The sequence below is a fragment of the Actinoplanes sp. NPDC048988 genome (assembly GCF_043197815.1).
In the GTDB taxonomy this organism is placed as follows: Bacteria; Actinomycetota; Actinomycetes; order Mycobacteriales; family Micromonosporaceae; genus Actinoplanes.
The window spans coordinates 713,751-767,376 of sequence record NZ_JBICTW010000002.1 but is presented as its reverse complement, the minus strand read 5'-3'; the positions used below and the strand labels follow the sequence as shown (position 1 = coordinate 767,376).

The following is a 53,626-nucleotide window of genomic DNA, read 5'->3' as shown; positions in this document are numbered from 1 at the left end:
GGGTGGTGGCCTCTGGACCGAGGTGGACGTCTCCTGGGTCCCGGCGCTGCACCTCGACTTCCACCTCGGCGTGGACGGCGTCTCCTACCCGCTCGTCGCGTTGACCGGCCTGTTGACGGTGCTCTGCACGGCGTACCTCCAAAAAAGCTCCGGTCGTGCCCTGACCGCCCTGCTGTTGGTCCTCGAAGCCGGCATAGCCGGCACCTTCCTGGCTTTCGACCTCATCCTGTTCTTCCTGTTCTTCGAGGTCGTGCTGCTTCCCATGTACGCCGTGATCGCCGGCTGGGGTGGCGAGGACCGGCGCCGGGCGGCCCGCAAGTTCGTGCTCTACACCCTGTTCGGCTCGGTGTTCCTGCTGCTCGGCGTCGTCACCGTCGCGGTATCCGCCGGCAGCGCCGACCTGGCCGAGCTGGCCGGCGGGGCCGGACTCGACCGCACCACCCAGTACGCGGTCTTCACCCTGCTCGCCATCGCCTTCGCGGTGAAGGCCCCGCTCTGGCCGCTGCACACGTGGCTGCCCGACGCGCACACCCAGGCCCCCACCGTCGGTTCGGTGATCCTGGCCGGCGTGCTGCTCAAGATGGGCACCTACGGCCTCATCCGGGTCGGCGTCGGCGTGGCCCCGCTCGGCGCCGAGAAGGCCGCGCCCGTGCTGGGCGTCCTGGCCGTGGCGGCGATCCTGGCCGGCTCCCTGATCTGCCTGCGCCAGACCGAACTGAAGCGGCTGATCGCCTACTCCAGCGTCGGGCACATGGGCTTCGTGCTGCTCGGCATCGCCACCCTGAGCGAGACCGGCCTCCAGGCGGCGCTGCTCGGCAACGTCGCCCACGGGCTCATCACCGGTCTCCTGTTCTTCCTGGCCGGAGCGATCAAGGACCGGGCCCACACCGGTGAGCTGTCCCAGCTCGGCGGTCTGCGCGAGACGGCGCCCCGGCTGGCCGGCCTGCTCGGCTTCGCCGCCATCGCCTCCCTCGGCCTGCCCGGCCTGGCCGGTTTCTGGGGCGAGGCCTTCGCCGTGGTGGCCGCGGTCCAGCGCGGCGGCGGCCTGTGGACGACCCTGGCCGTGCTCGCGGCGATCGGCGGCGCGCTGACCGCCGCGTACTTCCTGCGCCTTCTCCGCCGGGTGACCCACGGCCCCGCCTTCGAACCGGGCTCCCTCATGCCGGCCGTCACCGGCCGCGAATGGCTGGCCTGGTCGCCGCTGGCCGTGCTGACCCTGGTCGTGGGGCTCGCGCCGGCCCTGGTGCTGATCGCGACGAGCGCACCCATGCGAGCCCTGACGGAGGCCCTGCCATGACGGCGCAGACTGTCGATCACGTCTCGCTGCTGCCGCTCTACGCCGCGGCGGGCACCGCTGTCCTCGTACTCCTGGCCGACCTGCTCTTCTCCTCCCGGCCCGCGATCTTCACCGCGCTGGCGGCCGGCGGCGTCGCCACCGCGGTCAGCGCGATCGTCGTCGGCGGCTCCCGGGCCGGCACCTTCTGCGCGGGAACCTCCTGCTCCTGGGTGCCGAGCCCACTGGCCATGGTGGCCGCCGTCGTCTTCGCCGGCCTGACCGTCGGCGTACTCGGGCTGTCCGTACCGTCCCTGAGGATCGGCACGGCCCCGGCGGGGGAGTACTGCTTCCTGCTCGCCTGCTCGATGACCGGCGGCGTGGTGGTCGGCTACGCCGGTGACCTCATCACCCTGATCGTCGGCGTGGAGACGCTGACCCTGCCGCTCTACCTGCTCGTCGGCCTGCGCCGCTTCGCGCCCGGTGAAAAGATCAGCACGGCCTCGGCCTCCGCCTCGGTCACGTTCTTCCTGATCAGCGTCGTGTCGACGGCGATCGCGCTGCTCGGCGCGGCCCTGAACTACGCGGCCACCGGCGCCCTGCACCTCGACCGCCTCATCGACGGAACCGGCCCGTTCGCACCGGTGGCCGACGCCGGGGTGGCGCTGCTGGTGATCGGTCTGGCCTTCAAGGTGGCGGCGGTGCCGCTGCACGCGTGGGCCCCGGCCACCTACGAGGGCGCGCCCCTGCCGGTCGCGACCTACCTGTCGACGGCCTCGAAGCTGGGCGGTGTGCTGGCTCTGGCCGCGATCGTGTCCCGGGTCGACGCGACCGCGCTGACCGGCGTCCTGGCCGTCCTGACGATGACTGTGGGTAACCTGGTCGCGCTCCGGCAGAGCCGGATGGTGCGCCTGCTGGCGTGGTCGTCGATCGCCCAGGCCGGCTACATCCTGGCCGCGCTGGCGCTGGGCGAGGCCGGGGTGGCGGCCGCGGCGGCGTACTCCGTCTTCTTCGTGGTGCTGGAGCTGATCGCCTTCGGCGCGGTGGTGGCCCTGCGGGCGCCGGGCGCGGACGGCGGGTCGCTGACGGCCTATCGAGGGGCGGGAAGGCGCTCACCGTGGCTGGGGGCGGCGCTGGTGCTGGCCTTCGCGGGCCTGGCCGGGCTGCCGCCGGGTCTGGCCGGCCTGTTCGCCAAGGTCACGGTGGTGGACGCCCTGATCGACAACGGGCACGGGTGGCTGGCCGGGGTGGTGGCGCTGAACGCGGTGATCGGTTTGGCGTATTACGTACGGGTGTCGGCGCTGCTCTACACAAAAGCCGAGGCGCCGGGCATCTCGGTCGCCGACCCGGCCCTGCTGGAGGCGGCCACGCACCCGCGCCGGCCGGTGTCCCGATCCGTCGGCTTCGTCCTGGCGGCGGCCTCGCTGGTGGCGGTGGGCCTCGGCTTCGCCCCACAGCTGCTCTTCGACGCCCTGACCTAGGGTTCCTCAGCGAACTCACAGTCCGTGACGGATGAATTCCCCGGCGGGCGATGTTCCATGGAATGCGGACCTCACCCGGTCCGCATGCCGAAGGAGTTTCTGTTGTCCAGCCATCACAACGGCCTCAAGACGGCCGCTCTGCTGGGTCTGCTCACCGCCCTCATCCTGGGCGCGGGCTACTGGCTCGGCGGCAGCGGCGGCCTGGTGTTCGCGGTGGTCATCTCGCTGGCCCTGAACGCCGGATCATATTTCTTCTCCGACAAGCTGGCCCTGCGGGCGATGCGCGCGCAGCCGGTCACCGAGGCCGAGTTCCCGGCCCTCCACCAGATCGTCCGTGAGCTGGCCACCGCCGCCGGCCAGCCGATGCCGCGGCTCTACGTCTCGCCGACGATGCAGCCCAACGCGTTCGCGACCGGCCGCAACCCGCGGCACGCCGCGGTCGCGGTGACCACCGGCATCACCCAGTTGCTCGACCGGCGTGAGCTGCGGGCCGTCATCGGCCACGAGCTTTCCCACGTCTACAACCGGGACATCCTGATCTCGAGCGTGGCCGCCGCGCTGGCCGGCATCGTCACGAGCTTCGCGCAGCTGGCGATCTTCCTGCCGCTGGGCGGTTCGGACGACGACGACGGCCCCAACCCGGCCGCGCTGCTGGCGATGCTGATCCTCGGCCCGCTGGCCGCGACGATCATCCAGCTCGCCATCAGCCGCAACCGCGAATACCAGGCGGATGCCGACGGCGCCGCGCTGACCGGCGACCCGCTGGCTCTGGCCAGTGCTCTCGAGAAGATTCAGTACGGGGCTCAGCGCCTGCCCCTGCCGGCCGACAACCGCCTCACCAGCGCCGCGCACCTGATGATCGCCAACCCGCTCAAGGGCGGCGGCATCGGGTCGCTGTTCTCCACCCACCCGCCCATGGAGCAGCGCGTCGCCCGCCTGCGCCAGCAGGCCGGTGCCATCCAGTACCGCTGACCCGTTCCCGCCGAGGGGCCGTCCGCGCGAGCGGGCGGCCCCTCGCTGTGTTTCCCAACACCGGCGCCAGGATTTCGGATGTGTTGCCGCCGCACCCGGCGTTAGGGTCGGGGACCGTATCGGTCGTTACATACCTGAGGGAGCGAAGAAGTGACCGCGTTGCGTCAGTACCTGGGCGTTTGGCACCTGCCGGGCGGACGGGTCCTGCTCAGCGTGGGGATCCTTGCCCGGCTAGGCATCGGCATGACCCCGCTGGCTCTGCTGCTTCTCGTCCAGCAGGAGACCGGCCGCTACGCCGCGGCGGGTCTGGCCGGCGGTGTGTACGCCCTGGCCGGCGCCGCCGTGAGCCCGATCGCCGGCCGTCTCGCCGACCGCATCGGCCCGTCCCCGATCCTCTTCGCCACCGCGATCCTGCATCCCCTGGCGCTCGTGGCCCTGGTCCTCACCAGCCGCTCCGGCGAGTCCGCCCTGCCGTGGATCTTCGTGGCCTCGGCGGTGGCCGGTGCCACGTACCCGCCGCTGACCGCCGCCATCCGCCGGGCCTGGACCGACATGACCGAGATCGGCGGCGGCAACCACCACCTGCGCGGCGCCGCCATGGCAGCCGAGACGTCCCTGTTCGAGCTGGTCTTCGTCCTCGGCCCGATGCTCGTGGCCGCCCTGATCGTCCTCACCAGCAACCCGGCCACGGCCCTGCTGGGCGCCGCCGGCGCCACGCTGCTCGGCACGCTGTGGATCGCCCGCCTGCCCGTCATGCGCCGCTGGCACCGCCACGAGGCGCTCGACGCCGCCCGCGGCCTGGGCCCGCTCAAGGTCTCAGGCTTCCCGGCTCTGCTGCTGTGCGTGGTGGCCCTCGGAATAGCCTTCGGCGCGGCCGGCGTCATCGTCCCCGCCTACGCCACCCACCACGGCGGCGGCGACGGCCTGGGCGGCGTGCTGCTCGGCATCTGGGGCGTGGGCAGCGCCATCGGCGGCATCTGGTTCGGCACCCGCCGCCCCGCCATGCCCCTGCCCCGCCAGTTCGCCTGGCTGCTGGCCAGCGTCTCCCTGAGCTTCCTGATCCTGGCCTTCATGCCCAGCCCCCTCTGGCTCGGCGCGGCCCTGGTCCTGGGCGGCGCCACGATCGCACCCGCCCTGACCGTCGAGAGCAACCTGGTGGGCCGCCTGGCCCCGCCGTCGATGCTGAACGAGGCCTACACCTGGATCGTCACCGTCTCGGTGACGGGCAGCGCCGCCGGCGGAGCCGTGGCCGGCGCCATCGTCGACCGCCCCGGCGGCCTCCCGTGGGCTTTCGTCTTCGCCTCAGTGGCCCTGCTGATCGCCGCCCTGGTCGCCGCCGTCCCGCACGGCTCCATCGCCCAGGCCGACCGCCGAGCCACCGACCGCCAACGCCAGGCCCTGGCCACCGAGCCGGTCTGACCGCTACAGACGCTCCGCCCCGAGATCAGGGCCCGGATCGACCAGCCGCTCACCGAGCCGGTCTGAGCCCGGCGAGCGGCGCTCAGTAGCCGGGCTCGCCGCCCGCGGCGATTCTTGCCGCCGCCTCGGCCGGGGTGTCGCCGTAACCGGGCCGGGCCACGGCGACGGTCTGGAAGAAGTAGCCCTCCTCCTCGCCGGGATCGTCGTCCGCGACGAAGGGGCGCCAGAACGCCAGATACAGGTCCTTCGCCGCGTAGCCGGAGCCCGACTCGAACTCCTCGAGTGCGGCATGTCGCCGGATGCGTGCGACGACCTCCTTGGCCGGGAGCCCGAAGACGTCGACATCCCGGAAGCGCACGACGTCGTCCGGGACGGAGGGGCGCCAGACCTCGATCGCGTTGACCCGGTGCAGTGTCGGGCCGGCCGCCCCGAAACCCACATCGAACCGAAGTCCGCTCGGCCGGTCCCGGTTCAGGGTGTCCACTGTCGACGTTGCCTCTTCGGCGGTCATGCCGAGGCGCAGCGGCCCTACGCCACGCGGTGGATCCAGCTCGAAGTCCATCCGGTGATCATTCAGTGCGACCCCGCCCGGGGGATCTAGGGGTGGCACGAATCGGTGAGATGCCGGCCACGTTGATCCTCTTAGGATTTCGGCATCGCGGTGAACGAAACCGCTCAATCGAAATCAACCACGGGGGTTGTTGTCATGTTCTTGTTCAACCGTAAGGCGCTGTCCGCCATCGGAATCGCCGCCGCCGCTGTCGGTGCGAGCGCCCTGTTCGTCTCTCCGGCGCAGGCCGCCTCGGGGGCCGGCGCGGCCCGGGTCGACGGCAGTGTTGTTCGGTTCACCGCCGGTCTCGGCCAGGCCAACTCTCTGGTCCTCACCATCTCCGGCCGCACCGTCACGCTCGACGACCGGGTCGCCGTCAAGGCCGGGAAGGGCTGCCAGGCCGTCAAGGGCGACGCCACCAAGGTCCGCTGCACGACTCCCCGGCCGGCGAGTCAGATCCGGGTTCTGCTCGAGGACAAGAACGACAAGGTCCAGAACAAGACGTCCGTACGCATGTACGCCGACGGCAGCTCGGGCCAGGACATCCTGTGGGGCGGCAGTGGCGCGGACACCCTGATCGGCGGCACCGACAACGACACGCTGTCCGGTGGCGGTGGCAACGATCACCTCACCGACGCGTACGGCAGCAACTGGCTCTCCGGCGGCGCCGGCGGCGACACCGTCGTGGGCGGTTACGGCACCGACAAGATCCTGGGCGGGGCCGGTGACGACTTCCTGTACGGCCTGGCCGGCAACGACACCATCTACGGCGACGCCGGCAACGACACCATCATGGGCAACCTGGGCCACGACGTCGCCTACGGCGGCGCCGGCAACGACCAGCTCCACGGCTTCGAGGGCGACGACCGCCTCTACGGCGGCGCCGGCAAGGACCTGATTCACGGCGACGAGGGCAACGACAAGCTGTACGGCGAGAGCGGCAACGACTTCCTCAGTGGCGACCAGGGCAACGACGTCGTCGTCGGCGGCACCGGCACCGACCGGCTCTTCGGTGGCCCGGGTCGCAACACGATCAGCCAGTGACCCATTGACCCGACCATACCCCCAGGGGGTATGGTCGGGTCATGTCTACGGCATCGAAGGAACTGACCCGGTCCGCGATCTCGGCGACCCTGCACTGCCTCACCGGCTGTGCCATCGGAGAAATCCTGGGCATGGTGATCGGAACGGCGCTGGGCTGGGGAACCGGGCCGACCATCGCGCTCTCCGTGGTGCTGGCCTTCCTCTTCGGCTACACGCTGGCCATCCGGCCGGTGCTGGCCGCGGGCGTCGGGTTCCAGCGGGCGCTCGGCGTCGCTCTGGCCGCCGACACCGTCTCCATCGCGGTGATGGAGTTGGTCGACAACGCCGCGCTACTCGTCATCCCGGGTGCGATGGAGGCCGGCCTCGGCGACCCGCTCTTCTGGGGGAGCCTGATCGTGGCGCTCGCCATCGCCTTCGTGGTCACCGTGCCGGTCAACCGGTGGATGATCTCGCGGGGCAAGGGGCACGCGGTCGCGCACCACTACCACCATCACCACTGAACCGGGCGGACCAGCGTCAGCGACTGGTAGCGGACGCCCACCGCGTACACATGGAAATCAAGAATCTCGAAGTGGCGGGCCGCGAGCGACAGCATCTGCTCGTCGGTGCGAAACGCGAAAAAGCGGGGCGGGGTGTGATGGTCCTCGGCCATCACACCCTCTTCGTGCTTCCCGCCGAAGACACCCAGGTGGAACAGCCCTCCGGGGCGCAGCACCGAGCAGATCGACGCCAGCGCCTCGTCCATGGCGTCCGTCGGGACGTGCAGCAGCGTGTTCATCGACCAGACGGCGTCGAACGACTCGGCCGGAAAGCCCAGGTCAAGGACGTCTCTCGGGTACGCCCGTACGCCCTTGGCCGCGGTCCTCTCCACCATCGACGGCGACATGTCGACAGCCGTCACGTCCAGGCCCTCGGACTGGAACCAGGCGCTGTCCTGACCTGTGCCCGAACCCACCTCGAGCAGTGACGACGCCCGCGCGGCGCGGAGCCGGGACAGGAACGCCGAGCGTTCGGACAGCTTCCACGGCTCCTTGGCGAACGTGTCGCGGTCGGCGGCGGCGTCCGGCCCGTACGCCGCGCGGTTGCGGGCCGCTATGTCGCTGTATCTCATCGTGGTGTTCCTCCGTTAGCCTGACCCGGTCGGCGGGGGTGCGTATAAGGAGTGTCCGATGACGAAAGAGGTTCGGACCGACATCGAGACGATGCGTGCCGCCGACGCCGACCGTCACAAGGTCGCCGAACAGCTCAAGGCCGCCCTCGACGAGGGCCGCCTCAGTCTCGACGAGTATGACGACCGCGTGCGTTCGGCGTACGGCTCGAAGACGTACCAGGAACTGCTTCTTCTCCTCACCGACCTGCCACGCCCCGGCCTCAGCGCGACCGAGGTCCGCGCCCGGCGCGACGCCGAGCAGCGCCGCGAGGCGCGCCGGCTGCCGACCGCGATGATGGTGCTCTGGACCATCTGGGCCGCCCTGGCCACCGTCAACCTGGTGGTCTTCGGCCTGGTCGCCGCCACTGTGGACGGCGACGTCTACCCGTGGCCGGTCTGGCTGCTGGCCCCGGGCGCCGCCCTCGCCGCGGTGACGGTCGGCGTCCAGGCCATCCGCCACCAGCAGCGGCGCGGCTAGCGCCCAGTGGGGAACAGTGCCTCGTCCAGGACCGGGGTGAGCGCCCGCGAGTAGGGCAGCGACATGTGGTTGTCGTCCTTGTAGACCAGTGTGTTGCCGACCACGATCGGGCACTTCCGGTCGGCGCAGAACCACGGCGTCGGGTTGATCACCCGGATGCCGTTCTTCGCGGCCTGCTCGGCGACCATCGCGCGCCGTCGCGGCTCGGCGATGGCCCGTACCGCCGAGCGGTCGCACTTGAAGATCTGGCGCGGGTTCGTCGCCGCGCACTCCGGCGCCACGTCCGCCGGGTACGGGGTGTCCTGCAGCAGCACCTTGGTGACGCCGGCGAGCCGGGCCCACGTCTTCTGCCAGCCGCTCACCCAGGCCGGGTCGTCCTGGCGGCCGGTACGTTCGATGATCCGGCCGTGCGCGTCGTAGATGCCGCCGTTGTCCAGGTCGTTGGAGGCCATGACGACCAGGTCGGGCTGGTCGGCGGCGACGCGGTCGAGGATCTGGTCGCGCCAGGCGACGCATTCGGTGTACGGCTTGTCGAGCACCGTGTTGAAGTTGAGCACCGACGGCAGCTGACAGGCCGCCTTGGTCAGCGCGATCAGCTTCCAGCCGTGCCCGCGGGCGACACCCTCCACCGCCGGGAACCACTGTGCCGCGTGCGAGTCACCGATCAGGTACATCGTCCGGGCGCCGTTCGGATCGCCGTAGACGCAGGCCCTGTCCTGTTCGCTTTCGCCGTAGCCGAGGTGGCAGCGGTCCCCGTAGGGGCGGGGGTTGAGGTCCCGCGCCTCGGTCAGTTTCGGCGTCAGGTTGTCCGGTAGGCGCGAGGCGCGGATGGAGCCGCTGATCAGCTGGGCGAGCCGGGCTTGCGGGTCGGCCGCCCGGGCCAGCTCGGCCGCGGTGTCGACTGTGGCCGCCCCGGTCGGGACGGGCGGTGTGAACTGCCCGGCGATCAGCGTCAGGGCGGCCACCCCGGCCGAGAGGATCAGGCCGAGGGCCAGGCCGCGGCGGGCCCGCGAGCGCAGCGCCGGGCGCGTCCGGACCGGGTTTTCGATCAGGTGGTACGTGATGAAGGCGAGCCCGAGCGCACCGGCCGCGACCACGAGGTTCGACGTGACGCCGGCGTCGCGCATGAAGGCCAGCGGCCAGATCATCAGGACCGGCCAGTGCCAGAGATACCACCCGTAGGACAGCTTGCCGATGAACCGGAACGGCGCCGTGCCGATGACCCGGCCCGCGCCCCATCTCCCGGCCGAGGTGCCGCCGGCGATCACGGCGGCCGTGCCCAGCACCGGGAGCAGCGCGGCCGAGCCCGGGAAGGGTGTCGACTCGTCGTAGGTCACGGCCGCCGCGACCACGGCCGCGAGGCCGCCCCAGGTCAACACCGCCGCCGGCGCTTCGGGGGTACGGCCCAGACGCCCGGCCGCCAGCGCGACCAGCGCCCCTGCGCCGAGTTCCCAGGCCCGGGTGTGCGAACCGAAGTAGGCCCAGGGCGCCGCGCCGGCCGTCTGCTGCACGCTGACGATCAGCGAGACCACGACCAGGGCGCTCAGCGCGATCGCGGCCCGGCGGTTCCCGCGCGCGCCGGCACCGACGGCGAGCAGCAGCAGCGGCCAGACCAGGTAGAACTGCTCCTCGACGGCGAGCGACCACAGGTGCTGCAACGGCGAGGGGGCGGCCGTCGCGTTGAGGTAGTCGGTCCCCTCGTACGCCAGACGCCAGTTGATGCCGTAGAAGGTGCTGAACAGGCCGTCCATCGTGATCGACGTGAACCGGGTCGCCGGCACGAAGAGCCAGGCGGCCACGATGGTCGCGACCACGACGACCGTCGAGACCGGCAGCAGGCGGACGGCCCGGCGCGCGTAGAAGCCCGGCAGTGAGATCTTTCCGGTCCTGTTCAGCTCCTTGAGCAGCAGCGTGGTGATCAGGAAGCCGGAGATGACGAAGAAGACGTCCACGCCGACGTACCCGCCGGCGAATGTGCTGAGACCCGCGTGGCTCAGCACGACCAGTGTCACGGCGATGGCCCGGAGACCCTCGATGTCCGGCCGGAAGCCGATGTGGCCCCCCTCGGCCCGGCGGGCGGGCGGAGTGGCCGGGGCTTCCCGGACTTCGATGGTGGAGGACACCATGAGTTGCTGCTCCAGTCGCTGGTCGGCGATCAAGTTGGGTTGGGAGCTGAGCCGGAGGACACCGATGACCTGGTCACAGGTCGACCCGGCGACCGGCGCGGTAGGGTCGGATCGTGACCACCGCGGACCGTGTCCCACTTTCCGTCCTCGACCTGGCCACTGTGCGTGAGGGGCATTCCAGTGCGGATGCCCTGCGTGGCACGGTCGAGATCGCGCAGACCGCCGACCAGTTGGGCTACGCCCGTTTCTGGGTCGCGGAGCACCACAACATGCCGGCCGTCGCGTCCACCTCACCGCCGGTGCTGATCGGTGCGGTGGCCGCACAAACCACAACGATTCGCGTCGGATCGGGTGGCGTGATGCTGCCCAACCACATGCCGTTCGTGGTCGCCGAGCAGTTCGCCATCCTCGAGGCGCTCTTCCCCGGCCGGGTCGATCTCGGCATCGGCCGCGCCCCCGGCACCGACCAGGCCACCGCGGCCGCGCTGCGCGGCGTCTCGCCGTACCTGACCGTCGAGCAGTTCCCCGACCACCTGCAGACGGTCCTGTCGCTGCTCGGCGACGACCGCATCGAGCCGTCATCCTTGCGGGCGACGCCGGTCGCCGAGAGTTACCCGGAAGTGTGGATGCTGGGCTCCTCCACCTACGGCGCTCAGGTCGCGGCTGCCCTCGGCCTGCCGTTCTGCTACGCGTACCACTTCGCGATGAGCTCCGATGTGGACAAGGCGCTCGACCTCTACCGGGCCGGTTTCACGCCGTCGCCGCGCCACCCCGAGCCGTGGGCCATGGTCAGCGCCTCGGTGATCGCCGCCGAGACGGCCGAGGAGGCGCAGTACCTGGCCGGCCCCAGCCGCATCATGGCGCTGAGCCTGCGTACCGGCCGCCTCGGCCCGATCGTCACACCCGAGGCGGCGGCCGCGGTCGAGCTCAGCGACCTCGACCGGAGCCTGCTCGAGTCGCTGCCCGGCACGCAGTACGCGGGCACCGCCGAGGAGGTCGTCGCCGCCCTCGACGAGTTGGTCGAGCGCACCGGGGCGCAGGAGCTGATGCTGGCCGGCACGGTCTACGACCCGGCCACCCGTCAGGACTCCCTGACCCGGATAGCGAAGGCGTGGGGCCTCTAAATTCGGGTGCGGGCGCGGCGGCCGCTGGCGAGGATCACAGGATGAGCTGGCGGCTGACGAACGACCTCGACGAATTCGCCACGGCCGCGGGGGACTTCCTCTCCGCCCGGCCGGTTCAGCACACGGTGTTTCTCACGATCGTCGACGCCTTGCGGCGCCGGGGACTCCGGGCGTTCGGGCCATCGGATCCGCTGTTCGGTTACTGGCGTACGGCGTCAGGCGCCGTCGACGGGGTGTTCCTGCGAACGCCGCCGCACCCGATGCTGGTCAGCGCCGTCCCGCCGGAGGCCGCGGAGGCCGTACCGCAAGCATCGGAAGTCAATCTCCCGGCGGAGGCGGCCGAGATCCTGGCCGCCGCCTGGCAGCGGCGCACGGGACACCGGCCCGCCGAGGGACGCCGGACCCGGCTGTACCGCCTCGAGTCCCTGACCGAGCCGTCCCCACCCGGCCGGGCGCGCTTGGCCACGCCGGCCGACCGGGAACTGCTGATGGAGTGGCACGAGGCGTTCTACGCGGAGACCGGCGGTGAGGGCTTCAGCGGTCTCGGCGACGTCATCGACGACCGCATCGGCTACGGCGGCCAGCTGATCTGGGAGGACGAGGGCCGCCCGGTCGCGATGGCGAGCCATTCCCGCCCCGACTCCGGCATGGCCCGCGTGCTGATCGTCTACACCCCGCCGGCCGACCGCGGCCACGGCTACGCGGCCGGCGCCACGGTGGCCGCCACCCGATCGGCCCAGGCCACCGGCGTCACCGAGGTCGTGCTCAACACCGACGCGGCCAACCCGACCAGCAACCGGCTGTACCAGCGGCTGGGCTACCGTCCCGTCGAAGATCGAGTAATCCTGGAGTTCGCGGCATGACAGACGGCAAGGTCCTCTCGGTGAACGTCGGCGCGATGCGCCCCAACCCGGCGAAGAAGGTCGGAAAAACCGGCATCTACAAGGAGCCGGTCACCCACCCCGTCGACGTGCGCGCCCCCGGCCCCCGCCGCACCGGCCTGCACAGCGGCGTGGTCGGCGACGAGATCGGCGACACGAAACACCACGGCGGCGACGACCAGGCCGTGTACGCCTACTCCCGCGAGGACTACGCCTTCTGGGAGAAGGAACTGAATCGGACCCTCCCCGACGGCATGTTCGGCGAAAACCTGACCACAGCCGGCCTCGACCTCCTGACCACCCAGATCGGCGAGGTATGGCGAATCGGTGACACGCTGGAACTGTCCCCCACCTTCGGCCGTATCCCGTGCGCCACTTTCCAGGCCAAGATGGGCGGCGAAAAGCAGTGGCTGAAACGCTTCGCCCGGGAAAACCGCACCGGCACCTACCTGCGCGTGGTCACCCCCGGCCCGGTCCAGGCCGGCGACGCCATCACAGTCGTCCACCGCCCCACCCGCGGCATGACCGTCACCGAGGCCTTCGCCATCTACATGTTCGACCCAGCCTCCCTCCCGCGCCTGCTGGAGGCCGAGGGCATGTCGGAGCACCTGCGAGCCGAGGTAGAGGAGCGCATCGCCCGCTTGTGACAAGGCGGGCGGTAGTAGTGCGGACGAGGTACGGCGGCGATGGCCGCGGCTCCGACGGCGCACGTTGCGGCGGTTGCCAGGAAGACCCCGGCGAAGTCGCCGCTCAGGACGTGCAGTCCCGCGCCGGCGAGTGGAGCGGTGGCCTTGGCAATGGTCATCGGTACGACGAGAACACCGGCGATGGAGGCGTATCTCCGGGTGTCGTATCGCTCCGCGAGCAGCAGTGGCTTGGCGATGCTGCCGACACCGAAGCCCAGGCCGAAGCTGGTCACCGCGACCACAGCGGCGATCGCGTTCCGTCCGGCCAGGGCCAGGACGACCGCGGCCGAGCCTTGCAGAGCGAAGATCGCGGCGACCACGATTGTGGTGCGGAAGCGTCGTTGCAGGCCGGTGGTCACGAGACGGCCGGTGACTGACAGGACGCCGAAAAGGCCGGCGACGGTGGCGGCGAAAGTGGGGGAATGACCCCAGTCGACGAGCGCCGCGATGAGGAGCACTCCGACAGTGGCCACGGCGGCGCTGTGCGCGGTGAAGCCGAGAGTGAGCAGCCAGAAGGGGCGATCGGCAAGAACGGCCTTGAGACGGAGGGGACGGTGGCGCGCGTCGGCCGGTCGGCCCGGTGCCGGCCGGAGAACCGTCGCGTGGGCGGGGATGGTGAGAAGTGCTTGAACGGCGGCGAGAATGAGCAATGCCGCGCGCCAGCCGTATTGGTTGACCAGCCAGCCGGTCAAGGGCAGGAAGATACTGCTGGCGAACCCCGCGACGACGGTCAGGGCGAGCAGCGCCATGGACCGCTTCGCGGGTGTGTGCCAGGCGATGATGACGGCGAAGGCCGCCTCGTAGAGACACGCGGCGGAGGCGATCCCGATGCCGATCTGCACCGCGTACAACTGCCACAGAGCATCCACCTGGGACCAGGCGGCCAGCAGCAGTGCGCCGGCCGTGGAGCCGGCCGTCATCAGTGCTCGGCCACCGTGCCGGTCGAGCCACCGGCCAACGGGTATGGCGAGTGCGGCGGACGCGAGCACGTTGGCGGTGAAGCTGCCGGTGACTGCCGTGGTGGAGGCGTTCAGGTCAGTGGCGAGGGGAACCAGGAAGACCGAGAACGCGTAGTAGAGCGTGCCGTAGCCGACGGTCTGGGTGACCGCCAGCGCTCCGACGATCATCCGGCCGCGGTGGCTGCCGGCGGACCGGCCGGCAGCCATCAGGTGCGAAGTTCCCACTACTCAGCCGCAGCAGCGGCCGGACTGCTCATCCGACCGCGGCGACGCTGTGATCACGGCCAGCGGCGCCCGAAGCAGGCCGCCCTCGACGCCGGTGGCCAGTCCCCGGCCGGCCGGCTCGGCGGCGGGAGTGCCGCAGCAGCCCTCGGACGCGGCGTCGATGCTCTCGGCATCGAGCGGCACGCTGCTGGAGCACACGCCGGTCGCCGGCAGATCGAGGCGGACGTCCCGGGCGGCCTCCCAGTCGCCGGCCAGCGCCGCGACGACAGAGCGCGCCTGCTCGTATCCCGTAGCCATCAGGAACGTGGGGGCGCGGCCGTAAGACTTCGATCCGATCGCGTAGTAGCCGGGCTCCGGGTGGGCGAGCTGGTCGACGCCGTGCGGCGGAACAGTGCCGCACGAGTGCTGGTTGGGGTCGATCAGCGGGGCGAGTGCCCGGGTGGAGCCCATGATCGGGTCGAGATCCAAGCGGAGTTCGCCGGTGATGGTGTGGTCGGGGCGGAAGCCCGTGGCCGACACGATCCGGTCGACGGTCACGGTGCGCGTGCCGTCGGAGACCTCGACGCCGTCGGTGATCTCGGTGACGGCCTGGACCTGGAAGCCGGTGAGAACGGTGATGGTGCCCGCCTCGACGTGCTCCCGGAGACGGGTCCCGAGCGCGCCACGTGCGGGGAGCGCGTCGGCCGTCCCGCCGCCGTAAGTGCGCCCCGGCGAGGCTGTGCGGATCGCCCACGTCACGGTTGTTCCGGATATCTGCTGAGCAAGCTCAGCCAGAACGAGGAGAGTGTTCGCGGCGGAATGCCCGGCACCCACCACCAGAGTGCGGCGCCCGGCGAAGCGGTCCCGGTCGCGTCCGAGGACGTCCGGAAGCGCGCTTTCGATGAACGCGGAAGCCTGGCTCTCGCCGTGAGCCGGTATGCCGGAGGCGCCCAGCACGTTGGGGGAGTCCCAGGTGCCGGAGGCGTCGATGACCGCGCGGGCGAGGACGTCTTCGCCGGTCGCGAGCCGGATCAGGTACGGCGCGCCGGCGCGGCCGGCGCTGCGGAGCCGATCGAGCCCGAGCCGGGTAACGGCGGCGACGCGGCTGCCGTAGCGCACATGAGGCTTGACGGCGGGGAGGTCGGCGAGCGGCTGCAAATAGTTCTCCGCGAGCTGAGCACCCGTCGGCAGCTTGTCGTCGTCCGGGTGAACCCATCCGGCCTCGGCGAGCAGACGAGCGGCGGCAGCGTCGATGTTGAAACGCCATGGGGAGAACAACCGGACGTGGCCCCATTGACGCATGGCCGCGGCGGGCTCTTCGCCGGCTTCCAGGACGACGAACGGCAGGCCGCGCTCCGCGAGGTGGGCGGCGGTGGCCAGGCCGACCGGACCGGCGCCGATGACGGCAATGGGCAGGCTGTCGAGCTGAGTGGGCACGGCTCCTCCGGATAAAGGCGAGACAGTTTCGAAGTCTGTCGAGTTCGATGATTGTCGAAACCGAAGCTTGCACACGGTTTCGATATCTGTCAACCTCGACGCATGTCAAAACCGGCGCGGGCCTTGGACGTGATCGACCTCAACGCCGACGGCTGTTGCGCGCCGATGACGCAGAGCCGCATCCCCTCGGAGGCGGCCGGCACGCTGGCCCAGGCGTTCAAGGCGCTGGGCGACCCGATCCGCCTCCAGCTGATGTCCATGATCGCGTCGGCGCCCGGCGGCGAGATCTGTGTCTGTGATCTGACCCCGGCGTTCGAGATCTCCGGTCCGACCATCTCGCACCACCTGAAAGTGCTGAAGGAGTCGGGCCTGGTCACCGCGGAGCGCCGGGCCAGCTGGGTCTACTACCGCGCCCAGCCGGCGCTCATGCGCCAGCTGTCGGGCCTGCTCGACCCTCGGGCTTGACCCTTCAAAAGCTCAGCGACGCTCGACAGTTCAGGAACGCCACCCCATGACCGATGCCACAACCGTCCATGCCCCGCCCGCAGTGGTGGGGCGCCTGTCCCGCCTTGATCAGTTCCTGCCGCTGTGGATCCTTCTGGCCATGGCGGGCGGCCTTCTGCTCGGCCGGTCCATCCCGGGTCTGAACAGCGCCCTGGACGCCATCAAGATCGGCGGCATCTCGCTGCCGATCGCCCTCGGCCTGCTGATCATGATGTATCCGGTGCTGGCCAAGGTGCGCTACGACCGGCTCGACACCGTCACGGGTGACCGGCGCCTGCTGATCTCCTCGCTGGTCCTGAACTGGATCGTCGGCCCGGCCGTCATGTTCGCGCTCGCCTGGATCCTCCTGGCCGATCACGCCGAGTACCGCACCGGCCTGATCATCGTCGGCCTGGCCCGCTGCATCGCCATGGTGATCATCTGGAACGACCTGGCCTGCGGCGACCGGGAGGCCGCGGCCGTACTGGTCGCCCTCAACTCGGTCTTCCAAGTCATCGCGTTCGGTGTGCTCGGCTGGTTCTACCTGTCCGTGCTGCCGGGCTGGCTGGGCCTGTCCGGCGCCGAGCTGGAGGTGTCCGGCTGGGACATCGCCCGCAACGTGTTGATCTTCCTGGGCATCCCGCTGGTGGCCGGCTTCCTCACCCGTCGTCTCGGCGAGAAGGTCAAGGGCCGGACCTGGTACGAGGACCGGTTCATCCCCAAGATCGGCCCGGTCGCGCTGTACGGGCTGCTGTTCACCATCGTCATCCTGTTCGCCCTGCAGGGTGACGCGATCACTTCCCGGCCGTGGGACGTGGCGCTGATCGCGGTGCCGTTGCTCGCCTACTTCGCCATCATGTGGGGCGGCTCGTACGCCCTGGGCAAGGCCATCGGCCTGACCTACGAGCGCACCACCACGCTCGCCTTCACCGCCGCCGGCAACAACTTCGAACTCGCCATCGCCGTGGCCGTCGGCACCTTCGGCGTCACGAGCGGTCAAGCCCTGGCCGGCGTCGTCGGCCCACTGATCGAGGTGCCCGTCCTCGTCGCCCTGGTCTACGTCAGCCTGGCCCTGCGCCGCCGGTTCTTCGCTCACGCCACCGTCTGAACCCCATAACTGGAGGCACCCCGGATGTCCGCCAAGCCCAGCGTCCTGTTCGTCTGCGTCCACAACGCCGGCCGCTCCCAGATGGCCGCCGGATGGCTGCGCCACCTCGCTGGCGACGCCGTCGAGGTCCGCTCCGCCGGATCCGAGCCCGCCGACCAGATCAACCCCGCCGCCGTCGAGGCCATGCGCGAGGTCGGCGTCGACATCACCGCCCAGACCCCCAAGAGCCTCGACTACGAGACCGCCCAGGACTCCGACGTGATCGTGACCATGGGTTGCGGCGACACCTGCCCGTTCTTCCCGGGCAAGCGTTACGAGGATTGGCAGCTCGAAGACCCGGCCGGCAAGGGCGTCGAGGCGGTCCGCCCCATCCGCGACGAGATCAAGCAGCGCGTCGAGGCCCTGCTCGCCGACCTCGTCCCTGCCCGCCGGCCTTGACCGCCTTTTTCGCCCGCGACCGCTTGTGGAGAGCTGGACTCCGCCCGATCACAAAGAGAACGGCCCCGGTCAGCATTTCCGCTGATACCGGGGCCGTTCTGTCTGCCTGTGGCGGGTAGAGGATTCGAACCTCTGTAGCTTTCGCGACGGATTTACAGTCCGCTCCCATTGGCCGCTCGGGCAACCCGCCTGGGCATGCCACCTCGGTTTCCCGAAGCGGCGGAGAACAGAATAGCCGCACCGCCGGTGCTTCTCGCAACCGGGTACGGTCGGCATGTCGGAGGCCGCTCGGCGGTCTCCTCCTCCCATTGACGTACGCCAGCTTCGCAGGAGTCTTTCATGGCAGCCAGCCCGTCTTTCGACATCGTGAGCAAGGTCGACCAGCAGGAGGTGGACAACGCGTTCCACCAGGCGGAGAAGGAGCTGGGCACCCGCTTCGACTTCCGCGGCACGGGCACGAGCATCGCCAAGTCGGGTGAGTCCGGCGTGACCATCACCTCCGAGACCGAGGAGCGCGCGTCGGCCGCCCTCGACGTCTTCAAGGAGAAGCTGGTCAAGCGGAACATCTCGCTGAAGGCGCTCGACGCGGGGGAGCCCCGGCAGTCCGGCAAGACGTACAAGATCGATTGCAAGGTCGTCGAGGGCATCGAGACCGACAAGGCCAAGGCGATCAGCAAGAAGATCCGGGACGAGGGCCCCAAGGGTGTGCAGGCGCAGATCCAGGGTGACCAGCTGCGGGTGACCGGCAAGAAGCGGGACGACCTGCAGGCCGTGATCGCGCTGTTGAAGGGTGAGGACTTCGGCGTGGCCCTCCAGTTCACCAATTACCGCTAAAAAGGCGCAAACCAGGCCCAGACTGGGCCTATGAGCACCAGTACGTGGACCCTGGTGGTCGGCGGGGTGGCCGGTGCCGTGTTGGCGATCTTCGGAGCGTCGATGCTGATCACCGGGCGCGCCCCGCAGGCCACCGCCCGTGCCTTCCGGAGCGTCCGGGACGCCGGCTTCTACCACCTGCTGTTCGGGGTGGGGCTGGGGCTGGTGTCGCTCGGTACGGCTCTCGACACTCCCGTGGTCACCATTACCGTCACGATTCTGGCGGTGGCCATGGTCGGCGTGGCCCTGGTCCGTTTCCGGCCGCGCGCCCGGCGACGGGAGCACCCGGTGGGCAAATAGCGGAGAGGAACAGCGTTGATCGAGCCGGTTGTCGATGTCGAGTGGGTCAGGGCGCGCCGGGACCGGTTGGTCCTCGCTGACGTCCGCGCTTACCTGGACGGCCGGTCGGGCCGTGACGCCTACCGCCGGGGTCATCTGCCGGGCGCGGTCTTCGCCGACCTCGATCAGGACCTCGCGGCCGCGCCCAGTGCGGCCGGCGGGCGCCACCCGCTGCCCGACTTTCGGGCTTTCGCCGTACGGATGGGGGAGCTCGGCATCGGCGACGGCGACACGGTCGTCGCGTACGACGACGCCGGCGGCGTGATGGCCGCCCGCCTGGTCTGGATGCTGCGGGCCCTGGGCCACGACGCGGCCCTGCTCGACGGCGGTATCGGCGCGTGGGACGGTGAGCTGGAAACCGCCGTACCGCAGCCGCGATTGAAGGTCTTCACCGCGAAGCCCTGGCCGGCCGAGCGGCTCGCCACCATCGACGAGGCGGCCGACGGCGCCGGCGTCGTGATCGACGCCCGCCAGCCCGAGCGGTTCCGGGGCGAGTCCGAGCCGATCGACTCCCGGCCGGGACACATCCCGGGCGCCCACAACGTCTCCTGCCGGGAGAACGTCGACGCCACCGGTCGTTTCCTGCCGGCCGAGGTGCTGCGCGCGAGGTTCGCCGCGGCCGGTGTGACCGACGGCGGCGAGGTCATCTCCTACTGCGGTTCCGGCGTCACCGCCTGCCACAACCTGCTCTCGCTCGAGCGCGCCGGTTTCGCTCCGGGCCGTCTTTACCCGGGCTCCTGGTCGCAGTACGCGGCCACGGACCGCCCCGCGGCGAAGGGCTCATGAGACCTGTTCTTCGGCCCAGCGGTTGTGTGCCTCCCAGGCGGCCTGTTTGGTGCTGCCGAGCGCGGCCCCGATCTGGGTCCAGGACGCGCCGGCGTCGCGGGCCGTGCGCACCATCGCCTGCCGCCCGTATCCGGCCTTGCGGATCACCACTTCGTTGAGGGCGAGCAGTTCGAGCGCCTCGGCCCGGCTCAGCGGCTCGGCCCGGTCGCCGGCCATCGAGGCCAGGGCGGTGCGCATCCTCAGTTCGTCGTATCGCGTTGTAGCCGAGGACAGCGTGTGCTGGCGCTCCAGATCGTCGGGGGAGAAGGAGTACGCGGTCACGGGCGACAGCCTGGCGTCAGGGCGACCTGACGTCAAGATGGCCTGACCGGGCGAGGCGAATTGCCCTCACTTCTACCGTTATTTCGGTCGTAAAAGCGTCAATTCTGCGCTTGGCGGTGGGGGAGGAAGCTCAACCGTTCGGTCAGGATTTCGGAATGTGCGGTTTCGACCCGCCCGTGGACGCTGCCAGTCGCACAACTGGTGTGGCACCATCATGGGACCCCCCACCGGAGCCTGTTACATACCGCAGGAGTCACACATGTTCGCAAAGAGGCTGGGCCGAGTGGCCGGCTTGGTTCTCGCGCTCGCTGTCGTTTTCGGCGGCGTGGCCGGCTTGAGCGGGCACCCGTCGTCTGTCGGTGCAGGGGCCGTGCAGACCACCAACGGCGTTCTGGAATGGGACTGAAGGTTCGGTGACGCGCTCACCTCGCGTTGCGGGACCGCGTCGACTGACGAGGGAGTGCAATGGTCGGGCGACCGCGGGCAGCGCGTCGTTCCGCGCGTTACGCCTGGTTGATCACTAACCCTCTGGCGCTTTTCGCCGCCATCTGCACTGCCGCGTTCTGGGTGCGCGAGACGGACTGGTACACCGAGTGGCTCGGTGGCCTGGTCGCGCTCGCCGGGATCATCGTCGCGTATATCGGCGTCATCAATGTGGTGATCCGCCGAAGCACGATGAGCTTCTACATCACCGAAGTGCCCTTCCTGCTCGCTCTGTACTACCTCCCGCCGGTCATGGTCATCGTGGTCATGACCCTGGCTGTGTTGATCGTCCAGCTGAGCCGCCGCTCCGAGGTCGTCGCGAGCAAATTGTGGTTCAACGTCGCCAAGTCGTCGGCCGGTGCGGCGGCGGCCGCCCTCGTCGTCGCGGCCGCGCCCCCGATCCGGGGCGCGGGCCCGGGCACGTGGGCCATCCTGTTCGCCGCGGTCGGCGTGAGCGTGCTGGTCGAAGTCCTCGGTCTGGCCGCCGTCATGGCCGTGGTGCAGAACGCGCGCGCCGGGCAGGAAGTGATCCGCGGTTCGATCCCGGTCTGGGCCATGGCCGGCGTCAACGTGGTGATCGGGCTGATCTTCCTGGTCGCGCTGGTCGCCACCGCGTGGTCGGCGGCCCTGCTCGCGGCCCTGGTGATCGCGCTCATCCTGATGCTGCGGTCGTACGCCGAGTTCTTCCGACAGCACCGCACGCTCGCCGACGTCTACGAGCTGACCAAGGCCGTCCGTGACGAGGGCAGCGACGCCGGCCTGCCCGACGTGATGCTGGAGCGGATGCGGGCGCTGATGCGCTCGGAGTACGCGACGCTCTGGCTCTCGCCGCAGGGCCGCCACCCCGAGGTGCTGCTCACCGCCCGCGTGGAGAACAAGGGCCTGCTCGACCTCTCGCCGACACCGGCCGCCATCCGGGAACGCGCCATCGCCGAGGGACACACCGTGGCGGTCGGCAACCAGTTCCCCGACTCCGAGCCGCTGCGCCACGAGCTGCGCAACACCAAGGTGAAAGACGTCATCGTCGTGCCGCTGCGGTCGGGCCACACACCGATCGGCAGCCTCGAGGTGGTCAACCGGCTCGGCGACACCCGCACCTTCCGCGCGGCCGACGTGCAGGTGCTCGAGACGATCGCCGCCCACGTCGCCGTGGCCGTCGAGAACACCCGCCTGGTCGACCGGCTGCGCTACGACGCCTACCACGACCGGCTCACCGGCCTGCCCAACCGGCGGCGGATCACCGACGCGCTCGCCGAGTCGGTCAAGGTGCGCGCCGAGGACGAGGTGGTGGCCGTGCTGCTGTTCGACGTCGACGGCCAGCGCGACGTCAACGAGTCGATGGGCCACGCGGCCGGCGACAAGCTGCTGGCCGAGGTGGCGGGCCGGCTGCGCGGCATCGCCGGGCCGGGCGCGCTGGTCGGGCGCATCGGCGGCGACGAGTTCGTGGTGACCCTGCGTGCCGAGAGCACCGACGCCACCGTGCAGCTCGCCACCGAGATGCGCGAGCAGCTGCGCGGCCCGATGACGGTGGGCACCCTCACCCTCGACCTCGACACCGCGGTCGGCGTCTCCGTCTACCCCGATCACGGCACCGACCCCGAGACGCTGATCCAGCGGGCCGAGCTGGCCGCCAACGCGGCCAAGGTCCTGCCGTACGGGGTCCAGCTCTTCCACCCGGCGCTCGAGTCGCGGGCCGTCCGCCGCCTCGGCATCGCCGCCGACCTGCGGGTGGCGCTCGACAGCGGCGCCATCGACGTGTACTTCCAGCCCAAGGTCACCCTCACCGACCGCCACTTGGTCGGCGTGGAGTGCCTGGCCCGCTGGCAACACCCGGCGCAGGGCGAGGTGGCCCCCGACGACTTCGTGGCGGTGGCCGAGCACACCGGTCAGCTGTCCCGCCTCACCGAGGTCGTGCTCACCGAGGGCCTGCGGCGCTGCCGGGAGTGGGCCGACCAGGACCGCCCGCTGTCCATCGCGGTGAACCTGTCGGTGCGGACCCTGCTCGACTCCCGCTTCCCCGACCAGGTGGCGGCGCTGCTGGAACGCTTCGCGGTGGCCCCGGCCCAGGTCACCTTCGAGATCTCCGAGCCCGGCATGCTCGGCGACATCGAGCGGGTGCTGCCCACCCTGTACCGGCTGCGCGATCTGGGCGTCCGGCTCAGCGTCGACGATTTCGGCACCGGCGCGTCCTCCCTGTCGTACCTGCGGCAGTGGCCGGTGCACGAGGTGAAGATCGACGACAGCTTCGTGCAGGGCATGGCGACCGACACGGGCGATCTGGCGATCGTCCGGGCGGTGGTCAGCCTGGCCCGCGAGTTCGGCCTCACCGTCGTCGCCGAGGGCGTCGAGAGCGAGCTCACCCTCGACCTGCTCGAGGAGATGGGCTGCGAGATCGGCCAGGGCTACCTGTTCAGCCGCCCGCTGCCGTACGAGCGTCTCGAGGCCTGGTTCTCGGCGCAGACCGAGCCGGCCACCACCCCCGCGGGCGAGGTACGCAAGCTCCGCGCGGTCGGGTAAAGATGCTCTGACCTGCGGCTTCAGGGTAATGGGGGAGTCGATTTCACCCCCGGTGCGAGGCCGTGTAGTCTTACTCCTGCGCAACAAGCGAGCGATCGCGCTGGGCTTGAAGTGCGATAGGCCCCCTTAGCTCAGTCGGCAGAGCGTCTCCATGGTAAGGAGAAGGTCTACGGTTCGATTCCGTAAGGGGGCTCTACCGGGTTCGTTCCCGCCGGAGGCGCTGGACTTGAGCCTGGCTCGGCGGTGTAGCTCAGATGGCAGAGCAAGCGGCTCATAATCGCTGTGTCGCCGGTTCAAGTCCGGCCACCGCTACTTGCGAGTAAGGGATCCCGCCCGGGGTCCCACTTTGCATGTCGGCACTCTTAGCGAGTACGCTGGAGCGTCGTTAAGTTTCCCGTTAGCAGGAAGGCAATCCGTCGTGGCCAAGGCGACCGACGTCCGTCCGAAGATCACCCTGGCGTGTACGGAGTGCAAGGAGCGGAACTACATCACCCGTAAGAACCGCCGCAACGACCCGGACCGCATCGAGCTGAAGAAGTTCTGCCCCCGGGACGGCAAGCACACCCTGCACCGCGAGACCCGCTGATCTCAGCACCTCACAGCTTCACTCCTGCGCCGCACGGTCATCGACCGGGCGGCGCAGAGTAGTTTGTGGGCCATGCCCCTCGACCAGTCTTTCCAGGGCCGTAGCTGGCCCGCCACGGAGCCCTATCTGGTCGGCCGCGAGAAGATCCGCGAGTTCGCCCGCGCGATCGGCGCCGCCGACCCCGAGTACCACGATCCCGCGGCCGCCCGCGCCCTCGGCTACGCCGACGTGGTCGCCCCGCCCACCTTCCCGGTCGCGATCACCATGGCGGCCAGCCGGCAGATCATCGAGGACCCGGAGCTCGGGCTCGACTACAGCCGCGTGGTGCACGGCGACCAGAAATTCGCGTACACCCGGCCCGTGGTGGCCGGCGACGCGCTCGTCTGCGTCAACTCGGTCGACGAGATCACCTCGCGCGGGGGGCACGACTTCATCACCACCCGCACCGAGGTCACCACCGAGTCCGGCGAGCGGGTCGTGACCGTGTGGTCCAAGCTGGTCCAGCGGGGCGGGGAGGCGTAAATGGAGCCGCAGACCTTCCGGGTGACCCGGGCCGACCTGGTGCGCTACGCGGGCGCCTCGGGCGATTTCAACCCCATCCACTGGAGCGACCGGATCGCCACCGGCGTCGGCCTGCCCGGTGTGATCGCGCACGGCATGTTCACCATGGCCCTGGTCGGCCGCGCGGTGACCGCCTGGGCCGGCGCGCCCGACGCCGTGGTCGAGTTCAGCGTCCGGTTCTCCCGCCCTGTCCCGGTGCCCGACACCGACGAGGGCACCGAGGTGGTCGTCACCGCCACGGTGAAAGAGACCACCGACGACGGCCTCACCCGGCTCGCCCTGACCGCCACCTGCCAGGGCGAAAAGGTCCTCTCCCTCGCTCAGGCGGTCATCCGCAAACGTTAGGGCGAGCCCGGGTTGGGCAAGCGCCGTGTGAACCCGTACACTGGTGCGCCGTGGGGCAGTGACCCCTCGAACCAGCCTGCCCCGAGCAGGCGAATTCGGGGATCAGCCGTCCCGCGAAGGGGTGTAGCTCAATTGGCAGAGCAGCGGTCTCCAAAACCGCAGGCTGCAGGTTCAAGTCCTGTCACCCCTGCGCAAGCCCTCGAGACGTGCCCGCCCGGTGCGCGGTCCGCACGACGCCGCGCCGGACGCAGCGTGGCGGGGACCCATCACCACCGATGACGGAAGTAGGGCGCCATGGCCGAGAGGAACCGACCCGGTGACGCCGGCGACCCGGCCGACGACGAGGTGTTCGCGGATGCCGTTGACGACGACAAGGACGTCGCGGACGACGACGCCGAGCCGGTAGGCCGCGGCGGAACAGCTGTCGCCGAGCGGACCCCGAAGTCGAAGAAGGAAGCCAGCAGGACCGGCTTCTTCGGCCGTATCGGTGGTTTCTTCCGTGAGGTCGTCAGCGAGCTGCGTAAGGTCATCTGGCCCACGCGCAAGGAACTGCTGACCTACACCACGATCGTCATCGTGTTCGTGGCCGTGATGACCACGATCGTCGGCCTTCTGGACCTCGGCCTGGGCAAGGCCGTCCTCTGGGCGTTCGGCGGCTGATCGCCGCTGGGCCCGGCCCGACGGCCGGCAGGGGCGTGTGCGCCCGCATGAAGACCATGACTTACCTGGAAGTGAGCGAGCGTGCCTGAGTACGACGAGGAGACCGCGGAGTCCGTCGACGAGCAGTCGTCGGTGGCGACGGCGGACGACGACGAGTCGGCCGAGGCCGCCCAGCCCGAGGCCGCGGCGGCGACGCCGGCCGCCGTGGAGCAGGACGAGGACTACGACCCGGTTCAGGAGCTGCGGCAGAAACTGCGGTACGCCCCCGGCGACTGGTACGTGGTGCACTCGTACGCGGGTTACGAGAACAAGGTCAAGACCAACCTCGAGACCCGCATCACGAGCCTCGACATGGAGGACTTCATCTTCCAGGTCGAGGTGCCGACCCGCGAAGAGATCGAAGTCAAGAGCGGCAAGCGCGTTCAGGTCAGCAACAAGGTCTTCCCGGGCTACATCCTGGTCCGCATGGACCTGACCCCCGAGTCGTACTCCTGCGTGCGCAACACGCCGGGTGTGACCGGCTTCGTGGGCGCGACCGACCGGGTCGACCGTCCCGCCCCGCTCTCGCTCGACGAGGTGCTGAAGTGGCTCGCCCCTGCCGTCGAGCAGGAGGAGAAGAAGGCCAAGCCCGAGATCAAGGTCCTCGACTTCGAGGTCGGCGACTCGGTCACGGTCACCGACGGCGCCTTCGCGTCGCTGCCGGCCTCGATCAGCGAAATTAATGCCGACCAGCAGAAGTTGAAGGTTCTGGTCTCCATCTTCGGCCGTGAGACGCCGGTGGAGCTGAACTTCAACCAGGTCACCAAGATCTGACGCAACACAGCAGTCAGTGGGAGGGCTTTCGGTAAAGCCCGCCATCTACCACAGGAGTAAGAACATGCAGCGCAGCAAGGGCTACCGCAAGGCGGCCGAGTCGATCGACGCCAACAAGCTCTACGAGCCGGCCGACGCCATCAAGCTGGCCAAGGACGCGAGCCCGACCAAGTTCGACGCGACCGTCGAGGTCGCGATGCGGCTGGGCGTCGACCCGCGTAAGGCCGACCAGATGGTCCGCGGCACCGTCAACCTGCCGCACGGCACCGGCAAGACCGCTCGGGTGATCGTCTTCGCCCAGGGCGCGAAGGCCGAGGAGGCCGTCGCGGCCGGCGCCGACGAGGTCGGCACGGACGAGCTCGTGGCCCGCATCCAGGGTGGCTGGCTGGACTTCGACGCCGCGATCGCGACGCCGGACCAGATGGCCAAGATCGGCCGTATCGCCCGGATCCTGGGCCCGCGTGGCCTCATGCCGAACCCGAAGACGGGCACGGTCACCATGGACGTGACCAAGGCCGTCAACGAGATCAAGGGCGGCAAGATCACCTTCCGGGTGGACAAGCACTCGAACCTGCACCTGATCATCGGCAAGGCCTCGTTCTCCGAGGACCAGCTGGTGGACAACTACGCCGCGGTGCTCGACGAGATCCTGCGGGCCAAGCCGTCCGCCGCCAAGGGCAAGTACCTCAAGAAGGTCGTCGTCACCACGACGATGGGCCCGGGCGTGCAGATCGACCCGAACGTCGTGAAGAACTTCAAGGCCGGCGCCGAGGCCTGATCGACACAGGTCACCAGGAACGCCCCCGGGGTACACCCCGGGGGCGTTTTCTGTGGGAGGCTTCGGCTCGTGCGTTTCGACGGGGTGTGGTTCCGCTACGGGCGCCGTCTGCCCTGGGCGCTGCGCGCGGTCGACGCCACCGTCGAGCCCGGCCAGACCGTCGTCGTGCTGGGCCGCAACGGCGCCGGCAAGTCGACGCTGCTCCAGCTCGCGGCCGGCGTCCTGCGCCCGGTGCGAGGCGCGGTACGCGACCGTCCGCCGGTCGTCGGCTGGGTGCCCGAGCGCTTCCCGGCCGACCAGCCGTTCACGGCCGGGCAATATCTGCGCCGAATGGCCCGGTTGCGCGGTGTGGCGGAGAGCGCGGCGGGGGAGTGGATCGAGCGCCTGCTGCTCACCGAGCACGCCGGCACCCGCCTCGGCGATCTCTCCAAGGGCACCGCGCAGAAGGTCGGCGTCGCTCAGGCCCTGCTCGCCCGCCCCGGCCTGCTGGTGCTCGACGAACCGTGGGAAGGACTCGACGCCGCCGCCCGCACGCTGATCCCCGAGATCGTCGCCGAGGTCACCGCGACCGGCGGCATGGTCCTGGTCAGCGACCACCGCAACGAGATCGCCGGCCTTCCCGGCGCCACCCACTGGACGGTCACCGAGTCGGCCCTGCGTTTCGAGGCCCCGGCGGGCCCGTCCGACGAGGTCGTCATCGAGGTGGCCGTCCGCCGCGCGGAGGCCGACCAGGCGGTGGTCCGGCTGCGTGCCGAGGGTCACCGCGTTCTAGAGGTACGAGACCTCCCCGCACCCCAGCCGCACAGCGGCCCCTCCGGGCCCGACGGGTCCTCCGCGGCCCCGCAGTGGCGAGCCGACTCGTACGCGAAAGACCCCCACATGACAGACCCCCAGACGAACGCCGACCGCCGGTGACCGCGCTCGTCCGTATGCGGCTGGCCGCCTTCGTCCGTGGCGGGCGGGCCCTGGCGCCCCTGATCGCCGTGCTCGTAGTCCTCGGCGTGATCTACGGCGGTGGCTCCTCACCGGCCGCCGTCGCCTACGGCTACTCCGCCGCCGCCCTGTTCCCCGTGCTGGCCTGGCAGTCCAAGCTCGTCCTGGACACCGAGCCCGACGTGCAGCGCCGCCTGGCCCGTACCGCCGTGGGTGCCCGCCGCGAGGCGGCCGCCGGCCTGCTGGCCGCCGTGCTGCTCGCGCTGGCCGTGTGTGCCGCCGCCATGCTCGCCCCGTGGCTCTTCGGCGGCATCGAGACCGAGGGCGCCCTCACCGGCTCGGCCCTCGGCGTCCTGGCCCACCTGCTCGCGGTCGTCCCCGCCGTGGCCGTCGGCGGACTGGCCAGCCGGGCCGTGACCGGCGGCGTCCGCAACGGCGTGGCCGTGCTCGTCGTCGCCGCCGTCCTGGTGGTCGTGCTCGGCCTGCAGGGCTCGATCGCGCCCTGGCTCGTCCCGCCGGTGATGGCCACCGCCCGGGTCCTGAACGACGCCGATCCGCCCCCGGCCGCGACCCTGCTGCTGATCACCGGCTGGGCCGCTCTGTGGTGCGTGGCCGCCCTCGGCGGCTACGGATGGCTCCGCCGATCCAGGGCGTGAGGCCGCCGATTTGGCGCTGGCCGTCTCACCCCGTACAGTTGCTTCTCGAAGTTCCACCCAAAGACCGCTGGTCGCCGCAACCACCGTCGTCACGACGGAAGGTCGCGGTCGAAGGCCCCGCTGAATGCGGGCGGCCCGCGCAGGGGAGAACGGTTCGTGACCGGGTGTTCCATCTGCCCGCTCCGCCCCGTGCGCCCTGCGCCGGGGCGTTTCTCATTCCGCCCCCTCCTTCGTTCCGGCCAGTGGCTCGAGCATTGAGAGAGGAGGGACATGGCGGACAAGCCGGTCCGGGCCGACAAGGCCAGCGCCGTTTCCGAGCTCACGGACGACTTCCGTAACTCGTCGGCCACCGTGCTGACCGAGTACCGCGGTCTCACGGTCAAGCAGCTCACGGAGCTGCGCCGTTCGCTGGGCAAGGACACCAAGTACTCGGTGTCCAAGAACACCCTGGCGAAGCGCGCGGCAACCGACGCGGGCATCGAGGGCCTCGACAACCTGTTTGCCGGTCCTACCGCGCTCGCCTTCATCAGCGGCGACCCGGTCGAGGCGGCCAAGGGCCTTCGTGCCTTCGCCAAGGCCAACCCCGTCCTGAAGATCAAGGGCGGTGTGTTCGAGGGCAAGGCGATCAGCGCTGACGACGTCAACAAGATCGCTGACCTCGAGTCGCGTGAGGTTCTGCTGGCCAAGCTGGCCGGCGCCATGAAGGGCAACCTGTCCAAGGCGGCCGGCCTCTTCCAGGCCCCGCTGTCGCAGGTGGCGCGCCTCGCGGCCGCTCTTCAGGAGAAGCGCGAGAAGGACGGTTCCGCGGAGGCCTGAGCCACCGCGCACCAGCAAGACTTTTTCATCAGTACCTAGGAAAGGTTGCCAGACATGGCGAAGCTCAGCACCGACGAGCTGCTCGACGCGTTCAAGGAAATGACCCTGATCGAGCTCTCCGAGTTCGTGAAGCAGTTCGAGGAGACCTTCGAGGTCACCGCGGCCGCTCCCGTCGCCGTCGCGGCGGCCGGTGGCGGCGGCGCTGCCGCTGCTCCCGTCGAGGAGGAGAAGGACTCGTTCGACGTCGTCCTCGAGGGTGACGGTGGCAAGAAGATCCAGGTCATCAAGGTCGTGCGTGAGCTGACCGGCCTGGGCCTCAAGGAGGCCAAGGACGCCGTCGAGTCCGCCCCCAAGGCGATCCTCGAGGGTGTCAACAAGGAGAAGGCCGACGCCGCCAAGGCGAAGCTCGAGGCCGAGGGCGCCAAGGTCACCCTCAAGTGATCTGACGCTTCACAGTTTCACCTCGTTTCGGCGAGGGCCCTGCTCAAGGGCCCTCGCCGTTCGTGCTTTCGGGCCCGACCCGCTCGGAGGCCCTTGACTGTGTGTCCGCTGACAGGCACGCTGATGGCAGCAAGTTTCCGCGCTTGCGACAGCCACCCCGTGGGTATTCCGGTCTAGCCGGTCCTACGGCCGGCACCGAGGAAGATCGCCGCGTTGAGCGGCCCCGCTTGAAGGCCCTGGCCCAGTCGAGGCGCAGGTCAGAGGCCGCGTGGGCCACGCTCCGCAGGTTTCCTCCGGTGTGGGCTGGACAGCGGTTAGCCGAGCGGCTACACTGCTAGTTTGCGCTGCCTTCTGCCTTGAGCCCTGCCGGAAATCATTTCCTGTGGGCTCGTCAGAGTGCACGCAGACAGTTGCATACCCGCAGCTGCAGCCGCATCAGCAGCACCGGTCCTCGGAAGGACGCATCTTGGCAGCTTCCCGCCCTGCGAAGACCAGCCGTACGTCGAGCGCTTACGCACCCCGCCGTGTCTCTTTCGGCAGGATCACCGAGCAACTAGAGGTCCCCAACCTCCTCGCCCTCCAGACGGAGTCTTTCGACTGGCTGGTCGGGAACGAGGCTTGGCAGGCCCGGTCGACGGACGACCCGCACGCCCAGTCGGGCCTCGCAGAGATCCTCGAAGAGATCAGTCCCATTGAGGACTTCTCCGGCACAATGTCGCTGTCCTTCTCGTCTCCCCGATTCGACGAGGTCAAGGCCTCGATCGAGGAGTGCAAGGAGAAGGATCTGACCTACTGCGCGCCGCTGTTCGTGACCGCGGAGTTCACCAACAACACGACTGGCGAGATCAAGAGCCAGACCGTGTTCATGGGTGACTTCCCGATGATGACCCCCAAGGGGACGTTCGTCATCAACGGCACGGAGCGCGTCGTGGTGAGCCAGCTCGTCCGCTCGCCGGGCGTGTACTTCACCAAGGAGCCGGACAAGACCTCCGACCGCGACCTCTCCAGCGTCAAGGTCATCCCCAGCCGGGGCGCCTGGCTGGAGTTCGACATCGACAAGCGCGACACCGTCGGTGTCCGGATCGACCGCAAGCGCCGGCAGGCCGTCACGGTCCTGCTCAAGGCGATCGGCTGGTCGGCCGACCAGATCCGTGAGCGGTTCGGGTGGTCCGAGCTTCTCATGACCACCCTCGAGAAGGACCACATCGCCGGGCAGGACGAGGCCCTGCTCGACATCTACCGCAAGCTCCGCCCTGGCGAGCCCCCGACGCGGGAGAACGCGCAGACCCTGCTCGACAACCTCTTCTTCAACCCGAAGAGGTACGACGTCGCCAAGGTCGGCCGTTACAAGTTCAACAAGAAGCTCGAGCTCGACCTGCCGATCGACCGCGGGACGCTGACCGAGGAAGACATCGTCAAGACCGTCGAGTACCTCGCCCGGCTGCACGCCGGTGAGGAGGGCTACGAGGCCGACGACATCGACCACTTCGGCAACCGCCGTCTGCGCACGGTCGGCGAGCTCATCCAGAACCAGGTCCGCGTCGGCCTGTCCCGGATGGAGCGCGTCGTCCGCGAGCGCATGACGACCCAGGACGTCGAGGCGATCACGCCGCAGACCCTGATCAACATCCGCCCCGTGGTGGCGGCGATCAAGGAGTTCTTCGGTACGTCGCAGCTGTCGCAGTTCATGGACCAGACCAACCCGCTCGCGGGTCTGACCCACCGTCGCCGCCTGTCGGCGCTCGGCCCGGGTGGTCTGTCGCGTGAGCGCGCCGGCTTCGAGGTCCGTGACGTGCACCCCTCGCACTACGGCCGCATGTGCCCGATCGAGACGCCCGAGGGACCGAACATCGGTCTGATCGGCGCGCTCTCGACGTTCGCGCGGGTCAACCCGTTCGGATTCATCGAGACGCCGTACCGCAAGGTCGAGGAAGGCGTCGTCACCGACGAGGTCCACTACCTCACGGCCGATGAGGAAGACCGGTACATCAAGGCGCAGGCCAACGCCACGCTGCGCAGCGACGGCACCTTCGCCGACGACCGCGTCCTGGTCCGCCGTAAGGGCGGTGAGGTCGACTACGTGCCCGGCACGCAGGTCGACTACATGGACGTGTCGCCGCGGCAGATGACGTCGGTCGCGACCGCGATGATCCCGTTCCTCGAGCACGACGACGCCAACCGCGCCCTCATGGGTGCGAACATGCAGCGTCAGGCGGTGCCGCTGGTCAAGGCCGAGGCCCCGCTGGTCGGTACGGGCATGGAGTACCGCGCCGCGGTCGACGCCGGTGACGTCGTCGTCGCCGAGGTCGGCGGCGTGGTCGAGGACCTGTGCGCCGACTACGTGACGGTCCACCAGGACGACGGCCACCGCCGTACGTACCTGCTGCACAAGTTCCGCCGCTCCAACGCCGGCTCCTGCGTCAACCAGAAGCCGGTCGTGTTCGAGGGTGACCGGGTCGAGGCCGGCCAGGTCATCGCCGACGGCCCGTGCACCGACGAGGGGGAGATGGCCCTCGGCCGCAACCTGCTCGTCGCGTTCATGTGCTGGGAGGGTCACAACTACGAGGACGCGATCATCCTGTCGCAGCGCCTCGTCCAGCAGGACGTCCTCACCTCGATCCACATCGAGGAGCACGAGGTCGACGCCCGTGACACCAAGCTCGGCCCGGAAGAGATCACCCGCGACATCCCGAACGTCAGCGAGGAAATGCTCGCCGACCTCGACGAGCGCGGCATCATCCGGATCGGCGCCGAGGTCGTCCCCGGCGACATCCTGGTCGGCAAGGTCACGCCCAAGGGCGAGACCGAGCTGACCCCCGAGGAGCGCCTGCTCCGCGCGATCTTCGGTGAGAAGGCCCGGGAGGTCCGGGACACCTCGCTGAAGGTGCCGCACGGCGAGACCGGCACGGTCATCGGCGTCCGCACGTTCTCGCGCGAGGACGGCGACGAGCTTCCTCCGGGCGTCAACGAGCTGGTCCGCGTCTACGTGGCCCAGAAGCGCAAGATCCAGGACGGTGACAAGCTCGCCGGCCGGCACGGCAACAAGGGCGTCATCTCCAAGATCCTTCCGGTCGAGGACATGCCGTTCCTCGAGGACGGCACCCCCGTCGACATCGTGCTCAACCCGCTCGGTGTGCCCTCGCGTATGAACATCGGCCAGGTTCTGGAGACCCACCTCGGGTGGATCGCCAAGACCGGCTGGGAGGTCGAGGGCGACGACGCCGAGTGGAAGCGCCAGCTGCGCGCGATCGAGGCGCACGAGTCCCCCAAGGACTCGAACGTCGCGACCCCCGTCTTCGACGGTGCGCAGGAGGAGGAGATCAAGGGTCTCCTGGAGTCGACGCTGGTCAACCGCGACGGTAAGCGGCTGGTCAACGGTGACGGCAAGGCGCAGCTGTTCGACGGCCGCTCCGGCGAGCCGCTGCCGGACCCGATCTCGGTCGGGTACGTGTACATCCTCAAGCTGAACCACCTGGTCGACGACAAGATCCACGCTCGGTCGACCGGCCCGTACTCGATGATCACGCAGCAGCCGCTGGGTGGTAAGGCGCAGTTCGGTGGCCAGCGGTTCGGCGAGATGGAGTGCTGGGCGATGCAGGCCTACGGCGCCGCTTACGCGCTGCAGGAGCTGCTCACCATCAAGTCCGACGACGTGCTCGGCCGCGTGAAGGTCTACGAGGCCATCGTCAAGGGCGAGAACATCCCGGAGCCGGGAATCCCGGAGTCGTTCAAGGTGCTGCTCAAGGAGCTGCAGTCGCTGTGCCTGAATGTTGAGGTGCTTTCCAGCGACGGCGTGGCTCTCGAGATGCGCGAGACCGACGACGAGGTCTTCCGGGCCGCGGAGGAACTCGGTATCGACCTGTCCCGGCGCCCGAACGAGGGCGTCAGCAGCGTCGAAGAGATCTGACGGAAGCGTCCCCCGCTCCTTTGAGGGCGGGGGACGCCACCGCCGGCCTGGAATCCATTCGAGCAAGAAATACGAGGGATAGACCAAGTGCTCGACGTCAACTTCTTCGACGAGTTGCGCATCGGCCTGGCCACCGCTGACGACATCCGGCAGTGGTCGCACGGCGAGGTCAAGAAGCCCGAGACGATCAACTACCGCACGCTCAAGCCCGAGAAGGACGGACTCTTCTGCGAGAAGATCTTCGGTCCTCAGCGGGACTGGGAGTGCTACTGCGGAAAGTACAAGCGGGTCCGGTTCAAGGGCATCATCTGTGAGCGCTGCGGCGTCGAGGTGACCCGGTCCAAGGTCCGCCGTGAGCGCATGGGCCACATCGAGCTGGCCGCCTCGGTCACGCACATCTGGTACTTCAAGGGTGTGCCGAGCCGGTTGGGCTACCTGCTCGACCTGGCGCCGAAGGACCTCGAGAAGATCATCTACTTCGCCTCGTACGTGATCACGAGCGTTGACGCCGAGGCGCGTCACCGCGACATGTCCACGATCGAGAACGAGATCTTCGCCGAGAAGCGCCAGTCCGAGAACGGCCGCGACTCCGAGATCGAGAAGCGGGCCGCCAAGCTGGAGCAGGACCTGGCCGAGCTCGAGGCCGAGGGTGCCAAGGCGGACGTGCGCCGCAAGGTCAAGGAAGCCGGCGAGCGCGAGATGCGCCAGATCCGGGACAAGGCGCAGCGCGAGATCGACCGTCTCGACGAGGTGCTCGACACCTTCCGCAAGCTCGACTCGAAGCAGCTGGTCACCGACGAGCTGCTCTACCGCGAGCTGCGGGACCGCTTCGGTGAGTACTTCACCGGCGGCATGGGTGCCGAGGCGATCAAGGCGCTGCTCGAGAACATGGACCTGGACGCCGAGGCCGAGAACCTGCGGGAGATCATCCGCACCGGTAAGGGCCAGCGGAAGATCCGTGCGCTCAAGCGCCTCAAGGTCGTCGCCGCGTTCCTGAACACCACCAACAAGCCGCTCGGCATGGTGCTGGACTGCGTCCCGGTCATCCCGCCGGACCTGCGCCCGATGGTGCAGCTCGACGGTGGCCGCTTCGCGACCTCCGACCTCAACGACCTGTACCGCCGGGTCATCAACCGGAACAACCGGTTGAAGCGCCTGATCGACCTGGGTGCGCCCGAGATCATCGTGAACAACGAGAAGCGGATGCTGCAGGAGGCCGTCGACGCGCTGTTCGACAACGGCCGCCGCGGCCGGCCGGTCACCGGCCCGGGTAACCGCCCGCTGAAGTCGCTGTCCGACATGCTCAAGGGCAAGCAGGGTCGTTTCCGCCAGAACCTGCTGGGCAAGCGCGTCGACTACTCCGGCCGTTCGGTCATCGTCGTCGGCCCGCGGCTCAAGCTGCACCAGTGCGGTCTGCCCAAGCAGATGGCCCTGGAGCTGTTCAAGCCGTTCGTGATGAAGCGCCTGGTCGACCTGAACCACGCGCAGAACATCAAGTCGGCCAAGCGGATGGTCGAGCGTCAGCGCCCGGTCGTGTGGGACGTCCTCGAAGAGGTCATCAGCGAGCACCCGGTGCTGCTGAACCGCGCGCCGACCCTGCACCGCCTCGGCATCCAGGCCTTCGAGCCCCAGCTGGTCGAGGGCAAGGCGATCCAGATCCACCCGCTCGTCTGTACGGCGTTCAACGCCGACTTCGACGGTGACCAGATGGCGGTGCACGTGCCGCTGTCGGCCGAGGCGCAGGCCGAGGCCCGGATCCTGATGCTGTCGTCGAACAACATCCTCAAGCCGGCCGACGGCAAGCCGGTCACCATGCCCACCCAGGACATGGTCATCGGCCTGTACCACCTGACCCACGAGACGCCCGGCAACAAGGGCGAGGGACGGGTGTTCAGCTCGGACGCCGAGGCGCGGATGGCGTACGACAACGGCGAGCTGCACCTGCAGGCGCCGGTCAAGATCCGTCTCCAGGGCGTCATCGGTGTCGACAACGGCGCCAAGGGCGCCAAGTGGGAGGCTCCGGAGGACTGGACCGAGGGCGAGCCGCTCCTGGTCGAGACCACCCTGGGCCGGGTCATCTTCAACGAGACGCTGCCCCCGGGCTACCGCTTCGTGAACTACGAGATCCGCAAGGGTCAGCTGTCGGCGATCGTCAACGACCTCGCCGAGCGCTTCCCCAAGGTCGCCCTGGCCGCGACCCTGGACGCGCTCAAGGAGGCCGGCTTCCACTGGGCCACCTGGTCCGGTGTGACGATCGGCATGGGCGATGTCATCGGCCCCCCGCGCAAGCCGGAGATCCTGCAGCGCTACCAGGTCGAGGCGGACCGGATCGACAAGCAGTACCAGCGTGGTCTGATGACCGCCGAGGAGCGTCGCGGCGAGCTCATCGAGATCTGGACGAAGGCGACCAACGAGATCTCCAAGGAGATGGAGAACTCGCTGCCGCACGAGAACCCGCTCTGGGTCATGATCAACTCGGGCGCCCGCGGTAACCTGCTGCAGCTGCGGCAGATCGCCGCGATCCGCGGCCTGGTGGCCAACCCCAAGGGTGAGATCATCCCGCGGCCGATCACCTCGTCGTACCGCGAGGGCCTGACCGTGCTGGAGTACTTCATCTCCACGCACGGTGCCCGTAAGGGTCTGGCCGACACCGCGCTGCGTACCGCCGACTCGGGTTACCTGACCCGTCGTCTGGTGGACGTCTCGCAGGACGTGATCATCCGCGAGGAGGACTGCGGCACCGACCGCGCGATCCCGATGCAGGTGGCCGACCGCGAGGCGGACGGCACGCTGGTCGTGCACGTGCACGCCGAGACCGGTGTCCACGCTCGTACGCTGGCCGACGACATCGACGACGCCCAGGGCAACCGGGTGGTGTCGCGTGGCGACGACCTGAACTCGATCCTGGTCGACAAGCTCGTCGCCGCCGGCGTCGAGAACGTCCGGGTGCGCAGCGTCCTGACCTGCGAGTCGAAGCTCGGTGTGTGTGCGGCCTGCTACGGCCGTTCGCTGCCGACCGGCAAGTCGGTCGACATCGGCGAGGCCGTCGGCATCATCGCGGCCCAGTCCATCGGTGAGCCCGGTACGCAGCTGACGATGCGTACCTTCCACACCGGTGGTGTCGCGGGTGAGGACATCACCCAGGGTCTGCCGCGTGTCCAGGAGATCTTCGAGGCCCGCGTTCCCAAGGGCAAGGCGCCCATCGCCGACACCCCGGGACGCATCCGCATCGAGGACGGCGAGCGGTCGCGCAAGATCATCGTGGTGCCGGACGACGGCAGCGACGAGATCGTGTACGACAAGATCTCGAAGCGCGTGAAGCTGCGCGCGCACGACGGCGACCACGTCGGCGTCGGCGAGAAGCTCACCGAGGGCACCATCGACCCGCACGAGCTGCTGCGCATCATGGGCCCGCGCGCGGTCCAGGTCCACCTGACCCAGGAGGTCCAGGAGGTCTACCGCTCGCAGGGTGTGCTCATCCACGACAAGCACATCGAGATCATCATCCGCCAGATGCTCAAGCGGGTGACGGTCATCGACTCGGGTGCCGCGGAGTTCCTCCCCGGTGTCCTGGTCGACCGGGCGCTCTTCGAGTCGGAGAACCGCCGGATCGTGGGCGAGGGTGGCGAGCCCGCCGCCGGTCGCCCGGTGCTGATGGGTATCACCAAGGCCTCGCTGGCCACCGACTCCTGGCTCTCGGCCGCCTCCTTCCAGGAGACGACCCGGGTGCTGACCGACGCGGCGATCAACTCGCGCAGCGACTCGCTCGTCGGCCTCAAGGAGAACGTGATCATCGGTAAGCTCATCCCGGCCGGTACGGGCATCAGCAAGTACCGCAACATCCGGGTCGAGCCGACCGAGGAGGCCAAGGCCAAGGTGTACTCGATGACCGGGTACCCCGAGACCGACTACGGCTTCGGGCCGGCCAGCGGGCAGGCTGTGCCGCTGGACGACTTCGACTTCGGGTCGTACCGCTAAGGGTCTCTGAACGCCTGAAGGGCGGTCGCGCACTGCGCGGCCGCCCTTCGGCGTACCTACTATGGGCTGGTGACGCTTCCCGCCCTCACCCGCCACCCGATGGATCCCGACCCGGCGCCGTCGTCGAAGGCACGGGCGGTCTTCGCGCTGGGCCTGGTGGGCTTCCTGACCGGCCCGTTCGTGGGCGGGGTCATCCCGGCCGTCCTGGCGCTGCTGCTCGCGCGCCAGGCCGCGCGGCAGGCGTACGAGGCCCAGGGCTTCCTGACCGGCTCCGCGTGGATCCGCCGCGGCCGCCGGTTCGCCTGGGCCGGCATCGTCCTGGCCCTCACCTCGCTGGTGATCGCCGCGATCGCCGGCCTGCTGCATCTGGCCGCCTCGCCCGGCGGTCCCGACTTCGCCCCGGGTACCGACTGACCCCGTTCGGGTGACATGCTCATGTCATGACGCACCCGCCGGCGGCCATGCCCTATCCGCCTCCGCCTCCGCCGCCCAACGGGCGCTGGCAGCCGGAGCGGGTCGACCCCCTGCCGGGCACCGAGTTCGGCCTGGTCCAGCTGCGGGTCGAGCCGATCACCTCCGGCCTCGCCATCGGTTCTCTGCTCGCCGGCATCGGCTCGATCCTGGTCTCCACGCTGGTCCTCTGCTTCGGCCTGCTCGGCGCCTCGGGCGGCTGGGGCGGCTGGGTCGGCGGAGCCTTCACCGTTCTCAGTGTGCTGGCCGGCGCCGGCGCTGTGATCGTCGGCATGGTGGCCCGGCGGCAGATCCGCCGTTCCGGCCAGGTCGGCCAGGTCCGGTTCACCGGCGGCGGCCTCGGTATGGCCGGGATCATCTGCGGATCGTGCGGAGCGGGAATTGCTCTCCTGTCACTCGCGTTGACCCTGGTGTTGCAGTTGTCATCCTGAGTGACCCGTGTGTCTCTCCGGCCGTGGATCGGGCACCGCGGCGCCGGTTCGTTCCAGCACCCGGTACACTTGCCTCGGAGGTATCCGTCACGAGGACTAGGTGCTCATTTTGACCTGGATGCTTGGGGTGGGTACTCTTTCCCCTCGTGCCCTGGCTTGCCAGGGCAACTCGTGCGTGCGCCCGAGTCGGTAGTACTACGACGGGGTCGACAAGCCGAGCGCGGCGCCTTTCCGGGCGCCGACACAGACAAGACCCGGTGCGCGTTGACAAACGCGCGGCGGGACCGTGAGCCGGACGACACGCCCGACCGCGGGTGCCGGAAGCCCCCCGGGCATGGGGAGCCTTCGGCACACAGAGGCATATCTAAGACGGTGCGGTCGCGGTGAAAGGCGGCCGAAGGGAGCGGAGAGAACCCGGTGCCCACGATCCAGCAGCTGGTCCGAAAGGGCCGCCAGGCGAAGACGAGCAAGACCAAGACGCCGGCGCTGAAGGGAAGTCCCCAGCGGCGCGGCGTGTGCACGCGCGTGTACACCACCACCCCCAAGAAGCCGAACTCTGCGCTGCGCAAGGTCGCTCGTGTGAAGCTCAGCAGCCAGATCGAGGTGACGGCGTACATCCCGGGCGTCGGCCACAACCTGCAGGAGCACTCGATCGTGCTCGTGCGTGGCGGTCGTGTGAAGGACCTCCCGGGCGTCCGCTACAAGATCGTCCGCGGTTCGCTGGACACCCAGGGTGTCCGCAACCGCAAGCAGGCCCGCAGCCGTTACGGCGCGAAGAAGGAGAAGAGCTGACATGCCGCGTAAGGGCCCCGCTCCGCGCCACCCAGTGGTCGCGGACCCGGTTTACAACTCGCCGCTGGTCACCCAGCTGGTGAACAAGATCCTGATCGGCGGCAAGCGTCAGCTCGCTGAGCGCATCGTGTACGGCGCCCTCGAGGGTGCCCGCGAGAAGAGCGGCACCGACCCCGTGGTGATCCTCAAGCGCGCCATGGACAACGTCAAGCCGACCCTCGAGGTCCGCAGCCGCCGCGTCGGTGGCGCGACCTACCAGGTTCCGGTCGAGGTCCGCACCCCGCGTCAGACCACGCTCGGCCTCCGCTGGCTCGTCCAGTACTCCAAGGCCCGCCGTGAGAAGACCATGATCGAGCGTCTCCAGAACGAGCTGCTCGACGCCAGCAACGGTCTCGGTGCCGCCGTCAAGCGGCGCGAGGACACCCACAAGATGGCGGAGTCCAACAAGGCCTTCGCGCACTACCGCTGGTAAGACCCCGCTGCCGGCCCGGTGATTGAACCGGGCCGGGACGCAAGTCGTACCGGTTCACGAGACGACGACGAAGAAGAGTAGGGATTCAAGTGGCCGCCGCAGACGCGCTCGCCAACGTACGCAACATCGGCATCATGGCGCACATCGATGCCGGTAAGACCACGACCACCGAGCGAATCCTGTTCTACACCGGTATCACGTACAAGATCGGTGAGGTCCACGATGGCGCAGCCACCATGGACTGGATGGAGCAGGAGCAGGAGCGCGGTATCACGATCACTTCCGCCGCCACCAAGTGCGAGTGGAAGGGTCACACGATCCAGATCATCGACACGCCCGGCCACGTCGACTTCACGGTCGAGGTCGAGCGGTCGCTGCGTGTGCTGGACGGCGCTGTGGCGGTCTACGACGGCGTCGCCGGCGTGGAGCCGCAGACCGAGAACGTGTGGCGGCAGGCGGACAAGTACCACGTCCCCCGGATGTGCTTCGTCAACAAGCTCGACCGGACCGGCGCCGACTTCTTCCGCTGCGTGCAGATGATGATCGACCGGCTCAACGCGACGCCGCTCGTCCTGCAGATCCCGATCGGCCTCGAGGGCGACCACATCGGCGTCGTCGACCTGATCGGCATGCGCGCGCTCACCTGGCGTGGTGAGACCCAGAAGGGTGAGGACTACGCGGTCGAGGAGATCCCGGCTGACCTGGTCGACTCCGCGAACGAGTGGCGCGAGAAGCTGATCGAGACCCTGGCCGACGTCGACGACGAGGTCATGCTGAAGTACCTCGAGGGCGAGTCGCTCACCGAGGACGAGATCAAGGCCGCCATCCGGCGCGCCACGATCGCCAGCAAGGCCAACCCGGTGCTGTGCGGCTCGGCGTTCAAGAACAAGGGCGTTCAGCCCATGCTCGACGCCGTGATCGACTTCCTGCCGTCGCCGCTGGACATCCCGGCCATCGAGGGCACCGCGACGGACGGCGAGACGCCGATCCAGCGCAAGCCGTCGAACTCGGAGCCGTTCTCGGCGCTGGCGTTCAAGATCCAGACCGACAAGCACCTCGGCAAGCTCACGTACGTGCGGGTCTACTCCGGCACGCTCGAGTCCGGTTCTCAGGTGGTCAACTCCACCAAGGACCGCAAGGAGCGGATCGGCAAGATCTACCAGATGCACGCGAACAAGCGTGAGGAGCGCGCCACCGCGCAGGCCGGCGACATCATCGCCGTCCAGGGTCTCAAGCAGACCACCACCGGTGACACGCTCAGCGACCCGGCCAACCCGGTCATCCTGGAGTCGATGACCTTCCCGGAGCCGGTCATCCAGGTCGCCATCGAGCCGAAGACCAAGTCGGACCAGGAGAAGCTGGGCACCGCGATCCAGCGCCTCGCCGAGGAGGACCCGACGTTCCGGGTCTTCAACGACGAGGAGACCGGCCAGACGATCATCGCCGGCATGGGCGAGCTCCACCTGGACATCCTGGTGGACCGCATGCGCCGCGAGTTCAACGTCGAGGCCAACATCGGCAAGCCGCAGGTGGCCTACCGTGAGACGATCCGCGGCACCGTGGAGAAGCACACGTACGTCCACAAGAAGCAGACCGGTGGCTCGGGCCAGTACGCGAAGGTCGTCGTCAACGTCGAGCCGCTGCCGCTCGAGGCCGACGGCCCCACGTACGAGTTCGTCAACGCGGTGACCGGTGGCCGCATCCCCAAGGAGTTCATCCCCTCGGTGGACGCGGGCGCGCAGGACTCGCTGCAGTACGGCGTTCTCGCCGGCTACCCGCTGGTCGGCGTGAAGTTCACGCTGGTCGACGGTCAGTACCACGAGGTCGACTCGTCCGAGATGGCGTTCAAGATCGCCGGCTCCATGGCGATGAAAGAGGTCGCCCGCAAGGCCGACCCCGCGCTGCTCGAGCCGATGATGTCCGTCGAGGTCACCACGCCCGAGGACAACATGGGCGACGTGATCGGCGACCTCAACTCGCGGCGTGGCATCATCCAGTCGATGGAGGAGCGCTCCGGCGCCCGCGTCGTCAAGGCTCTGGTCCCGCTCTCCGAGATGTTCGGCTACGTCGGCGACCTCCGGTCGAAGACCGCCGGCCGGGCTAGCTACAGCATGCAGTTCGACTCCTACGCCGAGGTCCCGCAGGGCGTCGCGAAGGAGATCATCGCCAAGGCGACGGGCGCCTAGTTCCCGCCGAAGCGTTGAGGCGCGTGCGGTCCGTCGAGGACCGCACGCGCGCGAGCAGTCGACAGAGTCCCCATCGCCTTATCGGGCGTGCCGGGCGAAAGTAAAACCACAGTCCACAGGAGGACACCAGTGGCGAAGGCGAAGTTCGAGCGGACTAAGCCGCACGTCAACATCGGCACCATTGGTCACATCGACCACGGTAAGACGACGCTGACTGCGGCCATCACCAAGGTCCTGCACGACCAGTACCCGGACCTGAACCCGTACACCCCGTTCGACGAGATCGACAAGGCGCCGGAGGAGAAGGCCCGCGGCATCACGATCTCGATCGCGCACGTCGAGTACCAGACCGCGGCGCGTCACTACGCGCACGTGGACTGCCCCGGCCACGCCGACTACATCAAGAACATGATCACCGGTGCCGCCCAGATGGACGGCGCGATCCTGGTGGTCGCCGCGACCGACGGCCCGATGCCGCAGACCAAGGAGCACGTGCTCCTGGCCCGCCAGGTCGGCGTTCCGTACATCGTCGTCGCCCTGAACAAGAGCGACATGGTGGACGACGAGGAGCTCCTCGAGCTCGTCGAGCTCGAGGTCCGTGAGCTGCTGAGCACCTACGAGTTCCCGGGCGACGACCTGCCGGTCGTGCGCGTCTCGGCGCTCAAGGCGCTCGAGGGCGACGCTCAGTGGACCGAGCGCCTCATGGAGCTGATGAACGCGGTCGACACCGCGATCCCGCAGCCCGAGCGTGAGACCGAGAAGCCGTTCCTCATGCCCATCGAGGACGTCTTCACGATCACCGGTCGTGGCACCGTGGTCACGGGTCGCGCCGAGCGCGGCATCCTCAAGCCGAACGAGGAGGTCGAGATCGTCGGCATCCGCGAGAAGTCGACGAAGACCGTCTGCACCGGCATCGAGATGTTCCGCAAGCTGCTCGACGAGGCCCGCGCGGGTGAGAACGTCGGTCTGCTGCTCCGCGGCATCAAGCGCGAGGACGTCGAGCGCGGCATGGTCGTGGTCAAGCCCGGCACCAGCACCCCGCACACGGAGTTCGAGGGCCAGGTCTACATCCTCTCGAAGGAAGAGGGCGGCCGGCACACCCCGTTCTTCCAGAACTACCGCCCGCAGTTCTACTTCCGCACCACGGACGTCACCGGTGTCGTCACGCTGCCCGAGGGCACCGAGATGGTCATGCCGGGCGACTCCACCAGCATGTCGGTCAAGCTGATCCAGCCGATCGCCATGGAGCAGGGCCTGAAGTTCGCGATCCGTGAGGGTGGCCGCACCGTCGGCGCCGGAACGGTTACGAAGATCAACAAGTAAGGTCGATGACCCCGATTAGCAATGCCGCGTTCTTTCGGGCATACTAGTCAGGTTGCGTCCGAGCGGGGTGGGTAGCTGCCTTGGCAGCTGCCCACCCTCGCCGGGTGTCTGGGGTGTGTTTTTGAGCCGCCCGCTGGACACTCCAAGATCCCCGTGATCTGGATAGCTGCTGTGCGCAGATTTCTGAGTGCAGGCGCGACACGCCCGACCGCGGGGGTCGGACAACGCAGGATCAACGGTCCTGCGGGCATGCGAGGGGCACCCCTCTCGCACGTAGCGGCATCGAGAGAAGGAAACAGAAGCCACCATGGCGGGACAGAAGATCCGCATCCGGCTCAAGGCCTATGACCACGAGGTCGTCGACTCCTCGGCTCGGAAGATCGTCGAGACGGTGACGCGTACCGGGGCGCAGGTTGCTGGCCCGGTGCCGCTGCCCACGGAGATCAACCGTTTCTGCGTCATCCGCTCGCCGCACAAGTACAAGGACTCGCGCGAGCACTTCGAGATGCGCACGCACAAGCGGCTGATCGACATCATCGACCCGACTCCCAAGACGGTCGACTCGCTCATGCGCCTCGACCTGCCGGCTGGCGTCGACATCGAGATCAAGCTGTAGGGATCTGCGACTAATGGACAGGGAAGTAAAGGGGATCCTGGGCGCCAAGCTCGGCATGACCCAGGTCTGGGACAACAACAAGGTTGTCCCGGTGACCGTGGTCCAGGCCGGCCCTTGTGTCGTGACCCAGGTTCGTACCGATGAGAAGGACGGCTACACCGCCGTCCAGCTGGCGTACGGCGCCATCGACCCGCGCAAGGTGAACAAGCCCGAGGGCGGTCACTTCGCGAAGGCCGGTGTGTCGCCGCGGCGGCACGTCGTCGAGCTGCGCACCAGCGACGCCGGCGCTTACGAGCTCGGCCAAGAGGTCACCGTCGAGACGTTCCCGGTCGGTACGCCGATCGACGTCACCGGCAAGACCAAGGGCAAGGGCTACGCCGGTGTCATGAAGCGGCACGGTTTCCACGGCCTCAAGAGCAGCCACGGTGTCGAGCGCAAGCACCGCTCGCCCGGCTCGATCGGCGCCTGCGCGACCCCCGGTCGCGTGTTCAAGGGTGTCCGCATGGCCGGTCGCATGGGTAGCCAGCGATTCACCGTGCAGAACCTCACCGTGCAGGCGGTGGACACCGAGAACAACCTGATCCTGGTCAAGGGCGCGGTGCCCGGTCCCAAGGGCGCGCTGATCCTGGTCCGTACCGCGGCGAAGAAGGGCGGTGCCAAGTGAGCTCGGTTGACGTGATCAACGTTGAGGGCAACAAGGCCGGCTCGGTCGAGCTGCCGGACTCGGTCTTCGACGTCCAGGCCAACATCCCGCTGATGCACCAGGTCGTGGTGGCCCAGCTCGCGGCCGCCCGCCAGGGCACGCACAAGGCGAAGTCCCGCGGCGAGGTCGCCGGCGGCGGCAAGAAGCCGTACAAGCAGAAGGGCACCGGCCGCGCCCGTCAGGGCTCGATCCGCGCGCCTCAGTTCACCGGCGGTGGCGTCGTGCACGGTCCCGTGCCGCGCGACTACAGCCAGCGGACCCCCAAGAAGATGAAGGCCGCCGCCCTGCGTGGCGCCCTGTCCGACCGGGCCCGCGACGGCCGCGTGCACGTGGTCGAGTCCTTCGTCAGCGGCGAGACGCCGTCGACCAAGGCCGCGATCGCCACGCTGCGCAAGGTCGCTCAGACCACGAAGGTTCTGGTCGTGCTCAGCAGCACCGACGAGCTCAACTGGCTCTCGCTGCGCAACGAGGTCACGGTTCACCTGCTCGAGGCCGGACAGCTCAACACGTACGACGTGCTGGTCGCCGACGAGGTTGTGTTCACCAAGGACGCGCTCGACGAGTTCCTGGGCACCCCGGCGACGGCCGAGGAGGGGAACAAGTGACCACGATCGCTGACCCGCGCGACATCATCGTCCGCCCGGTGGTCTCTGAGAAGAGCTACAGCGTCCTCGACCAGAACTGGTACACGTTCGAGGTCCACCCGGACGCGAACAAGACCGCGATCAAGATCGCGATCCAGCAGATCTTCAACGTCCGCGTGCTCTCGGTGAACACCGCGAACCGCGAGGGCAAGCGCAAGCGCACCCGGACCGGCTTCGGACAGCGCAAGGCGACCAAGCGCGCGATGGTCAAGCTGGCTGACGGCGACCGTATCGAGGCCTTCGGCGGCCCGGTCAGCTAAGGGGTTAGAAGACAATGGCTATCCGTAAGTACAAGCCGACCACGCCGGGCCGTCGTGGCTCCAGCGTCGCCGACTTCGCCGAGATCACCCGGTCGACGCCGGAGAAGTCTCTGCTGGCTCCGCTGCCCAAGAAGGGTGGCCGCAACGTCCACGGCCGCATCACCACGCGGCACCAGGGCGGTGGCCACAAGCGCCAGTACCGGCTGATCGACTTCAAGCGGGTCGACAAGGACGGCGTGCCGGCCAAGGTCGCGCACATCGAGTACGACCCCAACCGCACGTCGCGCATCGCGCTGCTGCACTACGCCGACGGCGAGAAGCGCTACATCCTCGCGCCGAAGGACCTCAAGCAGGGCGACCGGGTCGAGTCCGGACCGGGCGCCGACATCAAGCCGGGGAACAACCTTCCCCTGCGCAACATCCCGGTCGGTACGACGGTCCACGGTGTGGAGCTTCGTCCCGGCGGTGGCGCCAAGCTGGCCCGTTCGGCCGGTGTCGGTATCCAGCTGCTCGGCCGTGAGGGCGCGTACGCCACGCTGCGTATGCCCTCCGGTGAGATCCGGCGGGTCGACATCCGTTGCCGTGCCACGGTCGGCGAGATCGGCAATGCCGAGCAGTCGAACATCAACTGGGGCAAGGCCGGCCGTATGCGCTGGAAGGGCAAGCGCCCGACCGTCCGCGGTGTCGCCATGAACCCGATCGACCACCCGCACGGTGGTGGTGAGGGTAAGACCTCGGGTGGTCGCCACCCGGTCAACCCGGCTGGTAAGCCGGAGGGCCGTACCCGCCGCAAGGGCCAGGAGAGCGACAAGCTGATCGTTCGCCGCCGCTACGCCACCCGCAAGCGCGGGTAACGGGAGTTAGAAGATGCCACGCAGCCTGAAGAAGGGCCCGTTCGTCGACGACCACCTGCTCAAGAAGGTGGAAGTCCAGAACGAGAAGAACTCGAAGAACGTCATCAAGACGTGGTCGCGTCGCTCGATGATCATCCCCGACATGCTCGGGCACACGATCGCCGTGCACGACGGCCGCAAGCACGTCCCGGTGTTCATCACCGAGGCCATGGTCGGTCACAAGCTCGGCGAGTTCGCTCTGACCCGCACGTTCAAGGGTCACGAGAAGGACGACCGCAAGAGCCGTCGTCGCTAGTCAGTCCACGGATAAGAAAGGGGTCACAGCGATGCCAGTCAAGAACGACGCACCGGCGCTTCCGGGCAGTCGTGCGGTTGCCAAGCACGTCCGCATCTCGCCGAGCAAGGCACGCCGTGTGGTCAACCTCGTCCGCGGTCTGCCCGCGAAGGAGGCTCTGACGGTCCTGCAGTTCGCGCCGCAGGCGGCGAGCGAGCAGGTCTACAAGGTGCTCGCGAGCGCTATCGCGAACGCGGAGAACAACGAGCGGCTCGACCCGGACGCGCTCCTGGTCAGCGAGGCGTTCGTCGACGAGGGCCCGACGCTGAAGCGGTTCCGTCCGCGGGCGCAGGGCCGGGCGTACCGGATCCGCAAGCGCACCTGCCACATCACGATCGCCGTCGAGGCGGTCCAGGTCGCACGGCCCGCCAAGAAGGCGACCGCGGCGAAGAAGGCGGCGCCGGCCAAGGCCGCGCCCGCTACCGAGTCCCAGACCACGGAGGAGTCCGAGTAATGGGTCAGAAAGTTCACCCCACCGGATTCCGCCTCGGTATCTCCACCGACTGGAAGTCTCGGTGGTTCGCCGACAAGCTCTACAAGGACTACATCGGCGAGGACGTCAAGATCCGCCGCATGATGTCCAAGGGCCTCGAGCGCGCCGGCATCTCCAAGGTGGACATCGAGCGGACCCGTGACCGGGTGCGCGTCGACATCCACACCGCCCGGCCGGGCATCGTCATCGGCCGTAAGGGCGCGGAGGCCGACCGGATCCGCGGCGAGCTCGAGAAGCTCACCGGCAAGCAGGTCCAGCTCAACATCCTCGAGGTGAAGAGCCCGGAGTCGGATGCTCAGCTCGTGGCGCAGGGCGTCGCCGAGCAGCTGTCCTCCCGGGTCAGCTTCCGCCGGGCGATGCGCAAGGCCATGCAGTCCGCGATGAAGAACCCGATCTGCAAGGGCATCCGGGTGCAGGTCTCCGGCCGTCTCGGCGGCGCGGAGATGAGCCGCACGGAGTTCTACCGTGAGGGTCGCGTTCCGCTGCACACGCTGCGCGCCAACATCGAGTACGGCTTCTTCGAGGCCCGCACGACGTTCGGCCGCATCGGCGTGAAGGTCTGGATCTACAAGGGCGACGCCGTTCCGGGTCGCGAGGTCGTCACCGAGGCGCCGGCGCGTCCGCGCCGCGACCGTGGTGACCGCCCCGACCGTCCGCGTCGTGGCCGTTCCGGTTCGTCGGGCACGACGGCCGGTGGCACCGAGGCCGGTCGCGCCGCCGCGCAGGCTCGGGGTGGCGACACCCCGACCGGCGAGAACACGAACGACGCCGCGGTCGCCGCGGCTCCGGCTCAGGCCGAAACGCAGCAGGAGGGCTGACAGATGCTGATGCCGCGTAAGCCCCCGAAGGGCTTCCGCAAGCCGCACCACCCGGACCGCCACGGCGCGTCCAAGGGCGGCAACCGGGTTGTCTTCGGTGAGTTCGGTATCCAGGCGCTGGAGCCCGCGTACGTGACCAACCGGCAGATCGAGTCGGCCCGTATCGCGATGACCCGTCACATCAAGCGTGGCGGCAAGGTCTGGATCTCGGTCTTCCCCGACAACGCTCTGACCAAGAAGCCGGCCGAAACCCGCATGGGTTCCGGTAAGGGTTCTCCCGAGTGGTGGGTGGCGAACGTCAAGCCGGGCCGGATTCTCTTCGAGATGTCCTTCCCGAACGAGACGATCGCGCGCGAGGCGATGCGCCGTGCGATCCACAAGCTCCCGATGAAGTGCCGCATCGTGACACGCGAAGTGGGTGAAAGCTGATGGCAGCGGGCGTTAAGGCAGCCGAGCTGCGCGAGCTCTCCGAGGAGGAGCTGATCGCGCGGCTGCGGGAGGCCAAGGCGGAGCTGTTCAACCTTCGCGTGCAGGGCGCGACCGGCCAGCTCGACAACCACCGTCGGCTGCAGGTCGTCCGCAAGGACATCGCGAAGATCTACACGATCATGCGTGAGCGCGAGCTGGGGCTCTCGGTTGCGCCGGATGAGGTGACAGCATGAGTGACGAGAGCACGGCCACCTCGGCCCGGGCGACCCGCAAGGTTCGCGAGGGCCTGGTGGTCAGCGACAAGATGGACAAGACCGTCGTCGTCGAGGTCGAGGACCGCGTTAAGCACGCCCTCTACGGCAAGGTTCTGCGTCGTACCCGCAAGCTCAAGGTGCACGACGAGCAGAACGCGTGCGGCATCGGCGACCGGGTTCTCCTGATGGAGACCCGTCCGCTGTCGGCCACCAAGCGGTGGCGTGTCGTGGAGATCCTCGAAAAGGCCAAGTGAGTGCGCTGGGCCGGCCTTCGGGCCGGCCCGGCCCACCATCGTTCCGCCAAGCTTCGGCCCCCGGGCCGAAGAACTGGCAGACATAGGAGACAGACGTGATTCAGCAGGAGTCGCGACTGCGCGTCGCTGACAACACGGGTGCCCGGGAGATCCTGTGCATCCGGGTGCTCGGCGGCTCCGGTCGCCGTTACGCGAGCATCGGCGACGTCATCGTGGCCACGGTCAAGGACGCCATCCCCGGCGCCGGTGTGAAGAAGGGCGACGTCGTCAAGGCTGTCGTCGTTCGCACCGCCAAGGAGAAGCGCCGTCCCGACGGCTCGTACATCCGCTTCGACGAGAACGCCGCCGTCATCATCAAGGACGGTGGGGACCCCCGCGGTACCCGCATCTTCGGCCCGGTCGGCCGCGAGCTGCGCGACAAGCGGTTCATGAAGATCATCAGCCTGGCGCCGGAGGTGCTCTGACCGTGAAGATCAAGAAGGGCGACACGGTCGTCGTCATCGCCGGCAAGGACAAGGGTGCCAAGGGCAAGGTCATCGCGGCCTACCCGCGGCAGGACAAGGTCCTCGTCGAGGGCGTCAACCGCGTCAAGAAGCACGAACGTATTCGCACCACGCAGCGTGGTTCGAAGACCGGTGGCATCGTGACCCAGGAAGCCCCCGTTCACATCTCGAACGTGCAGATCGTGGACGACCAGGGCAAGCCGACCCGCATCGGGTACAAGGTCGACGAGAACGGCACCAAGGTCCGTATCGCGCGTACGACCGGTAAGGAAATCTGATGACTGCCGCCACCGAGACCAAGACGCTTCCGCGTCTGAAGCAGAAGTACCGCTCGGAGGTCGTCGCCGGCCTCCAGGAGCAGTACAAGTACGGCAACCCCATGCAGGTTCCCGGCCTGGTGAAGGTCGTCGTGAACATGGGTGTTGGCGAGGCCGCCCGCGACGCCAAGCTGATCGACGGCGCCGTGCGTGACCTGACCACCATCACCGGTCAGAAGCCGCTCGTGCGGCGGGCGACCAAGTCCATCGCGCAGTTCAAGCTGCGTGAGGGCATGCCGATCGGCGCGAAGGTGACCCTGCGCAACGACCGGATGTGGGAGTTCCTCGACCGGCTTCTGTCGATCGCCCTCCCGCGTATCCGTGACTTCCGCGGCCTCGACGGGCGCAAGCTCGACGGGCACGGTAACTACACCTTCGGTCTGACCGAGCAGTCGGTGTTCCACGAGATCGACCAGGACAAGATCGATCGTCCGCGGGGCATGGACATCACGGTGGTCACCACCGCGACGACCGACGACGAGGGCCGGGCGCTGCTCAAGCTCCTGGGCTTCCCGTTCAAGGAGAACTGAGCATGGCTAAGAAGGCGCTGATCATCAAGGCGGCCGCGAAGCCGAAGTTCGCCGTGCGTGCCTACACCCGCTGCCAGAAGTGCGGTCGCCCGCACTCGGTCTACCGCAAGTTCGGCCTGTGCCGCGTTTGCGTGCGGGACATGGCGCACCGGGGCGAGCTGCCCGGCGTGTCGAAGGCTTCTTGGTAACCGACTTTTTGTACTACCGCTTCGCCGTAGGCCCGTCCGCGGGAACCCCGGCGAGAAAGGTTGACGAACACCCATGACGATGACGGACCCGATCGCAGACATGCTGACGCGTCTGCGCAACGCCAACCAGGCGTACCACGACAAGGTGACCATGCCCTTCTCGAAGATCAAGGCGAACATCGCCGAGGTCCTCAAGAGCGAGGGTTACATCGCCTCCTGGTCGGCCGAGGAGCCCGAGGAAGGCGCTGTCGGACGGCGTCTGGTCGTTGAGCTCAAGTACGGCCAGAACCGCGAGCGCAGCCTCGCCGGCATCAAGCGCGTTTCCAAGCCCGGCCTCCGGGTGTACGCCAAGTCCGACGAGCTCCCTCGCGTGCTCGGCGGCCTGGGCGTCGCGATCATTTCGACGTCCCAGGGGCTGCTGACCGACCGGCAGGCCCGCAAGCGGAGCGTTGGCGGGGAAGTCCTCGCCTTCGTCTGGTAACTGGAGACTGAGAAACCATGTCGCGAATCGGACGTAAGTCGATCCCGGTCCCGGCCGGCGTCGACGTCACCATCACGGGCCAGACCGTCAAGGTCAAGGGCCCCAAGGGCGAGCTGTCGCACACCGTCTCGGAACCGATCACGGTCGAGAAGGACGGCGCTGAGCTGCACGTCAACCGCCCCAACGACGAGCGCAAGGCCAAGGAGCTCCACGGCCTGTCGCGTACCCTGGTCGCCAACATGATCGTCGGCGTCACCGAGGGCTACAAGAAGACGCTCGAGATCAACGGCACCGGTTACCGGGTCACGGCCAAGGGCAAGGACCTCGAGTTCGCCCTGGGCTTCTCGCACCCGGTGAACGTCGTGCCGCCGGCGGGCATCAGCTTCTCGGTCGAGAAGCCGACCCAGTTCACGGTCTCGGGCATCGACAAGCAGCTGGTCGGCGAGGTTGCCGCCAACATTCGGAAGATCCGCCCGCCGGAGCCCTACAAGGGCAAGGGCGTCAAGTACCAGGGCGAGGTCATCCGCCGCAAGGCTGGAAAGGCAGGTAAGAAGTGACCGCCACGCTTCTCAAGCGTCGCAACGGCGCGGGTGTGTCCGCCAAGCGGGCTGTCGGGAAGGCGCGTCGCCACTTCCGAGTCCGCCGGAACGTCTTCGGCACCGCCGAGCGTCCCCGCCTGGTCGTCACCCGTTCCGCGCGGCACATCACCGCGCAGATCATCGACGACCTCAAGGGCCACACCCTGGCCTCGGCCTCCACGCTCGACACCTCCCTGCGGGGTGGCGAGGGTGACAAGAGCGCGAAGGCCGGCAAGGTCGGCGCTCTCCTCGCCGAGCGGGCCAAGGCCGCGGGCGTGTCCAAGGTCGTCTTCGACCGCGGTGGCAACAAGTACGCGGGGCGGATCGCCTCGCTGGCCGATGCCGCTCGCGAAGCCGGACTCGAGTTCTAGGAGGAATTGACCAATGCCTGGTCAGCAGCGCCGAGGCGGCGGGTCCGGCGGTAACACCGAGGGTGGCAACCGCCGGGACAACCGCCGCGAGGGCGGCCGCGGCAACGCGCCCGTCGACAAGACCCCGCATCTCGAGCGGGTCGTCGCCATCAACCGTGTCGCCAAGGTCGTCAAGGGCGGTCGTCGCTTCAGCTTCACCGCTCTGGTGATCGTGGGCGACGGCGACGGCACCGTCGGCATCGGCTACGGAAAGGCCAAGGAGGTGCCCGCGGCCATCGCCAAGGGTGTCGAGGAGGCCAAGAAGCACTTCTTCAAGGTTCCGCGGATCGGCGCCACGATCCCGCACCCGATCACCGGTGAAGCCGCCGCGGGTGTCGTGCTCCTCAAGCCGGCCTCCGCCGGTACCGGTGTCATCGCCGGTGGCCCGGTGCGTGCCGTGCTCGAGTGCGCGGGCATCCACGACGTGCTCTCGAAGAGCCTCGGCTCGTCGAACCCGATCAACATCGTGCACGCGACGGTGGCCGCTCTGAAGGGCCTCGAGTCGCCGGAGCAGGTCGCGAGCCGTCGTGGCCTTCCGGTCGAGGACGTGGCGCCGGCGGCCATGCTGGCGGCGCGTGCGGAAGCGGCGGTGCACTGATGGCTCGTTTGAAGGTCACCCAGATCCGGTCCGAGATCGGGCGCAAGCAGAACCAGCGGGACTCGCTGCGTTCGCTCGGCCTGAAGCGGATCAACGATGTGGTGGTCAAGGAGGACCGTCCCGAGATTCGGGGCATGATCTTCGCCGTGAACCACCTCGTCACTGTTGAGGAGGTCGAGTAATGGCGATCAAGGTCCACCACCTCCGCCCGGCGCCCGGAGCCAAGACCCCGAAGACCCGCGTGGGTCGTGGTGAGGGCTCCAAGGGTAAGACCGCCGGTCGCGGTACCAAGGGCACCAAGGCCCGCTACCAGGTTCCGGCCCGCTTCGAGGGTGGGCAGATGCCCATCCACATGCGGCTGCCGAAGCTGAAGGGCTTCAAGAACAAGAACAAGGTCGTCTTCCAGGTCGTGAACCTGGACCGTCTGGCCGCGCTGTTCCCGAACGGCGGCGAGATCGGACCGGACGAGCTGGTTCAGGCCGGCGCGGTCCGCAAGGGCCAGCTGGTCAAGGTGCTGGGCTCGGGCGAGCTGGACGGCGTCTCGCTGACCATCTCGGCCCACGCGTTCAGCGAGTCGGCCAAGGAGAAGATCGCGGCCGCCGGTGGTTCCACCACCGAGCTGTAGTCAGTACTGGGGAAAGCCGTGCTCTCGGACTCGAGAGCACGGCTTTCTGCTTTCCGCGGGTCCGCTTCTAACAGCTGAAGGTGCGGCTGCCGGAGGTGACCACGAGCGGGCTACCGCCGACGTTCCGGCCTTCCTGGATGGTGCGGAAGTCGTGCGTGCCCGTGCCGGCGCAGTTGTAGCTCACCGAGCCGGAGCCGGTGATCTCCTTGGTCGCCATGTACTCCCAGCCGTACCAGCGGGACCGCTGGATGCCGATGCGGGTCTTTCCGGTGCCGCAGCCGGAGGTCCGGGAGCCGGTTCCGGTGATGGTCGAGCCGCTCTTGGTCGGCGCGCCCACCGACAGGGTGCACGCCTGGATCGAGACGTCCGACTCGGCGGCGGAGGCGGGCGACGGTGCGAAGGCCACTCCGGTGATCGTCATGCCGAGAGCGGCCAAGGCGGCTGCGGTTCTGCGCT

General features: G+C 68.8%; 64 protein-coding genes and 4 tRNA genes (2 of these 68 only partly in view). 60 read left to right on the top strand and 8 right to left on the bottom strand.

The features are described from left to right. From ACGFJ7_RS10740 to ACGFJ7_RS10725, 4 genes are all read left to right on the top strand, one after another. Positions 1 to 1,297, top strand: partial view of an NADH-quinone oxidoreductase subunit M gene (locus tag ACGFJ7_RS10740; RefSeq protein ID WP_360245699.1) — the 3' portion only. Its footprint begins 164 nt before the window's first position; 1,297 of the gene's 1,461 nt are visible here — the last part of the coding sequence; its start codon lies off the left edge, out of view; it ends in the stop codon at positions 1,295 to 1,297. Further along, positions 1,294 to 2,754 carry an NADH-quinone oxidoreductase subunit N gene (locus tag ACGFJ7_RS10735; protein WP_392641967.1) on the top strand — a complete coding sequence of 487 codons (1,461 nt, stop codon included), beginning with the start codon at positions 1,294 to 1,296 and terminating at the stop codon, positions 2,752 to 2,754. Before ACGFJ7_RS10740 ends, ACGFJ7_RS10735 begins: the two co-directional genes overlap by 4 nt. 84 nt (positions 2,755 to 2,838) lie before the next feature. Further along, complete coding sequence (gene htpX / locus ACGFJ7_RS10730) at positions 2,839 to 3,726, top strand: zinc metalloprotease HtpX (protein ID WP_392641965.1); 888 nt, start codon at positions 2,839 to 2,841, stop codon at positions 3,724 to 3,726. A gap of 150 nt (positions 3,727 to 3,876) precedes the next feature. Further along, a complete protein-coding gene (locus tag ACGFJ7_RS10725) occupies positions 3,877 to 5,145 on the top strand; it encodes an MFS transporter (protein WP_392641963.1) in 1,269 nt (422 codons plus the stop codon). A gap of 82 nt (positions 5,146 to 5,227) precedes the next feature. On the opposite strand, the gene ACGFJ7_RS10720 is transcribed toward ACGFJ7_RS10725, so the two are convergent. After that, positions 5,228 to 5,707, bottom strand: coding sequence for a hypothetical protein (locus tag ACGFJ7_RS10720; protein ID WP_392641961.1), 480 nt, complete (start codon positions 5,705 to 5,707; stop codon positions 5,228 to 5,230). Between the two features lie 144 nt (positions 5,708 to 5,851). On the opposite strand from ACGFJ7_RS10720, the gene ACGFJ7_RS10715 reads away from it, so the two are divergent. Both ACGFJ7_RS10715 and ACGFJ7_RS10710 read left to right on the top strand, forming a co-directional pair. Beyond that, the gene (locus ACGFJ7_RS10715) at positions 5,852 to 6,739 is read left to right on the top strand and encodes a calcium-binding protein (RefSeq protein WP_360245684.1); all 888 of its coding nucleotides are present in this window, start codon (positions 5,852 to 5,854) and stop codon (positions 6,737 to 6,739) included. Between the two features lie 41 nt (positions 6,740 to 6,780). After that, positions 6,781 to 7,239, top strand: a complete 459-nt coding sequence (locus ACGFJ7_RS10710) for a DUF4396 domain-containing protein (RefSeq protein WP_392641959.1) — start codon at positions 6,781 to 6,783, stop codon at positions 7,237 to 7,239. Here ACGFJ7_RS10710 and ACGFJ7_RS10705 read toward each other — a convergent pair. Further along, a complete protein-coding gene (locus ACGFJ7_RS10705; protein WP_392641957.1) occupies positions 7,230 to 7,850 on the bottom strand; it encodes a class I SAM-dependent methyltransferase in 621 nt (206 codons plus the stop codon). The genes ACGFJ7_RS10710 and ACGFJ7_RS10705 overlap by 10 nt on opposite strands. Positions 7,851 to 7,908: 58 nt before the next feature. Between ACGFJ7_RS10705 and ACGFJ7_RS10700 the strand changes: the two genes are divergently transcribed. Beyond that, entirely contained in the window at positions 7,909 to 8,367 is a 459-nt protein-coding gene (locus ACGFJ7_RS10700; protein WP_360245675.1) for a DUF1707 domain-containing protein, read from the top strand. On the opposite strand, the gene ACGFJ7_RS10695 is transcribed toward ACGFJ7_RS10700, so the two are convergent. Beyond that, positions 8,364 to 10,493 carry an acyltransferase family protein gene (locus ACGFJ7_RS10695; protein WP_392641955.1) on the bottom strand — a complete coding sequence of 710 codons (2,130 nt, stop codon included), beginning with the start codon at positions 10,491 to 10,493 and terminating at the stop codon, positions 8,364 to 8,366. The genes ACGFJ7_RS10700 and ACGFJ7_RS10695 overlap by 4 nt on opposite strands. A gap of 113 nt (positions 10,494 to 10,606) precedes the next feature. Here ACGFJ7_RS10695 and ACGFJ7_RS10690 point away from each other — a divergent pair, with 113 nt between their 5' ends. From ACGFJ7_RS10690 to ACGFJ7_RS10680, 3 genes are read left to right on the top strand one after another with little or no spacing between them, the layout of a single operon-like run. Continuing rightward, entirely contained in the window at positions 10,607 to 11,617 is a 1,011-nt protein-coding gene (locus ACGFJ7_RS10690; protein ID WP_360245669.1) for an LLM class flavin-dependent oxidoreductase, read from the top strand. Between the two features lie 41 nt (positions 11,618 to 11,658). Beyond that, complete coding sequence (locus ACGFJ7_RS10685; protein ID WP_392641952.1) at positions 11,659 to 12,480, top strand: GNAT family N-acetyltransferase; 822 nt, start codon at positions 11,659 to 11,661, stop codon at positions 12,478 to 12,480. Continuing rightward, positions 12,477 to 13,145, top strand: a complete 669-nt coding sequence (locus ACGFJ7_RS10680) for an MOSC domain-containing protein (protein ID WP_360245663.1) — start codon at positions 12,477 to 12,479, stop codon at positions 13,143 to 13,145. The genes ACGFJ7_RS10685 and ACGFJ7_RS10680 overlap by 4 nt, the downstream gene beginning before the upstream one ends. Here the strand turns inward: ACGFJ7_RS10680 and ACGFJ7_RS10675 are convergent. Continuing rightward, positions 13,046 to 14,350, bottom strand: a complete 1,305-nt coding sequence (locus ACGFJ7_RS10675; protein ID WP_392641950.1) for an MFS transporter — start codon at positions 14,348 to 14,350, stop codon at positions 13,046 to 13,048. The two genes, ACGFJ7_RS10680 and ACGFJ7_RS10675, sit on opposite strands and share 100 nt — an antisense overlap. Before the next feature lie 21 nt (positions 14,351 to 14,371). Continuing rightward, a complete protein-coding gene (locus tag ACGFJ7_RS10670) occupies positions 14,372 to 15,784 on the bottom strand; it encodes an FAD-dependent oxidoreductase (RefSeq protein WP_392641948.1) in 1,413 nt (470 codons plus the stop codon). A 102-nt stretch (positions 15,785 to 15,886) separates the two neighbouring features. Here ACGFJ7_RS10670 and ACGFJ7_RS10665 point away from each other — a divergent pair, with 102 nt between their 5' ends. The 3 genes from ACGFJ7_RS10665 to ACGFJ7_RS10655 are packed head-to-tail and all read left to right on the top strand — an operon-like array spanning position 15,887 to position 17,813. Then, on the top strand, positions 15,887 to 16,249 hold the full coding sequence (locus tag ACGFJ7_RS10665) for a metalloregulator ArsR/SmtB family transcription factor (protein ID WP_360245654.1): 363 nt from the start codon (positions 15,887 to 15,889) through the stop codon (positions 16,247 to 16,249). A 46-nt stretch (positions 16,250 to 16,295) separates the two neighbouring features. After that, positions 16,296 to 17,375, top strand: a complete 1,080-nt coding sequence (gene arsB / locus ACGFJ7_RS10660) for an ACR3 family arsenite efflux transporter (RefSeq protein WP_392641946.1) — start codon at positions 16,296 to 16,298, stop codon at positions 17,373 to 17,375. A 24-nt stretch (positions 17,376 to 17,399) separates the two neighbouring features. Further along, the gene (locus ACGFJ7_RS10655) at positions 17,400 to 17,813 is read left to right on the top strand and encodes an arsenate reductase ArsC (RefSeq protein WP_392641944.1); all 414 of its coding nucleotides are present in this window, start codon (positions 17,400 to 17,402) and stop codon (positions 17,811 to 17,813) included. A 109-nt stretch (positions 17,814 to 17,922) separates the two neighbouring features. On the opposite strand, the gene ACGFJ7_RS10650 is transcribed toward ACGFJ7_RS10655, so the two are convergent. Next, positions 17,923 to 18,003 (bottom strand) — tRNA-Tyr (locus ACGFJ7_RS10650). Positions 18,004 to 18,152: 149 nt separating this feature from the next. Between ACGFJ7_RS10650 and ACGFJ7_RS10645 the strand changes: the two genes are divergently transcribed. From ACGFJ7_RS10645 to ACGFJ7_RS10635, 3 genes are read left to right on the top strand one after another with little or no spacing between them, the layout of a single operon-like run. Continuing rightward, positions 18,153 to 18,647, top strand: a complete 495-nt coding sequence (locus ACGFJ7_RS10645) for a YajQ family cyclic di-GMP-binding protein (RefSeq protein WP_360245645.1) — start codon at positions 18,153 to 18,155, stop codon at positions 18,645 to 18,647. Between the two features lie 30 nt (positions 18,648 to 18,677). Next, complete coding sequence (locus ACGFJ7_RS10640) at positions 18,678 to 18,986, top strand: hypothetical protein (RefSeq protein ID WP_360245642.1); 309 nt, start codon at positions 18,678 to 18,680, stop codon at positions 18,984 to 18,986. 15 nt (positions 18,987 to 19,001) lie between these two features. Beyond that, positions 19,002 to 19,811, top strand: a complete 810-nt coding sequence (locus ACGFJ7_RS10635; protein ID WP_392641941.1) for a sulfurtransferase — start codon at positions 19,002 to 19,004, stop codon at positions 19,809 to 19,811. On the opposite strand, the gene ACGFJ7_RS10630 is transcribed toward ACGFJ7_RS10635, so the two are convergent. Next, the gene (locus tag ACGFJ7_RS10630; protein WP_360245636.1) at positions 19,806 to 20,132 is read right to left on the bottom strand and encodes a hypothetical protein; all 327 of its coding nucleotides are present in this window, start codon (positions 20,130 to 20,132) and stop codon (positions 19,806 to 19,808) included. The genes ACGFJ7_RS10635 and ACGFJ7_RS10630 overlap by 6 nt on opposite strands. A 259-nt stretch (positions 20,133 to 20,391) precedes the next feature. Here ACGFJ7_RS10630 and ACGFJ7_RS10625 point away from each other — a divergent pair, with 259 nt between their 5' ends. The 44 genes from ACGFJ7_RS10625 (at position 20,392) to rplO (ending at position 53,170) form a co-directional block, all read left to right on the top strand. After that, positions 20,392 to 20,538, top strand: coding sequence for a hypothetical protein (locus tag ACGFJ7_RS10625; RefSeq protein WP_360245633.1), 147 nt, complete (start codon positions 20,392 to 20,394; stop codon positions 20,536 to 20,538). Positions 20,539 to 20,597: 59 nt separating this feature from the next. Beyond that, a complete protein-coding gene (locus ACGFJ7_RS10620; RefSeq protein WP_360245630.1) occupies positions 20,598 to 23,132 on the top strand; it encodes a bifunctional diguanylate cyclase/phosphodiesterase in 2,535 nt (844 codons plus the stop codon). Between the two features lie 120 nt (positions 23,133 to 23,252). Beyond that, positions 23,253 to 23,325: transfer RNA gene (locus ACGFJ7_RS10615), tRNA-Thr, on the top strand. Positions 23,326 to 23,371: 46 nt separating this feature from the next. Beyond that, positions 23,372 to 23,444, top strand: a tRNA-Met gene (locus tag ACGFJ7_RS10610). A gap of 106 nt (positions 23,445 to 23,550) precedes the next feature. After that, positions 23,551 to 23,718: a 50S ribosomal protein L33 gene (gene rpmG, locus ACGFJ7_RS10605; RefSeq protein ID WP_067495822.1), complete on the top strand. Its 168-nt coding sequence runs from the start codon at positions 23,551 to 23,553 to the stop codon at positions 23,716 to 23,718. Between the two features lie 72 nt (positions 23,719 to 23,790). Further along, entirely contained in the window at positions 23,791 to 24,240 is a 450-nt protein-coding gene (locus tag ACGFJ7_RS10600) for a MaoC family dehydratase N-terminal domain-containing protein (protein WP_360245627.1), read from the top strand. Beyond that, positions 24,241 to 24,624, top strand: a complete 384-nt coding sequence (locus tag ACGFJ7_RS10595) for a MaoC family dehydratase (protein WP_360245624.1) — start codon at positions 24,241 to 24,243, stop codon at positions 24,622 to 24,624. Between the two features lie 117 nt (positions 24,625 to 24,741). Continuing rightward, positions 24,742 to 24,814: transfer RNA gene (locus ACGFJ7_RS10590), tRNA-Trp, on the top strand. 104 nt (positions 24,815 to 24,918) lie between these two features. Continuing rightward, positions 24,919 to 25,284, top strand: a complete 366-nt coding sequence (gene secE, locus ACGFJ7_RS10585; protein ID WP_360245621.1) for a preprotein translocase subunit SecE — start codon at positions 24,919 to 24,921, stop codon at positions 25,282 to 25,284. A gap of 81 nt (positions 25,285 to 25,365) precedes the next feature. Next, a complete protein-coding gene (nusG, locus tag ACGFJ7_RS10580) occupies positions 25,366 to 26,097 on the top strand; it encodes a transcription termination/antitermination protein NusG (protein WP_360245618.1) in 732 nt (243 codons plus the stop codon). A 64-nt stretch (positions 26,098 to 26,161) separates the two neighbouring features. Continuing rightward, entirely contained in the window at positions 26,162 to 26,875 is a 714-nt protein-coding gene (gene rplA, locus ACGFJ7_RS10575) for a 50S ribosomal protein L1 (protein WP_360245615.1), read from the top strand. A gap of 69 nt (positions 26,876 to 26,944) precedes the next feature. Continuing rightward, entirely contained in the window at positions 26,945 to 27,790 is an 846-nt protein-coding gene (locus ACGFJ7_RS10570; protein ID WP_392641936.1) for an ATP-binding cassette domain-containing protein, read from the top strand. Further along, positions 27,787 to 28,464 carry a hypothetical protein gene (locus tag ACGFJ7_RS10565; RefSeq protein WP_360245609.1) on the top strand — a complete coding sequence of 226 codons (678 nt, stop codon included), beginning with the start codon at positions 27,787 to 27,789 and terminating at the stop codon, positions 28,462 to 28,464. The genes ACGFJ7_RS10570 and ACGFJ7_RS10565 overlap by 4 nt, the downstream gene beginning before the upstream one ends. 270 nt (positions 28,465 to 28,734) lie before the next feature. Then, positions 28,735 to 29,280 (top strand): 50S ribosomal protein L10, encoded by a 546-nt coding sequence (rplJ, locus tag ACGFJ7_RS10560; protein WP_360245606.1) that lies wholly within the window; start codon positions 28,735 to 28,737, stop codon positions 29,278 to 29,280. A gap of 54 nt (positions 29,281 to 29,334) precedes the next feature. After that, positions 29,335 to 29,721, top strand: a complete 387-nt coding sequence (rplL, locus tag ACGFJ7_RS10555; RefSeq protein ID WP_360245603.1) for a 50S ribosomal protein L7/L12 — start codon at positions 29,335 to 29,337, stop codon at positions 29,719 to 29,721. A 466-nt stretch (positions 29,722 to 30,187) separates the two neighbouring features. Then, positions 30,188 to 33,628 (top strand): DNA-directed RNA polymerase subunit beta, encoded by a 3,441-nt coding sequence (locus ACGFJ7_RS10550; RefSeq protein WP_360245600.1) that lies wholly within the window; start codon positions 30,188 to 30,190, stop codon positions 33,626 to 33,628. An 87-nt stretch (positions 33,629 to 33,715) separates the two neighbouring features. After that, entirely contained in the window at positions 33,716 to 37,606 is a 3,891-nt protein-coding gene (locus tag ACGFJ7_RS10545) for a DNA-directed RNA polymerase subunit beta' (protein WP_360245597.1), read from the top strand. Positions 37,607 to 37,705: 99 nt separating this feature from the next. Then, the gene (locus tag ACGFJ7_RS10540; RefSeq protein WP_360246534.1) at positions 37,706 to 38,020 is read left to right on the top strand and encodes a hypothetical protein; all 315 of its coding nucleotides are present in this window, start codon (positions 37,706 to 37,708) and stop codon (positions 38,018 to 38,020) included. A 26-nt stretch (positions 38,021 to 38,046) separates the two neighbouring features. Further along, positions 38,047 to 38,508: a hypothetical protein gene (locus ACGFJ7_RS10535; protein WP_360245594.1), complete on the top strand. Its 462-nt coding sequence runs from the start codon at positions 38,047 to 38,049 to the stop codon at positions 38,506 to 38,508. A gap of 417 nt (positions 38,509 to 38,925) precedes the next feature. Next, positions 38,926 to 39,300 (top strand): 30S ribosomal protein S12, encoded by a 375-nt coding sequence (gene rpsL / locus ACGFJ7_RS10530; protein ID WP_014440718.1) that lies wholly within the window; start codon positions 38,926 to 38,928, stop codon positions 39,298 to 39,300. Between the two features lies 1 nt (position 39,301). Further along, a complete protein-coding gene (rpsG, locus tag ACGFJ7_RS10525; protein ID WP_043531103.1) occupies positions 39,302 to 39,772 on the top strand; it encodes a 30S ribosomal protein S7 in 471 nt (156 codons plus the stop codon). A gap of 89 nt (positions 39,773 to 39,861) precedes the next feature. Further along, complete coding sequence (gene fusA / locus ACGFJ7_RS10520) at positions 39,862 to 41,958, top strand: elongation factor G (protein WP_360245590.1); 2,097 nt, start codon at positions 39,862 to 39,864, stop codon at positions 41,956 to 41,958. Positions 41,959 to 42,087: 129 nt separating this feature from the next. Then, on the top strand, positions 42,088 to 43,281 hold the full coding sequence (gene tuf, locus ACGFJ7_RS10515) for an elongation factor Tu (protein ID WP_360245587.1): 1,194 nt from the start codon (positions 42,088 to 42,090) through the stop codon (positions 43,279 to 43,281). Positions 43,282 to 43,588: 307 nt separating this feature from the next. Further along, a complete protein-coding gene (rpsJ, locus tag ACGFJ7_RS10510; RefSeq protein WP_007073037.1) occupies positions 43,589 to 43,897 on the top strand; it encodes a 30S ribosomal protein S10 in 309 nt (102 codons plus the stop codon). Positions 43,898 to 43,910: 13 nt separating this feature from the next. After that, entirely contained in the window at positions 43,911 to 44,561 is a 651-nt protein-coding gene (gene rplC, locus ACGFJ7_RS10505; protein ID WP_360245584.1) for a 50S ribosomal protein L3, read from the top strand. Continuing rightward, the gene (gene rplD / locus ACGFJ7_RS10500; protein ID WP_360245581.1) at positions 44,558 to 45,205 is read left to right on the top strand and encodes a 50S ribosomal protein L4; all 648 of its coding nucleotides are present in this window, start codon (positions 44,558 to 44,560) and stop codon (positions 45,203 to 45,205) included. Before rplC ends, rplD begins: the two co-directional genes overlap by 4 nt. Next, on the top strand, positions 45,202 to 45,504 hold the full coding sequence (gene rplW, locus ACGFJ7_RS10495; RefSeq protein ID WP_097322775.1) for a 50S ribosomal protein L23: 303 nt from the start codon (positions 45,202 to 45,204) through the stop codon (positions 45,502 to 45,504). Before rplD ends, rplW begins: the two co-directional genes overlap by 4 nt. A 14-nt stretch (positions 45,505 to 45,518) precedes the next feature. Beyond that, on the top strand, positions 45,519 to 46,358 hold the full coding sequence (gene rplB, locus ACGFJ7_RS10490) for a 50S ribosomal protein L2 (RefSeq protein WP_203761912.1): 840 nt from the start codon (positions 45,519 to 45,521) through the stop codon (positions 46,356 to 46,358). Positions 46,359 to 46,371: 13 nt separating this feature from the next. Further along, positions 46,372 to 46,653, top strand: a complete 282-nt coding sequence (gene rpsS / locus ACGFJ7_RS10485; protein WP_097322773.1) for a 30S ribosomal protein S19 — start codon at positions 46,372 to 46,374, stop codon at positions 46,651 to 46,653. Between the two features lie 31 nt (positions 46,654 to 46,684). Further along, positions 46,685 to 47,146, top strand: coding sequence for a 50S ribosomal protein L22 (gene rplV / locus ACGFJ7_RS10480; protein WP_392641930.1), 462 nt, complete (start codon positions 46,685 to 46,687; stop codon positions 47,144 to 47,146). Next, complete coding sequence (gene rpsC / locus ACGFJ7_RS10475; RefSeq protein ID WP_203761914.1) at positions 47,146 to 48,003, top strand: 30S ribosomal protein S3; 858 nt, start codon at positions 47,146 to 47,148, stop codon at positions 48,001 to 48,003. The genes rplV and rpsC overlap by 1 nt, the downstream gene beginning before the upstream one ends. Positions 48,004 to 48,006: 3 nt before the next feature. Next, positions 48,007 to 48,432 (top strand): 50S ribosomal protein L16, encoded by a 426-nt coding sequence (gene rplP, locus ACGFJ7_RS10470; RefSeq protein ID WP_097322770.1) that lies wholly within the window; start codon positions 48,007 to 48,009, stop codon positions 48,430 to 48,432. Continuing rightward, positions 48,432 to 48,665: a 50S ribosomal protein L29 gene (gene rpmC / locus ACGFJ7_RS10465; RefSeq protein ID WP_360245572.1), complete on the top strand. Its 234-nt coding sequence runs from the start codon at positions 48,432 to 48,434 to the stop codon at positions 48,663 to 48,665. The genes rplP and rpmC overlap by 1 nt, the downstream gene beginning before the upstream one ends. Continuing rightward, positions 48,662 to 48,940, top strand: a complete 279-nt coding sequence (gene rpsQ / locus ACGFJ7_RS10460; protein ID WP_203761916.1) for a 30S ribosomal protein S17 — start codon at positions 48,662 to 48,664, stop codon at positions 48,938 to 48,940. Before rpmC ends, rpsQ begins: the two co-directional genes overlap by 4 nt. A gap of 95 nt (positions 48,941 to 49,035) precedes the next feature. Beyond that, positions 49,036 to 49,404, top strand: coding sequence for a 50S ribosomal protein L14 (gene rplN / locus ACGFJ7_RS10455; protein ID WP_007073026.1), 369 nt, complete (start codon positions 49,036 to 49,038; stop codon positions 49,402 to 49,404). Beyond that, positions 49,401 to 49,721, top strand: a complete 321-nt coding sequence (gene rplX / locus ACGFJ7_RS10450) for a 50S ribosomal protein L24 (protein WP_097322767.1) — start codon at positions 49,401 to 49,403, stop codon at positions 49,719 to 49,721. Before rplN ends, rplX begins: the two co-directional genes overlap by 4 nt. Continuing rightward, positions 49,721 to 50,290 (top strand): 50S ribosomal protein L5, encoded by a 570-nt coding sequence (rplE, locus tag ACGFJ7_RS10445; RefSeq protein WP_360245567.1) that lies wholly within the window; start codon positions 49,721 to 49,723, stop codon positions 50,288 to 50,290. The genes rplX and rplE overlap by 1 nt, the downstream gene beginning before the upstream one ends. A 2-nt stretch (positions 50,291 to 50,292) precedes the next feature. Further along, positions 50,293 to 50,478 (top strand): type Z 30S ribosomal protein S14, encoded by a 186-nt coding sequence (locus tag ACGFJ7_RS10440; protein WP_014440734.1) that lies wholly within the window; start codon positions 50,293 to 50,295, stop codon positions 50,476 to 50,478. Between the two features lie 73 nt (positions 50,479 to 50,551). Then, positions 50,552 to 50,959: a 30S ribosomal protein S8 gene (gene rpsH, locus ACGFJ7_RS10435; protein WP_360245564.1), complete on the top strand. Its 408-nt coding sequence runs from the start codon at positions 50,552 to 50,554 to the stop codon at positions 50,957 to 50,959. 17 nt (positions 50,960 to 50,976) lie between these two features. Further along, positions 50,977 to 51,516 (top strand): 50S ribosomal protein L6, encoded by a 540-nt coding sequence (gene rplF / locus ACGFJ7_RS10430; protein WP_360245560.1) that lies wholly within the window; start codon positions 50,977 to 50,979, stop codon positions 51,514 to 51,516. Next, positions 51,513 to 51,908, top strand: a complete 396-nt coding sequence (gene rplR, locus ACGFJ7_RS10425; protein ID WP_360245557.1) for a 50S ribosomal protein L18 — start codon at positions 51,513 to 51,515, stop codon at positions 51,906 to 51,908. The genes rplF and rplR overlap by 4 nt, the downstream gene beginning before the upstream one ends. 13 nt (positions 51,909 to 51,921) lie before the next feature. Continuing rightward, positions 51,922 to 52,545 (top strand): 30S ribosomal protein S5, encoded by a 624-nt coding sequence (gene rpsE / locus ACGFJ7_RS10420; protein WP_360245554.1) that lies wholly within the window; start codon positions 51,922 to 51,924, stop codon positions 52,543 to 52,545. Further along, a complete protein-coding gene (gene rpmD, locus ACGFJ7_RS10415) occupies positions 52,545 to 52,727 on the top strand; it encodes a 50S ribosomal protein L30 (RefSeq protein WP_014687772.1) in 183 nt (60 codons plus the stop codon). Before rpsE ends, rpmD begins: the two co-directional genes overlap by 1 nt. Then, a complete protein-coding gene (rplO, locus tag ACGFJ7_RS10410) occupies positions 52,727 to 53,170 on the top strand; it encodes a 50S ribosomal protein L15 (RefSeq protein ID WP_360245551.1) in 444 nt (147 codons plus the stop codon). The genes rpmD and rplO overlap by 1 nt, the downstream gene beginning before the upstream one ends. Positions 53,171 to 53,237: 67 nt before the next feature. Here rplO and ACGFJ7_RS10405 read toward each other — a convergent pair whose 3' ends face one another. After that, positions 53,238 to 53,626 carry the 3' portion of a hypothetical protein gene (locus tag ACGFJ7_RS10405; protein WP_360245548.1) on the bottom strand. Its footprint extends 4 nt past the window's final position, so the window shows 389 of its 393 coding nt (coding positions 5-393); the start codon falls outside the window, past its right edge; its stop codon occupies positions 53,238 to 53,240.

Bases quoted from the DNA above. Each gene is read 5' to 3' on its own strand.
- ACGFJ7_RS10735 (WP_392641967.1), top strand. From the start codon at position 1,294: ATGACGGCGCAGACTGTCGATCACGTCTCGCTGCTGCCGCTCTACGCC.
- htpX (WP_392641965.1), top strand. From the start codon at position 2,839: ATGCCGAAGGAGTTTCTGTTGTCCAGCCATCACAACGGCCTCAAGACG.
- ACGFJ7_RS10720 (WP_392641961.1), bottom strand. From the start codon at position 5,707: ATGGACTTCGAGCTGGATCCACCGCGTGGCGTAGGGCCGCTGCGCCTC.
- ACGFJ7_RS10715 (WP_360245684.1), top strand. From the start codon at position 5,852: ATGTTCTTGTTCAACCGTAAGGCGCTGTCCGCCATCGGAATCGCCGCC.
- ACGFJ7_RS10710 (WP_392641959.1), top strand. From the start codon at position 6,781: ATGTCTACGGCATCGAAGGAACTGACCCGGTCCGCGATCTCGGCGACC.
- ACGFJ7_RS10705 (WP_392641957.1), bottom strand. From the start codon at position 7,850: ATGAGATACAGCGACATAGCGGCCCGCAACCGCGCGGCGTACGGGCCG.
- ACGFJ7_RS10700 (WP_360245675.1), top strand. From the start codon at position 7,909: ATGACGAAAGAGGTTCGGACCGACATCGAGACGATGCGTGCCGCCGAC.
- ACGFJ7_RS10695 (WP_392641955.1), bottom strand. From the start codon at position 10,493: ATGGTGTCCTCCACCATCGAAGTCCGGGAAGCCCCGGCCACTCCGCCC.
- ACGFJ7_RS10685 (WP_392641952.1), top strand. From the start codon at position 11,659: ATGAGCTGGCGGCTGACGAACGACCTCGACGAATTCGCCACGGCCGCG.
- ACGFJ7_RS10680 (WP_360245663.1), top strand. From the start codon at position 12,477: ATGACAGACGGCAAGGTCCTCTCGGTGAACGTCGGCGCGATGCGCCCC.
- ACGFJ7_RS10675 (WP_392641950.1), bottom strand. From the start codon at position 14,350: ATGGCTGCCGGCCGGTCCGCCGGCAGCCACCGCGGCCGGATGATCGTC.
- ACGFJ7_RS10665 (WP_360245654.1), top strand. From the start codon at position 15,887: ATGTCAAAACCGGCGCGGGCCTTGGACGTGATCGACCTCAACGCCGAC.
- arsB (WP_392641946.1), top strand. From the start codon at position 16,296: ATGACCGATGCCACAACCGTCCATGCCCCGCCCGCAGTGGTGGGGCGC.
- ACGFJ7_RS10655 (WP_392641944.1), top strand. From the start codon at position 17,400: ATGTCCGCCAAGCCCAGCGTCCTGTTCGTCTGCGTCCACAACGCCGGC.
- ACGFJ7_RS10645 (WP_360245645.1), top strand. From the start codon at position 18,153: ATGGCAGCCAGCCCGTCTTTCGACATCGTGAGCAAGGTCGACCAGCAG.
- ACGFJ7_RS10640 (WP_360245642.1), top strand. From the start codon at position 18,678: ATGAGCACCAGTACGTGGACCCTGGTGGTCGGCGGGGTGGCCGGTGCC.
- ACGFJ7_RS10625 (WP_360245633.1), top strand. From the start codon at position 20,392: ATGTTCGCAAAGAGGCTGGGCCGAGTGGCCGGCTTGGTTCTCGCGCTC.
- ACGFJ7_RS10620 (WP_360245630.1), top strand. From the start codon at position 20,598: ATGGTCGGGCGACCGCGGGCAGCGCGTCGTTCCGCGCGTTACGCCTGG.
- ACGFJ7_RS10600 (WP_360245627.1), top strand. From the start codon at position 23,791: ATGCCCCTCGACCAGTCTTTCCAGGGCCGTAGCTGGCCCGCCACGGAG.
- ACGFJ7_RS10595 (WP_360245624.1), top strand. From the start codon at position 24,241: ATGGAGCCGCAGACCTTCCGGGTGACCCGGGCCGACCTGGTGCGCTAC.
- secE (WP_360245621.1), top strand. From the start codon at position 24,919: ATGGCCGAGAGGAACCGACCCGGTGACGCCGGCGACCCGGCCGACGAC.
- rplA (WP_360245615.1), top strand. From the start codon at position 26,162: ATGCAGCGCAGCAAGGGCTACCGCAAGGCGGCCGAGTCGATCGACGCC.
- rplJ (WP_360245606.1), top strand. From the start codon at position 28,735: ATGGCGGACAAGCCGGTCCGGGCCGACAAGGCCAGCGCCGTTTCCGAG.
- rplL (WP_360245603.1), top strand. From the start codon at position 29,335: ATGGCGAAGCTCAGCACCGACGAGCTGCTCGACGCGTTCAAGGAAATG.
- ACGFJ7_RS10540 (WP_360246534.1), top strand. From the start codon at position 37,706: ATGGATCCCGACCCGGCGCCGTCGTCGAAGGCACGGGCGGTCTTCGCG.
- ACGFJ7_RS10535 (WP_360245594.1), top strand. From the start codon at position 38,047: ATGACGCACCCGCCGGCGGCCATGCCCTATCCGCCTCCGCCTCCGCCG.
- rpsG (WP_043531103.1), top strand. From the start codon at position 39,302: ATGCCGCGTAAGGGCCCCGCTCCGCGCCACCCAGTGGTCGCGGACCCG.
- rpsJ (WP_007073037.1), top strand. From the start codon at position 43,589: ATGGCGGGACAGAAGATCCGCATCCGGCTCAAGGCCTATGACCACGAG.
- rplC (WP_360245584.1), top strand. From the start codon at position 43,911: ATGGACAGGGAAGTAAAGGGGATCCTGGGCGCCAAGCTCGGCATGACC.
- rplB (WP_203761912.1), top strand. From the start codon at position 45,519: ATGGCTATCCGTAAGTACAAGCCGACCACGCCGGGCCGTCGTGGCTCC.
- rpsS (WP_097322773.1), top strand. From the start codon at position 46,372: ATGCCACGCAGCCTGAAGAAGGGCCCGTTCGTCGACGACCACCTGCTC.
- rplV (WP_392641930.1), top strand. From the start codon at position 46,685: ATGCCAGTCAAGAACGACGCACCGGCGCTTCCGGGCAGTCGTGCGGTT.
- rpsC (WP_203761914.1), top strand. From the start codon at position 47,146: ATGGGTCAGAAAGTTCACCCCACCGGATTCCGCCTCGGTATCTCCACC.
- rplP (WP_097322770.1), top strand. From the start codon at position 48,007: ATGCTGATGCCGCGTAAGCCCCCGAAGGGCTTCCGCAAGCCGCACCAC.
- rpmC (WP_360245572.1), top strand. From the start codon at position 48,432: ATGGCAGCGGGCGTTAAGGCAGCCGAGCTGCGCGAGCTCTCCGAGGAG.
- rpsQ (WP_203761916.1), top strand. From the start codon at position 48,662: ATGAGTGACGAGAGCACGGCCACCTCGGCCCGGGCGACCCGCAAGGTT.
- rplE (WP_360245567.1), top strand. From the start codon at position 49,721: ATGACTGCCGCCACCGAGACCAAGACGCTTCCGCGTCTGAAGCAGAAG.
- ACGFJ7_RS10440 (WP_014440734.1), top strand. From the start codon at position 50,293: ATGGCTAAGAAGGCGCTGATCATCAAGGCGGCCGCGAAGCCGAAGTTC.
- rpsH (WP_360245564.1), top strand. From the start codon at position 50,552: ATGACGATGACGGACCCGATCGCAGACATGCTGACGCGTCTGCGCAAC.
- rplF (WP_360245560.1), top strand. From the start codon at position 50,977: ATGTCGCGAATCGGACGTAAGTCGATCCCGGTCCCGGCCGGCGTCGAC.
- rpsE (WP_360245554.1), top strand. From the start codon at position 51,922: ATGCCTGGTCAGCAGCGCCGAGGCGGCGGGTCCGGCGGTAACACCGAG.
- rpmD (WP_014687772.1), top strand. From the start codon at position 52,545: ATGGCTCGTTTGAAGGTCACCCAGATCCGGTCCGAGATCGGGCGCAAG.
- rplO (WP_360245551.1), top strand. From the start codon at position 52,727: ATGGCGATCAAGGTCCACCACCTCCGCCCGGCGCCCGGAGCCAAGACC.